Origin of the sequence: Nonomuraea fuscirosea (assembly GCF_003001935.1) — a bacterium.
Lineage (GTDB): Bacteria > Actinomycetota > Actinomycetes > Streptosporangiales > Streptosporangiaceae > Nonomuraea > Nonomuraea fuscirosea.
The window spans coordinates 1-57,671 of the sequence record NZ_PVNG01000004.1; the positions used below are offsets into that span (position 1 = coordinate 1).

At 72.2% G+C, this 57,671-nt stretch carries 48 protein-coding genes (1 of these 48 running past the window's edge); 31 read left to right on the forward strand and 17 right to left on the reverse strand.

The window, feature by feature from the left end; genetic code table 11:
* Positions 1-730: 730 nt before the first annotated feature.
* From B0I32_RS10220 to B0I32_RS10230, 3 genes are all read left to right on the forward strand, one after another.
* A complete protein-coding gene (locus B0I32_RS10220) occupies positions 731-2,425 on the forward strand; it encodes an alpha/beta fold hydrolase (protein WP_146178114.1) in 1,695 nt (564 codons plus the stop codon).
* A 270-nt stretch (positions 2,426-2,695) separates the two neighbouring features.
* The gene (locus tag B0I32_RS10225) at positions 2,696-3,238 is read left to right on the forward strand and encodes a DUF4142 domain-containing protein (protein ID WP_106237134.1); all 543 of its coding nucleotides are present in this window, start codon (positions 2,696-2,698) and stop codon (positions 3,236-3,238) included.
* Positions 3,239-3,595: 357 nt separating this feature from the next.
* A complete protein-coding gene (locus B0I32_RS10230) occupies positions 3,596-4,621 on the forward strand; it encodes a DUF2382 domain-containing protein (protein WP_245955781.1) in 1,026 nt (341 codons plus the stop codon).
* 471 nt (positions 4,622-5,092) lie between these two features.
* Here the strand turns inward: B0I32_RS10230 and B0I32_RS10235 are convergent, their stop codons facing one another.
* Positions 5,093-6,823, reverse strand: a complete 1,731-nt coding sequence (locus B0I32_RS10235) for an exo-alpha-sialidase (protein ID WP_106237140.1) — start codon at positions 6,821-6,823, stop codon at positions 5,093-5,095.
* Between the two features lie 260 nt (positions 6,824-7,083).
* Here B0I32_RS10235 and B0I32_RS10240 point away from each other — a divergent pair, with 260 nt between their 5' ends.
* The 6 genes from B0I32_RS10240 (at position 7,084) to B0I32_RS10265 (ending at position 14,115) form a co-directional block, all read left to right on the forward strand.
* Positions 7,084-7,980 (forward strand): hypothetical protein, encoded by an 897-nt coding sequence (locus B0I32_RS10240; protein ID WP_146178116.1) that lies wholly within the window; start codon positions 7,084-7,086, stop codon positions 7,978-7,980.
* A 69-nt stretch (positions 7,981-8,049) separates the two neighbouring features.
* Positions 8,050-8,343, forward strand: coding sequence for a hypothetical protein (locus tag B0I32_RS10245; protein ID WP_106237144.1), 294 nt, complete (start codon positions 8,050-8,052; stop codon positions 8,341-8,343).
* 66 nt (positions 8,344-8,409) lie between these two features.
* Positions 8,410-9,810, forward strand: coding sequence for an FAD-binding oxidoreductase (locus B0I32_RS10250; RefSeq protein WP_106237146.1), 1,401 nt, complete (start codon positions 8,410-8,412; stop codon positions 9,808-9,810).
* Positions 9,811-10,012: 202 nt separating this feature from the next.
* A complete protein-coding gene (locus tag B0I32_RS10255; RefSeq protein ID WP_181307238.1) occupies positions 10,013-11,524 on the forward strand; it encodes an MFS transporter in 1,512 nt (503 codons plus the stop codon).
* 27 nt (positions 11,525-11,551) lie between these two features.
* The gene (locus B0I32_RS10260) at positions 11,552-12,685 is read left to right on the forward strand and encodes an FAD-dependent oxidoreductase (protein ID WP_106237151.1); all 1,134 of its coding nucleotides are present in this window, start codon (positions 11,552-11,554) and stop codon (positions 12,683-12,685) included.
* A gap of 389 nt (positions 12,686-13,074) precedes the next feature.
* Entirely contained in the window at positions 13,075-14,115 is a 1,041-nt protein-coding gene (locus B0I32_RS10265) for a fatty acid desaturase family protein (RefSeq protein WP_245955729.1), read from the forward strand.
* Positions 14,116-14,121: 6 nt separating this feature from the next.
* Here the strand turns inward: B0I32_RS10265 and B0I32_RS10270 are convergent, their stop codons facing one another.
* Positions 14,122-14,412: a hypothetical protein gene (locus B0I32_RS10270; RefSeq protein ID WP_106237156.1), complete on the reverse strand. Its 291-nt coding sequence runs from the start codon at positions 14,410-14,412 to the stop codon at positions 14,122-14,124.
* Between the two features lie 229 nt (positions 14,413-14,641).
* Here B0I32_RS10270 and B0I32_RS10275 point away from each other — a divergent pair, with 229 nt between their 5' ends.
* From B0I32_RS10275 to B0I32_RS10285, 3 genes are all read left to right on the forward strand, one after another.
* Positions 14,642-15,346: a hypothetical protein gene (locus B0I32_RS10275; RefSeq protein ID WP_146178118.1), complete on the forward strand. Its 705-nt coding sequence runs from the start codon at positions 14,642-14,644 to the stop codon at positions 15,344-15,346.
* Positions 15,347-15,423: 77 nt separating this feature from the next.
* On the forward strand, positions 15,424-16,083 hold the full coding sequence (locus B0I32_RS10280) for a copper resistance CopC family protein (RefSeq protein WP_106237161.1): 660 nt from the start codon (positions 15,424-15,426) through the stop codon (positions 16,081-16,083).
* Positions 16,073-17,071, forward strand: coding sequence for a hypothetical protein (locus B0I32_RS10285; RefSeq protein ID WP_106237163.1), 999 nt, complete (start codon positions 16,073-16,075; stop codon positions 17,069-17,071). Before B0I32_RS10280 ends, B0I32_RS10285 begins: the two co-directional genes overlap by 11 nt.
* Positions 17,072-17,095: 24 nt before the next feature.
* Here B0I32_RS10285 and B0I32_RS10290 read toward each other — a convergent pair whose 3' ends face one another.
* Entirely contained in the window at positions 17,096-18,082 is a 987-nt protein-coding gene (locus B0I32_RS10290; protein ID WP_106237166.1) for an aldo/keto reductase, read from the reverse strand.
* A gap of 160 nt (positions 18,083-18,242) precedes the next feature.
* On the opposite strand from B0I32_RS10290, the gene B0I32_RS10295 reads away from it, so the two are divergent.
* A complete protein-coding gene (locus B0I32_RS10295; protein WP_106237168.1) occupies positions 18,243-19,166 on the forward strand; it encodes a helix-turn-helix domain-containing protein in 924 nt (307 codons plus the stop codon).
* Here B0I32_RS10295 and B0I32_RS59730 read toward each other — a convergent pair.
* The 4 genes from B0I32_RS59730 to B0I32_RS10315 are packed head-to-tail and all read right to left on the reverse strand — an operon-like array spanning position 19,057 to position 23,288.
* Complete coding sequence (locus B0I32_RS59730; protein ID WP_106237170.1) at positions 19,057-20,961, reverse strand: hypothetical protein; 1,905 nt, start codon at positions 20,959-20,961, stop codon at positions 19,057-19,059. The two genes, B0I32_RS10295 and B0I32_RS59730, sit on opposite strands and share 110 nt — an antisense overlap.
* A 22-nt stretch (positions 20,962-20,983) precedes the next feature.
* Positions 20,984-21,601, reverse strand: a complete 618-nt coding sequence (locus tag B0I32_RS10305; RefSeq protein ID WP_106237172.1) for a pentapeptide repeat-containing protein — start codon at positions 21,599-21,601, stop codon at positions 20,984-20,986.
* Positions 21,602-21,633: 32 nt separating this feature from the next.
* Positions 21,634-22,797, reverse strand: a complete 1,164-nt coding sequence (locus B0I32_RS10310) for a cation:proton antiporter (RefSeq protein WP_106237174.1) — start codon at positions 22,795-22,797, stop codon at positions 21,634-21,636.
* Positions 22,798-22,805: 8 nt separating this feature from the next.
* Positions 22,806-23,288 (reverse strand): cation:proton antiporter regulatory subunit, encoded by a 483-nt coding sequence (locus tag B0I32_RS10315; protein WP_106237176.1) that lies wholly within the window; start codon positions 23,286-23,288, stop codon positions 22,806-22,808.
* A gap of 175 nt (positions 23,289-23,463) precedes the next feature.
* On the opposite strand from B0I32_RS10315, the gene B0I32_RS10320 reads away from it, so the two are divergent.
* The 3 genes from B0I32_RS10320 to B0I32_RS10330 all read left to right on the forward strand — a co-directional run bounded on the left by B0I32_RS10320 (position 23,464) and on the right by B0I32_RS10330 (position 25,772).
* Positions 23,464-24,108: a response regulator transcription factor gene (locus B0I32_RS10320; protein ID WP_106237178.1), complete on the forward strand. Its 645-nt coding sequence runs from the start codon at positions 23,464-23,466 to the stop codon at positions 24,106-24,108.
* Positions 24,109-24,202: 94 nt separating this feature from the next.
* Positions 24,203-24,655, forward strand: a complete 453-nt coding sequence (locus tag B0I32_RS10325) for an ATP-binding protein (protein ID WP_181307240.1) — start codon at positions 24,203-24,205, stop codon at positions 24,653-24,655.
* A 70-nt stretch (positions 24,656-24,725) separates the two neighbouring features.
* Positions 24,726-25,772: a PAS domain-containing sensor histidine kinase gene (locus tag B0I32_RS10330; protein WP_245955730.1), complete on the forward strand. Its 1,047-nt coding sequence runs from the start codon at positions 24,726-24,728 to the stop codon at positions 25,770-25,772.
* Positions 25,773-25,785: 13 nt separating this feature from the next.
* On the opposite strand, the gene B0I32_RS10335 is transcribed toward B0I32_RS10330, so the two are convergent.
* Positions 25,786-26,967: an acetate/propionate family kinase gene (locus B0I32_RS10335; RefSeq protein ID WP_181307242.1), complete on the reverse strand. Its 1,182-nt coding sequence runs from the start codon at positions 26,965-26,967 to the stop codon at positions 25,786-25,788.
* On the reverse strand, positions 26,943-29,261 hold the full coding sequence (locus B0I32_RS10340) for a phosphoketolase family protein (RefSeq protein ID WP_106237186.1): 2,319 nt from the start codon (positions 29,259-29,261) through the stop codon (positions 26,943-26,945). Before B0I32_RS10340 ends, B0I32_RS10335 begins: the two co-directional genes overlap by 25 nt.
* A gap of 62 nt (positions 29,262-29,323) precedes the next feature.
* Between B0I32_RS10340 and B0I32_RS10345 the strand changes: the two genes are divergently transcribed.
* Positions 29,324-31,030, forward strand: coding sequence for an IlvD/Edd family dehydratase (locus B0I32_RS10345; protein ID WP_106237188.1), 1,707 nt, complete (start codon positions 29,324-29,326; stop codon positions 31,028-31,030).
* On the opposite strand, the gene B0I32_RS10350 is transcribed toward B0I32_RS10345, so the two are convergent.
* Together B0I32_RS10350 and B0I32_RS10355 are read right to left on the reverse strand one after the other, a co-directional pair.
* Entirely contained in the window at positions 30,995-31,867 is an 873-nt protein-coding gene (locus B0I32_RS10350) for a helix-turn-helix transcriptional regulator (RefSeq protein ID WP_245955731.1), read from the reverse strand. The two genes, B0I32_RS10345 and B0I32_RS10350, sit on opposite strands and share 36 nt — an antisense overlap.
* A 5-nt stretch (positions 31,868-31,872) precedes the next feature.
* On the reverse strand, positions 31,873-32,718 hold the full coding sequence (locus B0I32_RS10355; RefSeq protein ID WP_106237193.1) for an SDR family oxidoreductase: 846 nt from the start codon (positions 32,716-32,718) through the stop codon (positions 31,873-31,875).
* Between the two features lie 212 nt (positions 32,719-32,930).
* Between B0I32_RS10355 and pgi the strand changes: the two genes are divergently transcribed.
* The 3 genes from pgi (at position 32,931) to B0I32_RS10370 (ending at position 37,305) form a co-directional block, all read left to right on the forward strand.
* The gene (pgi, locus tag B0I32_RS10360) at positions 32,931-34,562 is read left to right on the forward strand and encodes a glucose-6-phosphate isomerase (protein WP_106237196.1); all 1,632 of its coding nucleotides are present in this window, start codon (positions 32,931-32,933) and stop codon (positions 34,560-34,562) included.
* A 1-nt stretch (position 34,563) separates the two neighbouring features.
* Positions 34,564-35,943 (forward strand): glucose-6-phosphate dehydrogenase, encoded by a 1,380-nt coding sequence (gene zwf, locus B0I32_RS10365; protein WP_106237199.1) that lies wholly within the window; start codon positions 34,564-34,566, stop codon positions 35,941-35,943.
* A 1,008-nt stretch (positions 35,944-36,951) separates the two neighbouring features.
* Positions 36,952-37,305 carry a GerW family sporulation protein gene (locus tag B0I32_RS10370; RefSeq protein ID WP_106237201.1) on the forward strand — a complete coding sequence of 118 codons (354 nt, stop codon included), beginning with the start codon at positions 36,952-36,954 and terminating at the stop codon, positions 37,303-37,305.
* A gap of 311 nt (positions 37,306-37,616) precedes the next feature.
* Here the strand turns inward: B0I32_RS10370 and B0I32_RS10375 are convergent, their stop codons facing one another.
* Positions 37,617-38,798, reverse strand: a complete 1,182-nt coding sequence (locus B0I32_RS10375; protein WP_181307244.1) for a hypothetical protein — start codon at positions 38,796-38,798, stop codon at positions 37,617-37,619.
* 121 nt (positions 38,799-38,919) lie between these two features.
* Between B0I32_RS10375 and B0I32_RS10380 the strand changes: the two genes are divergently transcribed.
* The 3 genes from B0I32_RS10380 (at position 38,920) to B0I32_RS10390 (ending at position 43,259) form a co-directional block, all read left to right on the forward strand.
* On the forward strand, positions 38,920-41,820 hold the full coding sequence (locus tag B0I32_RS10380) for an AfsR/SARP family transcriptional regulator (RefSeq protein ID WP_181307246.1): 2,901 nt from the start codon (positions 38,920-38,922) through the stop codon (positions 41,818-41,820).
* 153 nt (positions 41,821-41,973) lie between these two features.
* The gene (locus B0I32_RS10385) at positions 41,974-42,591 is read left to right on the forward strand and encodes a LysE family translocator (protein ID WP_245955782.1); all 618 of its coding nucleotides are present in this window, start codon (positions 41,974-41,976) and stop codon (positions 42,589-42,591) included.
* A gap of 161 nt (positions 42,592-42,752) precedes the next feature.
* A complete protein-coding gene (locus B0I32_RS10390) occupies positions 42,753-43,259 on the forward strand; it encodes a F0F1 ATP synthase subunit B (RefSeq protein WP_106237208.1) in 507 nt (168 codons plus the stop codon).
* Positions 43,260-43,366: 107 nt separating this feature from the next.
* Here the strand turns inward: B0I32_RS10390 and B0I32_RS10395 are convergent, their stop codons facing one another.
* Positions 43,367-44,089 carry a VIT1/CCC1 transporter family protein gene (locus B0I32_RS10395; RefSeq protein ID WP_106237210.1) on the reverse strand — a complete coding sequence of 241 codons (723 nt, stop codon included), beginning with the start codon at positions 44,087-44,089 and terminating at the stop codon, positions 43,367-43,369.
* 228 nt (positions 44,090-44,317) lie between these two features.
* Between B0I32_RS10395 and B0I32_RS10400 the strand changes: the two genes are divergently transcribed.
* The 3 genes from B0I32_RS10400 (at position 44,318) to B0I32_RS10410 (ending at position 47,539) form a co-directional block, all read left to right on the forward strand.
* Positions 44,318-45,268, forward strand: a complete 951-nt coding sequence (locus B0I32_RS10400; protein WP_106237213.1) for a Gfo/Idh/MocA family protein — start codon at positions 44,318-44,320, stop codon at positions 45,266-45,268.
* A 73-nt stretch (positions 45,269-45,341) separates the two neighbouring features.
* Positions 45,342-46,349, forward strand: a complete 1,008-nt coding sequence (locus B0I32_RS10405; protein WP_106237215.1) for an NAD-dependent epimerase/dehydratase family protein — start codon at positions 45,342-45,344, stop codon at positions 46,347-46,349.
* 167 nt (positions 46,350-46,516) lie between these two features.
* Positions 46,517-47,539, forward strand: a complete 1,023-nt coding sequence (locus B0I32_RS10410) for a dihydrodipicolinate synthase family protein (protein WP_106238168.1) — start codon at positions 46,517-46,519, stop codon at positions 47,537-47,539.
* Positions 47,540-47,589: 50 nt separating this feature from the next.
* On the opposite strand, the gene B0I32_RS10415 is transcribed toward B0I32_RS10410, so the two are convergent.
* Positions 47,590-48,795, reverse strand: a complete 1,206-nt coding sequence (locus B0I32_RS10415; RefSeq protein WP_106237218.1) for a response regulator — start codon at positions 48,793-48,795, stop codon at positions 47,590-47,592.
* Between the two features lie 45 nt (positions 48,796-48,840).
* Here B0I32_RS10415 and B0I32_RS10420 point away from each other — a divergent pair, with 45 nt between their 5' ends.
* The 5 genes from B0I32_RS10420 to B0I32_RS10440 all read left to right on the forward strand — a co-directional run bounded on the left by B0I32_RS10420 (position 48,841) and on the right by B0I32_RS10440 (position 54,177).
* The gene (locus B0I32_RS10420; RefSeq protein ID WP_219911724.1) at positions 48,841-50,052 is read left to right on the forward strand and encodes a DegT/DnrJ/EryC1/StrS family aminotransferase; all 1,212 of its coding nucleotides are present in this window, start codon (positions 48,841-48,843) and stop codon (positions 50,050-50,052) included.
* Between the two features lie 85 nt (positions 50,053-50,137).
* A complete protein-coding gene (locus B0I32_RS10425; protein ID WP_106237220.1) occupies positions 50,138-51,385 on the forward strand; it encodes an ABC transporter substrate-binding protein in 1,248 nt (415 codons plus the stop codon).
* A gap of 62 nt (positions 51,386-51,447) precedes the next feature.
* A complete protein-coding gene (locus B0I32_RS10430; RefSeq protein ID WP_106238174.1) occupies positions 51,448-52,314 on the forward strand; it encodes a carbohydrate ABC transporter permease in 867 nt (288 codons plus the stop codon).
* Positions 52,311-53,177 carry a carbohydrate ABC transporter permease gene (locus tag B0I32_RS10435; RefSeq protein WP_245955732.1) on the forward strand — a complete coding sequence of 289 codons (867 nt, stop codon included), beginning with the start codon at positions 52,311-52,313 and terminating at the stop codon, positions 53,175-53,177. Before B0I32_RS10430 ends, B0I32_RS10435 begins: the two co-directional genes overlap by 4 nt.
* A gap of 109 nt (positions 53,178-53,286) precedes the next feature.
* Positions 53,287-54,177, forward strand: coding sequence for a dihydrodipicolinate synthase family protein (locus tag B0I32_RS10440; RefSeq protein WP_106238178.1), 891 nt, complete (start codon positions 53,287-53,289; stop codon positions 54,175-54,177).
* Between the two features lie 57 nt (positions 54,178-54,234).
* On the opposite strand, the gene B0I32_RS10445 is transcribed toward B0I32_RS10440, so the two are convergent.
* The 3 genes in view from B0I32_RS10445 to B0I32_RS10455 are tightly spaced (at most 44 nt apart) and all read right to left on the reverse strand, a layout consistent with a single transcriptional unit that may run on beyond the window.
* Positions 54,235-56,172, reverse strand: a complete 1,938-nt coding sequence (locus B0I32_RS10445) for a ligand-binding sensor domain-containing protein (RefSeq protein WP_106237222.1) — start codon at positions 56,170-56,172, stop codon at positions 54,235-54,237.
* Between the two features lie 44 nt (positions 56,173-56,216).
* The gene (locus B0I32_RS10450; protein ID WP_106237224.1) at positions 56,217-56,945 is read right to left on the reverse strand and encodes an amidohydrolase family protein; all 729 of its coding nucleotides are present in this window, start codon (positions 56,943-56,945) and stop codon (positions 56,217-56,219) included.
* Positions 56,942-57,671: the 3' portion of an amidohydrolase family protein gene (locus tag B0I32_RS10455; protein WP_181307248.1), read on the reverse strand. It continues 56 nt past the right edge of the window; 730 of the gene's 786 nt are visible here — the last part of the coding sequence; its start codon lies off the right edge, out of view; the stop codon is at positions 56,942-56,944. Before B0I32_RS10455 ends, B0I32_RS10450 begins: the two co-directional genes overlap by 4 nt.

Consider the following 57,671-nt stretch of genomic DNA (forward strand, 5'->3'; position numbering starts at 1 on the left):
CCATTCCTGGCACCCGTTCCCCCGTTCATCTGGTCGCCGAACAGCGACAGGTCGACCGCGACAAGCTCTACACGCCCAAGCATCCCGACCCTGGCTCCCGACCTCGGCTCCCCACCTCGGCTCCCGACCCCCGAACGGCCGGACCCGGACCCAGTACCCCTGTCCGCACCCACGCTTTCGGCACCTACCCTGGTTCCGCTGCCCTGGCCCTCGGACCCCTCCCTGTCCGGACCCTGGACCTTTGTCCGAACCCGCGCCGGTTCCTCGCCTTGGTCCCTGGAACCTCCTTCCGGGACTCCGGCCGCGCCGGTTGCCTGCCCTGGGCCTTGGAAACCCCCTCCCGTCCTCGCGCCGGTTCCCTGCCCGGCTCCTGGAGGGCTCCCTGTTCCTCCTCGCGCCGGTCTCTGCCTGACCGCCGACCGCTGCCTGCCTTGGCCTCCGGGACCGCTCTCCGCCCTGGCCCTGGCCCTTACTTGTCCGGACCCGCGGACCCGCGGACCCGCGGACCTCCGGGCCCCGGACGCCTGGACCCACGGACCCTGGACCCACGGACCCTGGACCCACGGACCCTGGACCCACGGACCCTGGATGCCCGGACCCCCCACGTCCAGCCCCTCGACGCCCGAGCCCTCCTTGTCCTGACCCTGGAGGGGCTGTCTGTGCCGGTTTGGGGTGGGTGAGGCGTGGGTTTCTCCGACCTTGGTGGGGAACGTGGGCTAACGTCCCCTTCGTGGCTTCTTTCGGCAGGCTGGCCGGGCGGGCGGTGACGGGCGCAGTGGTGCTGGCGCTCTCGCCGGTCCTGGGGCTGGCCGCGCTCGCCGGGACGGCCATGGTGGGGGCGCGGCCCCAGGTGTTCGCGGTGACCGGGCTGGCGGTGTTCGCTTCGGTGTTCTTCCTGGGGCTGCTGCTGTGCGTGCCCAGGCCGGCGGCCGGCTGGGGGCGCTGGACGCGTGCGGTGGTGCTGCTCGGCGTCGAAGCGGCGGTGGTCTGGCAGGTCTCCGCGGCCACGCTGCGCCCGCCCGCCGTCCCCGCCGCGCCCGCGAAGGTGGCCGGGCAGCGCGAGTGGCGGCTGGAGACGGGGTCGCGGCTGGCGTACGTACGGGTCTCGCCCCGGCGGGTCACCCAGCCGGAGCCGGTGGTGTTCCTGCACGGCGGCCCCGGGGTGGGCGACCTGGCCGGCGACTCGGCGTTCCTCGGCAAGCTGGCGGCCGACGGGTTCCGGGTCTACGTCTACGACCAGCTCGGCGCCGGCCGCTCGGGACGGCTGGCCGATCCGCGCGGGTACGGGCTGACCCGCGACGTCGCCGACCTGGAGGCCGTCCGCCTGGCCATCGGCGCCGAACGGCTCAACCTCGTCGCCCGCGACTATGGCGCCCAACTGGCGGCGGCCTACCTGGCACAGCACCCGGCCCGGGTGGCCAGAGCGGTCCTGTACTCCCCGGCGGGCCTCACCGGCCTGCCTCCTGGACGCGCGGGCGACCACCCACGATCCTCCGCCATCCTGCTGGGTCCAGGACCGGTCCCCGACCCGCGCACGCTAGCCGTGTCCACCTTGCTGCGAGTCGACCCGGTCGCCGCCCACGCCTTCGCCGGAGACCCCGAACTCGCCACCCACCTCACCCTCCTCCGCCACCAAACCCCACCTCCCTGCCCACCCTCCGATGGAAAGACGGCCGGTCCAGGGACGGCCGGTCCAGGGACGGCCGGTCCAGGGACGGGCGGCTCAGGGATGGCTGGTCCGGGTATGCGCGGTCCAGTCTCCGGTGGAGGGGCGGCGGTCGGCTCGGGGGTGGCCGGTTCAGGGATGGCCGGTTCAGGGGCGGCCGGTCCTGGGATGGTCGGTCCAGGGGTGGGCAGGCTTGGAGAGACAAGGATGACGGGCGTTGCTCTGGTAGGACTCCGGGCGGATGGCTTTGGAGCGGTGGGTTCCGGTCCTGGGGTGGCGGGTTTCGGGCGGGAGGGTGACGGTGTTGCGGGGCTCGGCTGGATGACGGCCGAGAGCGGCACTTTGCCGCGTTCGGGAGAAGACGTTGCCGTGGTCGGTGCTGAGGCTGGTGCTGCTTCCGCCCGTTCTGGAGGTGATGCCGTCGTGCCCGGTCCCGAGGCCGATGCGGCTTCTGCCGGGTATGGCGGGTATGTCGCGCTGGCCGGCAGGGCGGTGCCGGCGTCCGTTCGGCGTGGACTGGGCGCGGTGGAGGCGCCTGTGCTCATCGTCAAGGGGCCCTGTGATGCACAGAGTTGGGCGGAGGCCGGCGACTACCGGAGCGCGCTCTCCGACGCGCGCTTCGCCTACGCCGCCGGCGACGATGGCTTCTCCGGGCGCGGCACCGCCTACCTCGGCCTGCTCCGGGCCTTCCTCACGGATCGGACGGTTGACACCTACGAGGCCGAAGGCCCGCCTCCGGACTACCGCGGCCCCGCTTGAGGCTTGATGTCAGTGCCTGAGGCCAGGCCACTGAGGCCCAGGCTGGGTCGGGACGCCTGAGGCTGCGGGACGCCTCTGGGCGAGCCTGAGCGTGGGGGCCTGGTTCGGGTGCATGATCAGGTGCCTGAGGCCGAGCTCGAGTCTGGGCGTCTGGGTCAGGGCGGTGGGGATCGGCGTGGACGCGCCACCTCGGCCGTAATGCTGGGCTGCTTCTGATCCGAATGGTTACTCTCCGTATCAGAGTCAATTCACCTTGTCAAAGGAAGTCTCATGCGTACTCGCCTCGCCCTGCCCCTGGCCGTCGCGGCCCTGGCTGCCCTGTCCGGTTGTGCCGGTGAGACGGCACAGAACTACGCTGCGGTGGCCACCCCCACCGGTACGCCCCCGTCCGAGCAGGACAAGGCCTGGCTGGGTGCTATCCACCAGGGGAACCTGACCGAGGTTCAGGCTGGAGCGCTGGCCAAGAATAAGGGCGCCGCCAAGCAGGTCAAGGCCGTCGGCGCGATGCTGGTCAAGGATCACAACCAGCTCGACGCCAAGGTCACCCAGACGGCGGTGCGGCTCGGCGTGCGGCTGCCCAGTTCGCCGGACGCCAGTCAGCACAAGGAGCTGAACCGCCTGGAGGATGCCACGGGGGAGGACTTCGATCAGGACTTCCTGTCGGGCATGGTCAAGGCGCACAAGCAGGCGCTGGCGGCCACTCAGAAGGAGATCTCCAAGGGCTCGTCGCCGGCGGTGGTGGCGTTGGCCAAGACGGCCGCCCCGTCGTTGCGGCAACATCTGTCCGCGCTGCGCAAGGCTCAGAGCGATTGAAGGCGAGCTGGGTGGTTGTCAGCCGGATGGCCGTGAGCCGGATGACCGTCAACCGGACGACCGTGAACCGGGTGATGTCGAGCTGGTGATGCCGAGCCGGGTGGTGCCGAGTCCGGTGGTCCGAGCTGGGTGGCTGGAGTCGGGTGACGCCGAGTTGGTGACGCCGAGTCCGGTGGGCTGAGCTGGGTGGCTGGAGTTCGGGGGGCGTCGAGCTGGGTGGTCTGAGCTGGGTGGCCGTGTCGGGGTGGGTTGCTGGAATAGGGTTAAAACTGACCTTCCCCTATGTGGATATGTGGTGATTTGGGGTATTTGTCCCTTTTGAACCACGAGAGAAACATCGGGGGGATCGACGTGGCTATGCAAACAGAGATCCGCAACCTGCTCGACTGCCACGTGGTGGGTTCGGACGGACAGTCGATCGGCAAGGTAGGACAGGTCTACCTCAACGATCGGACGGGCGAGCCGGAGTGGGTGACCGTACGCACGGGGTTCTTCGGGATGAAGCAGACGTTCGTGCCTCTGGCCAACGCCCGCCGCTCGGGTGAGGAGATCCGGGTCCCCTTCGACAAGGAGATGATCAAAGGCGCGCCGAACATCGACGTGGACGGACGCCTGTCGCTGAACGAGGAGGCCGACCTCTACCGCTACTACGGCATGCACCCGTCCGACATACCGCGTCAGCGCCCCGGCGATACCCGTACCAGGGAGCCGATCACGGGGGAGAGCGCGGAACGGCGAGCGGGGCTGGCCGGCGAGACGACCGGCGACATGCCCGGCGGGACGCTCGGGGAGACGACCGGCGACATGCCCCGCGGAACGTCCGGCGAGATGCCCGGCGAGATGGGCGGCGGACTGGCCGGTGGCGCTATGGGCGGCGCGATGCCCGGCACGACCGGCAGGGAGACGCCCGGTGGCCTCGGCGACGAGATGCGCGGTGGCCTGCGCGACGACCAGGACATCGACATGATCTGCTCGGAGGAGCAGATCCACATCGGCAAGGAGAGCCGGGAGTCCGGCCGCGTCCACCTGCACAAGTTCGTGGACACCGAAGTCGTCCGCGAGACGATCCCGCTCTCGCACGAGGAGGTTGTCATCGAACGCGAGCCCATCCGCGACGGCGAGATGGTGGGGACGTTCGAGATCGGCGAGGAAGACCGGGAGATGATCCTGCACGAGGAACGTCCGGTCGTCGGCAAGGAGACCAGGCCGGTCGAGCGCGTGCACGTGCGCAAGCAGGACGTGCAGCGCGAGGAGACCGTCGAGGGTCAGGTCCGCAAGGAGCGGCTGGAGATCGACGAGACCAGGGACGAAAGCTCCGGCTTCGGCCGTGACAGCCGCGACGGTCTCGACGACCCCGGCAGAAACCTGCCGCCCGACCGGTGAACCACCAAAGAAACCTTCCGGACGAGCGATCAATCGAAGGAACCTGCCGGCGGAGCGGAGAACCAACCGGCCGCGCGCCGGCCGGGGTCGCGCGGGGAAGCGCCGGCGCCGCGGGGAGTGGCTGCCTGCCCTCCCCGCGTCCGCGCGAAGGCATGTTCGGGTGAAGGCGTGTCCGCACGATGGTGTGTCCGCGCGAAGGCGTGTACGGCGCCGGAGGCAAGCGCGAAGGCATGTTCGGGTGAAGGCGTGTCCGCGCGAAGGCGGTGTCCGCACGAAGGCATGTTCGGGTGAAGGTAAGCCCCGCGAAGGCGCAGAGGGCGAAAGCATGTGCGCGGAACGTGCGTCCGCGTCGAAAGCCCGTCTGATCGGCCGCGATGACGGCGAGCGGATCGCGATGGTCGCCGGCCTCCCCTGGGCCCGTGTCCGTACGCCACACCGATGACCGGAATCACCGGCGGCGATGACCGGAAATCACCCAGGGCTGTTCGACGAGTAGAGCTCGACCTCGTTCAGCACCCCGCACGAGCGACCGATCTCCGGATCGCAACCCTCCGACGGCTCGACGACGATCTTGACGTGCCGGGCCCTGCGGTCGCCGAGGTCGTCGTAACGCAGGGCGTAGTCGGTCCTGTCCTCGATCGTGACGACGGGTTCGCCCCAGTCGCGCCCGTTCCCCGACACGTACACCCGGGCCCCAGCCGGATGCCCGGGACGCAGGCTGAGGCCGATGCGGCTCAGCCGGTACGGCCGGTCCAGGTGCAGCACGTAACGTCCGCGCCCCTTGGCGACGGCGCTCGACCAGTAGCCGGTGCTGCCGTCGAGCGCCCCGCCGGGCCCGGTGCGCGGCCGGTACCGGCTCGACCAGCGCATCGTGGTCGAGACCCGCAGAGCGCCCCGCCGGTACAGTTCGTCCAGGTCGAGCCGGGTGCCGCCGGCGGCGCCAGGAGTGGCCACGGTGAACAGCTGCCGCTTGACCGCGTACCAGCCGCCGTGCTCGAAGCGATCGTGCAGGGGGCAGGCCGTCTCGTCGAGCAGCCCGTCGGGCCGCACCCCCGGCAGCTTGCAGTTGTCGAAGACCTGGATCAGCCGGTGCGGCCCCACGGCGGCCAGGCCGGTGTAGCCGGACGAGCCGTGGGCGTCCCAGATGCCGTCGCGGTTGTGGTAGGTGATCACCGGCTCCCGCCACTCCTCCCCGAGCCCGTCGGGAGAGACGGCCAGCCAGTTGTCCGGCCGCCCCGCGCTCAGCACGAGGACGCCGCCGGGGGTCAGCAGCAGCCGCGGGGCGACGCCGCGCACCACGCAGTCCAGGCCGGCGAAGCGCAGCTCGCGCACCGGTGCCCAGGTGCGGCCCGCGTCGGTGGAGCGGGTCTGGTGCAGCGTCGAGTATTTCCCGCCGTCGCGGCGCAGCACGGCCACCAGGCTGCCGTCCATCGCCTGCGCGACCGCCGCCTCGTTGTAGACGAACCCGGGCTCGGGTCCGGCGATCACGCCGCGCCGCTCGAAGGTGGCGCCGCCGTCGCCGCTGGCGTACACCTCGGCCTGGTACGTCCCCGTGTCGGCGTAGCGCGCGTACACCGTGATCAGGATCGTCCCGTCGGCGAGCTGGATCGGCGCCCCGTGCGCCGCCCCGCCGGGCAGCAGCTCGCCGGGCGTGGACAGCAGCGCCTCCGAGCGCAGCCAGCTCTCCCCGTCGTCCAGCACGGACGAGGTGAGCACGCCCAGCCGTGCCGTGTGCGGGCCGATCCGGTCCGGATAGTACTCCGTGGCGAAGAACCGGCCGTCGTGCAGCTCGACCGGGGACTCGCGCAGCGGCGTGGCGCCCGACGGGCCGAAGGTGATCCCGCCGTCCTCCGAGACCGCCGACGAGCTGGTGAGGGTGACGACCCGGTCCACGTTGGTGGTGAAGGTGGAGATCACCTTGAGCGCGGGAGCGCCGTCGGAATCGGTGACGTCCAGGGCCGAGACGTTCGGGAATCCGGCGAAGTCGAGCCGTTCTGAAGAGGTCGGCTCCGGCTCGGCGGGCGGCGGATTGGGATGAATCCAGTCTAGGAAGGAAGCAGTATCGATCAGGTAAGGCCCCGCCGCCGCGGACCGCAGGGAGTGATCGGGTAGCACGCAGTAACCGGCTCCGGCCTGCACCGGGCCGGGATGCGGGGGCAGCCCGGCGACCACGGTCACGGCCGCGACCATGACGTTGCGCATCGGCACGGGCTCGCTCCTCGATCGTCGTCCACGGTTCACCGCACCGTACGGACTTTAGATCATCCACCTGCGACAACACGGCATTCACCTGCGTGGATCCACCGGCTCCCCGTGTCGAGGGCCGGCTAAACCTGGGCGCCAACCGGGCTACGTAAAGTGCCAGTTGACAGAAAACGGTCGTCTTACGACGATCAGAGCGGCACTATTAAGTGTCAATTTACGTAGGTCGAGAGACCGCGCGGGTCAGGAGGTGGCCCCAGATGAGCATCGAGCCAAGGGCGAGAGTGGCCCAGGAGCGCGTGCTGCCGGGCCCGGTGCCGATGTCGCCGGAGACGGCGGCACAGCAGCGGGTCGTGCAGCGGATCTGCGCCAGGGTCGCGCCCGACGGCATGGACATCGGCGTGGCGGAGCTGCCCCCCGGCGGCCTCCAGGTGTGGATCGACACCCCGCTACCGCCGGCCGGACAGGAGTCATGGGTGCTGCACCACCAGATGGCTCGCGAAGTGGCGCTGGTCGGCTGGCACTGCGAGGCGGACGCGGACCGCCTGCTGGTACTCGGCTGGAGCGCCGCGTGCCTGCAGAACCGGGTACGCCTGCTGCAGAGCGGGCTGCGCCGGCTCGCCGACTTCGAACCCACGGCCCAGCGGGCCGTGCGACTGGACGGGCACGACCCCGACGACGAGCCCGCCGCGCGGCTCGTCGCGGACGTGTGCGCCGCCATCGAGCGGCGGCTGCGCTGGCCCGAGCGGCTGGCCGAGCTCAAGGGCTTCGAGCGCAGCTCGGGCCTGCCGCACCTGCAACTGCTCCTCGCCCAGGTCGCCGGCCTGGAGGCGAAGGTCGCGGGCGCCTGCGAAGAGCACCTCGTCATGGCACGGGTGCTGGCGCGGGCCGTCTGCGAGCACTACGCGCTGCACGCGGACCTGGTCCGCGCGCAGCGAGAGGTGCTGGTGGAGACGCGCCGATGGGTGCACGCCAGCTCCATGATCCGCGGCTCGGCCACTCCCAGGCCGAGCATCCCCGGTGCCGGCCGTCCCCACATGGGGCTGGCGGAGCGCCGCATCGCCGCGAGCGTCATCAACCACGGCGTGCCGCGGGCCACCCCCGCGGCCGTCACTCCACGAGCCGGACACCCCGGCATCGAGGAGGGCGCACGCTGACCCCGAACCGCTCAACGGCGAGTGGTCGCCCGGAAAACCCCATCAGAATCCGGTAGGAGAGCTCCCGTCATGCGAACCCCCCCGCACCTGCCCGCCCGCTCCCGGCGCGAGCACACCGACCACGTCCGGCGACACCCGTACGGCCTGCACGACGTGCCCGCGCAGACCGCGCCGCGCGGCAGCCTCGACTTCCCCGCCTTCCCCGAGACCGTCCCGACCGCCTTCCCCGAGACCGTCCCGTCCGCAGACTCCTACGCCGAGGCCGAGGCCGACGTCTTCGTCGAGCAGCGGCTGCGTGACATCCGAGAGATGTCCAACCAGGCCATCGGCTCCATCGACGACCTGCTCACGCACACCGCCTGACGTGTGCCCCCCGCGGCTCCCTCGCCGGGGAGCCGGAGACATGGACCGCACCATTCAAGGAGAGTCATGCAGGATCTGTCGCGACCGGAGCTGAGGTCGCGTGACGTCGGGGGCCACCAGCCGCGCTCCGTGGCGGGCGTCGAATCACCGCGCAGCCTCGACGAGGTACGCGCGCTCGTCCGGCGGGCCACCGCGGCCAAGCTCCGTCTCTATCCCATCAGCACCGGCAGGAACTGGGGCATGGGCTCCGGCATGCCGGTCACCGACGACAACCTCGTCGTCGACCTCGGCGGCATGAACCGGGTCCGCAGCCTCGACCTGGAGGCCGGATACGCGGTCATCGAGCCGGGCGTCACCCAGCGCCAGCTCGCCGCCGTCCTGCGGGACACCCCGTGGATGTTGAACGTCACCGCCTCGTGCGCCGACACCTCCGTGATCGGCAACGCCCTCGACCGCGGCGACGGGTGCATCCGCTCCCGCGTGCACGACGTGGCCGGCCTGGAGGCCGTGCTGGCCGACGGCAGCGTGGTCACCACCGGCGGGCTCGACCCCGCCGGCCGCTACCACGGCCGGGTCGCCGGGCCCGACCTGACGTCCTCGTTCGTCCAGCACAACCTGGGCATCGTCACCGCGATGGCCGTCTCGCTCGTGCCGCGCCCGCAGACCATCGGGCTCGTGCACGGCCGGATGCCGCGCGACCAGGTCAGCGCGGCGGTCGGCGCCGTCACCGGCTTCCTGCGCGCCGGCAACCCGGCCGACGGGCTGCTGCGCGTACGCGAGCTGTCCCTCGTCCCCGGCCACGGAGACTGGACGCTGCCGCCCGGCGTGGACCCCGGCCTGTTCACCGTCCTCGGCCCGCTCATGGGCAGCGACGCCACCGTCGAACTGGCGGAGGAGCTGCTGCGCAAGGCGCTCATCGAGGTCGAGGGCGCCGAGGCCCTGCGCGTGATGGACGCGGCCGAGGTCGGCCCCGACGACCCGCTCTACCCCAGGGCGCTCATGGCGCAGGGCATCCCCACCTGCCGGGGCGTGCACGCCGCGCTCGGCGTCACCTCCTGCGACCAGATCGACGAAGGCGCGATGGGCTTCCTGGCCCTGCTGCCGGTCATGCCGATGCACGAAAGAAGGACCGAGCACATCCTGGCGGCGCTCCAGACGGCCGTGGACGCCCACACCACCGCCCTCATGGTCGAGTGGAACATGGTCAGCAAGCACATGGCCAACGGCGTCATGCAGATCTTCTTCGACCGCGGCACGCCCGACGCCGCCTACCGCGCGCACCAGCTCCGCAACGACGGCAACTGCCTGCTGCGCGGGAACGGCTGCGCCATCTACCGCTCCGACATCGACCACGCCGCCGCCGACGTCTGGTCGGAGACCAGCACCGCCGGACTCGGCATGCTGCACCGGCTCAAGACGGCGCTCGACCCGGACGGCCTGCTGTCGCCCGGCCGGTACGGCGCCTGAGACCGGCACCACCCACCTCACGTCCGGCTCCGCCGCCGGCACCCGCCGGAGTGCGCCCGCGGCGGAGAACGATCGACGCTTTCATAGGAGGAACCACGTGCGTTCGTCACCAACGGCCAGCAGGGGGACGGGCACGCCAGGCGCGAACCGGCGTCACGGAGTGATGCTGCGCCTGGTCGGTGCGGGTGTCATGTTGACGGTGATGGCCGACACCACGGCCACCACCCTGGCGGTGGGCGTCCTGCGATACACGCCCGCCGGCTCCGCGATGCCGCTCGGCGACCTGGTCTGGCTGACCAGCGCGGCGTTCATCCCGATCGCGGCACTGCTGGCGACCGCGGGCCGCTGGGCCGACCTGTTCGGCCGCCGCCGGGTGCTGGCGGTCGGTCTCGTCGTGTTCGTGCTCGGCGGGATCGCCACCGTCACCGTCGAACCCTGGTCGTACGTGCTGGCCGCACGGGCCGTGCAGGGCGCGGGAGCCGCGGCGATGATCCCGGCCAGCCTCGGGCTGCTGCTCGGGGAACTGCCGGAATCGCAGCGGCGCGGCGCGATCGCGCTGTGGAGCTCCGCCTCCGGGCTCGGCTGCCTGCTCATGCAGGCGGGCGGCGGCTGGCTGGCGGCCACCGTCGGCTGGCGGTCCCTGTTCATCCCCGACGTCGTCATCGGCGTCGCCCTCCTCATCGCCTGCGCGGGGCTGCCGTCCGGCCGGCGCAACTCCGCCAAGGGCGTACCCGACGTGCTCGGCGCGTGGCTGCTGGCCGCGGGCATCGCCGTGATCGTGCTGGCCATCTCCAAGGCCATGGCCTGGGGCATGGACGTGGTGTGGCTGGCGCTGGCCGCGCTGGCCCTGCTGGGCGGCGCGCTCGCGCAGGCCAGGCACCACCGCCTGCCGGCCATCGACCTGGCCCTGTGGCGGCGGCCCAAGTTCGTCTGGGGCTGGCTGGCCACCTGGGGGTTCGGCGCGCTGTCGTACGGGCTGCTCACCGTGCAGCCCCTCTACCTGCTCCACCTCGGCTACCCGATGCTCGAAGTGGCCATGTGGCTGACCCCCACATCGGTCGCCGTCGTCGTCACCAGTTTCCTGGCCGGACGCATGGTGAAGCGCATCGGCGCGTACGGGCTCATCTACGCCGGATCCCTGCTCTGCGGCGGCGCGTGCGTGCTCGTGCTGGTCCAGGCCGGACCCACCGTGTGGGGCCTGATCGCCAGCGTCGTGGTCGGAATGGGGGTCGGCGCGCTCGCCCCCGGCACCTCCGTCGCGACCACCCTGGCCGCCCACCCGCACCAGTACGCCTCCGCCGTCGGCGCGGCCACCATGGCCCGGATGGTCGGCGGGGCCGTCGGCGTCGCCGTCGTGTCGGTCGTGATCGACCACCCGTTCATGACCGGGCCGTACGCGGGCCTGGCCGGCGCGCTCGCCCTGTGCGTGGCCATCTCGGTGCTGATCGGGGCGCTGGCCCTGACCAAGATCACCCGGCTCCGGCCGGACCCGGGTGACGTGATGATCAAGGTGCCCCGCCGGATGCTGCTCGAACTGCGCATGACCCTCGCCACCGTCGCGGCGGAGGCCGACGCGCTGCTGCCGGTCGAGACCCGCACTCCCTCCGCACCCCCCTATCCGGGCCCCAACCCGGATCACTACCCGGACCCTGTCCCGCGCCCCAGAGCGGCCGAACCAGGCCCGCTCGCCGGCACCCGCGGGCACACGCACTAGTTCAACCATTCGAAAGGGCTCCCCGTCATGGCAACCACATCCTGCGACGTAGCCATCGTCGGCGCCGGTCTCGGCGGCTGTTTCCTGGCCTTACTCCTGAGCCGCCGCGGCCGCGACGTCGTCGTCATCGAACAGGGACCCTCGGTCCCCAGCGCGGGGGCCGACTTCCTCAAGCCACCTGGACTGCGGGTGCTGGCCCGGCACGGGCTGGCGAACCTCGTCGGACGCAACGGCCTGCGGCGCGACCTCGTCCGCTACTACCACGACGGCGACCCCATCCAGGACTGCCACTTCCCCGACGGTGGCTTCCTCATCCGCCCGTACCGTGAGCTGGTCGAGCTCATCTACACCTCCTGCGCGATGGAGGGCGTCGAGTTCCGCTTCGACGTCAGCATCGACGACATCGCCACGGACGGGAACCGCGTGGAGGAGCTGACGCTCTCCGACGGCCGGCGGCTGCGCGCCGACGTCGTCATCGGCGCCGACGGCACCAAGTCCGCGATCCGCCGGGCGCTCGGCATCGAACAGCTCACCATGCCGTACGAGCGGCTGCTCATGCGGGTGGCCACCGTGCCGCTGAGCGCCAGCGTCGCCCAGCTCAACCGGCTCTACTTCAGCTCGGAAGGCTGGATGACCTACCTGTACCCGATCAGCAGGGACCAGGCCAGGGTGTTCGTCGGCCTGCCGCCAGAGGCGGACAAGGAGATCTTCCAGGACGGCATCCCGGTCCTGCTGGACGAGCTGAAGAAGTTCGTCACCGAGAGCTCCGACGCCTTCAACTTCCTGCTGCCCGCCACCTGGCAGCGGATCAAGGTCTCCTCGCTGCGGGTGGAGGCCTACCACAAGGGCAACGCCGCCCTGCTCGGCTCGGCCGCGTTCGCCTGCCATCCGATGACGGGCATGGGCATGAGCTACACCCTGCACGACGCCGAGATCCTGGCCGACGTCATCTGCGCGGCCGGGAGCGACCACGAGCTGCTCGACCGGCTGCTCGGCGCCCGGTACGAGCCGCGCCGGGAGGCCCACAGGGAGCTCATCGACTACGGCGACGCCCTGGCCTCCACCTTCCGCGACCGGGCCGCCTACCTCGCGGCCTTCCGCCCCGACCTGCACGTCCACGGCGAATCCGCGGCCCCGGCCCACCTGGAACCGGCCGGGTGAGCCGTACGGGACCGGCGGCGTGAGCCGCACAGGACGGCGGCGTGAGCCGCACGGGACCGGACGGGTGGCCGGACGAGCCGCGCCGGGCCGGGCGAGGGACCGTGCGGACGCGCCGGGCCGGGCGAGGGTCCGTGCGGAGACGCGGGGCCGGGCGAGGGGCCCGTGCGTACGTGCCGAGCCGGTGTCCCCGCCGCCCGCCGTTCCCCACCCAGATGGGGCCGCCCGGCGCCGACGCTGAGGGCGAAGAGCGGTCCCGGTCCCGAGGCGGCGGGGACGCCCCATGGTAGGGCGGGCACTACCGCGGAACCGGGTGACAGCGGGGGTTCGTGAGACCCCGGGAACCGGCGATGCTGGGAGGACCATTCCCCTCCTCGGCATCGGAGACGTACGTGACTGTGGCAGAGACCTCCCGCCCGGCCCCGGGACAACGGCGGGGAAGCGACTTCGCGCGGCTGTCGCGGCGCATCGCCCAGGAAGGGCTGCTGGACAAGCGGCCCGGCTACTACGCGGTCAGGATCAGCCTGGTCGCCGCCCTGTTCGCGGGCACCTGGGCGCTGTTCGCCGCCGTCGGCGACTCCTGGTGGCAACTGCCTGTCGCGGTGCTGCTGGCGGTGGCCTTCGCGCAGGTCACCCTGCTGGCCCACGACCTGGCGCACGGGCAGATCTGGCGGTCGCGGCGCGTCGGCAGGATCGCCGGGCTGCTGGCGGGCAACCTGGCCGTCGGCCTCAGCTACGGCTGGTGGATGGACAAGCACACCCGTCACCACGCCAACCCCAACCACGAGGACCACGACCCCGACGTCGCCCCCGACGTCCTCGTCTGGTCGGAGAAGCAGGCCGGGGAGAGCCGGGGACTGCCCCGCTTCGTCGGCCGCCACCAGGCCTGGTTGTTCTTCCCCCTGCTCACCCTCGAAGGGCTCAACCTCAAGCTCTCCAGCTTCCGCGCGCTGCGCCGCGAATCGCTCAAGGGCAGGGGCGTCGAGGGGCTGCTGCTGAGCGCGCACGTGCTGGCCTACCTGGGTGCGGCGTTCCTGGTGCTGCCGCTGCCCAAGGCGCTGCTCTTCCTGGTCGTCCACCAGGCCTGCTACGGCGTCTACCTCGGCTGCACCTTCGCGCCCAACCACAAGGGCATGCCCGTGCTCACCGCCGAGGACGAGCTGGACTTCCTCCGCCGCCAGGTGCTCACCTCGCGCAACGTGCGCGGCGGACGGCTGATCAACACCGCGCTCGGCGGGCTCAACTTCCAGATCGAGCACCACCTGTTCCCCAGCATGCCCAGCGTCAACCTGCGCAAGGCGCAGCCGATCGTGCGCGAGTACTGCGCCTCGCTCGGCGTCGGGTACGTCGAATGCGGGCTGGTGGAGTCGTGGGCGCAGGCACTGCGCCACCTGCACGAGGTGGGCCGGCCGCTGCGCGAGGCCAAGGCGTGACCGGGGTCAGGACGTGACGATCAGCTCCATGCCGTTGGCGTCCTGGCGGACCTGATGGCCGGCGTCGGTCAGCACGGTCCGCAGCGCCAGTTGCACCGCCGCTCGGATCGTGGCGTACTTGACCAGCTGCTCCGCCGAGGCGCCCCAGGCGATGACCACTCCGCGCGCCGGATCGTGCCAGATGCCGAGTCCGCCGTCGGCGGACATCAGGGACGGCTCGACGGTGAAGCCGGCCGCGGAAAGCTCCTGGCGGACCACGCGCTCCAGGTCCTCACCGGCGCTCGTGACGATGTCCATCAGAACCGACTGCCCGCACGCGGGCGTTTCGAACCTCCCGGGCCTCGACGAACTCTGTGGAAAGATGTCGGCTGTGCCCACTCCGTCCCTCTCCGGGCCCTTCGCCCGCGCCGCCTCCCATGGCGCGCCTTCGGGCAGGAGGGCTTCTGGCAGGACGGCTTACGGCAGGTCGGCTTACGGCAGGTCGGCTTACGGCAAGGCGGCTTACGGCAAGGCGGCCTTCGCGGGCGTGCGTTTTTTTCCGGGCGCTGCTGAGAGCACTGCCGGGGGAACGGGGCTCCGGCTGGCGCGGGCCGTGGTGTTCGCGACCGTGTGCGGGGCGGTGTCGGCCGGTGGGCACGCGCTGGCCGGCGGGGGCGTGGTGCCGTTCGGGGCCTACCTGGCCGGAACGCTCGCCGCCTTCGCGCTGGCGTACCTGATCGACGGGCGCGAGCGGGGCCTGCCCGTCGTGCTGGCCGCCACCACCGGCACCCAGACGCTGCTGCACCTGCTCTTCGAACGGCTCGCGCCCGCCCAGGCGCACCTGCCCGAGCAGTATCCGGGCCACCTCCTGAGCGGCCACCTGCTGAACGGCCGCCTCCTGGACGGGCTTTCCCCGAGCGGGCTGGACGGGCACCTCCTTCACGGGCCCGCCCCGAGCGGGCATCCCTCCTTCGGCATGGCGCTGGCCCACCTCACGGTCGCGGCGCTGACGGCGTGGTGGCTGCATCGCGGCGAGCGCGCGCTGTGGACCATGATCCGCCTGTGCGGCACGGAGTGCCCGCTCGTCGGCCCGCTCGTGCGCTCGCTCGTACGCCTGCTCATCCCTGCCCCGGCACCGGCCGGCGCGGGAACGGCGGGCAGGTCGATGACGTACGGCGTCGCCGCCTGCTCAGGCCGGGCCGTACCGGGAACGATCAGCAGGCGAGGGCCGCCGGCGACGGCGCGTCGTTGACGCACCTCCCCGCCCTTGCCCGTGCCCGGACGCCGGCGCCGTGGGCGCGGTCGTCCGGATGATCTCTGGAGACCAGCATGACAATCCCGCCGCGACACATCCGCAAGGCCGCGCTGGCGGCGCTCGCCTGCGCACTTTTCCTGATATTTCCTGCCTCACCCGCTTTTGCCCACGACACGCTCAAGAGCAGCTCACCCGCGAAGAACGCCCAGATCTCCTCGCCCAAGGAGATCGAACTCGAATTCAGCGCCGGCGTGAAGTTCCCGTTCGTCGTGCTCCACGACGCGGCGGGCAAGGAGATCGCTCTGGGCGAGCCCCGGCTCGACGGCCCCCTAGTCCGCACCGACGTGCCGCAGGCCCTCCCGCCGGGCTCGTACGTGCTCGCCTGGCGCGTCGTCTCCTCGGACGGACATCCCATCGAGGGTGAGATCCCCTTCGGCGTGCGAGGATCTTCTTCGACGGCTTCGCCCTCGGGCGAGCAGACCGCACCGGCGGACGGCCAGTCCGCCGGCCCAGCCACCGACGCCGCCACCGACGCCGCCACCAGCGCCGCCGCGACGTCCGCCGCGCCCGCCGGCCCGGACGCGTCGGCGGCGGCCGGGCAGCGGCCCGCGTCCTCGGCCGGCGTTCCCGGCTGGATCTGGGGCGGGCTGGCCGTGCTGGTGGTGCTGGGTGCGTTCGTCCTGCTGCGGACCTCGCGCCGGGCCCGCGACCGGGAGGAAGTGGATGCGGGCTGAGCAGGCCAGGCGGATCGCGCGGCAGTGGGTGCGCGAGGAGGGCAGCGCGCTGCCCGGCTTCGCGGGGGCGTTCCTGACCGGGTCGGTGCTCTGGGCCGACCCGGCCGCCGAGCTGGCCCCGAGCTCCGACGTGGACGTCATGGTGGTCGCGCACCCCGGCACTCCGATCGGTCACATCGGGAAATTCCCCTATCAAGGGGTGCTGCTGGAGGTCTCCTCCATGACCGGGCTCGGCTCCACGCACGAGGTGCTGAGCGACTACCACCTGGCCGGCAGCTTCCACCTCCCGTGCGTGCTGGCCGACCCCACGGGGCGGCTGGGCGAGCTCCAGCGGGTGGTGGCCCGCGATTTCGCCGAACGCCCCTGGGTGCTGGCCCGCTGCACCCACGCCATGGACCGGGTCCGCGGCTTCATCAACGGCGTGGACGAGTCCGCGCCGCCGGTGGAGCAGATCACCTCGTGGCTGTTCGGCACGGGGGTGACCGCGCACGTGCTGCTGGTGGCCGGGCTGCGCAACCCCACCGTCCGCCGCCGGTACGCGGCCGTGCGCGACCTGCTCGCCGACCACGGGCGGCTGGAGTACCACGAGGGCCTGCTCGACCTGCTCGGCTGCGCGCGGCTCGGCGCGGCCGAGGTCGGGCGGCACCTGGACGCGCTGGAGCGGGTGTTCGACGCGGCCGCCTCGGTGCGGGCGCCCGCGTACCGGTTCGACTCCGACATCAGCCCCGTGGCCAGGCCGGCCGCCATCGACGGCAGCCGGGAGCTCATCGACCAGGGGCTGCACCGGGAGGCGGTCTTCTGGATGGCGGCCACGTACGCGCGCTGCCTGACCAAGCGGGCGCTGGCCGGCGAGAGCGGTTATGAGGACGGCTTCGCCGAACTGCTGTCCGACCTGGGCGTCGAGACGCTCGCCGACCGGCGCCGGCGCGGCGACCGGGTGCTCGCGGCGCTCCCCGGCCTCTGGCAGACCGCCACCGCCCTGTGCTGACGCCCGTCCCCGGGGTGGCGGGCGTCAGCGGCCGACGAGGCGGGGGAGGGCGTCGCCGTAGAGGTCCTGGCTGGCGTCCGTCTGGGCGATGAAGTCGCCGGGAAAGCCCAGCTCGAACTCCGCCGCCGCCTCCAGCCGCCGCACCGCCTCCTCGGGCAGCCGTACGTCCGAGGCCCCCAGGTTGTCCGTGAGCTGCTCTTCGGTGCTCGCCCCGATGATCGGATGCACGCCACGCGCCACCGCCCAGGCGAGCGCCACCTGCGAAGGCGTCACCCCCAGCTCGCCGGCCACCTCCGTCACGACCCGCACCGCGGCCCGGTCCCGCTCGCTGATCGACTCCGGTGACACCCGCGAGGCCGCCGCCCCCGGCCGCGCGTACCGTCCGGACAGCACGCCCCGCGCGAGCACGCCCCACGCCGCCACGCTCATCCCGTACGCCCGCGCCATCGGCAGCAGCTCGCGCTCCACGTCCCGCCACAGCAGGCTGTAGGGCACCTGCAGCCCGGCGAACGGCGTCCACCCGCGCCACTCCGCCAGCGTGTTGGCCCGGCTGACCACCCACGCGGGCGCGTCGGAGATGCCCGCGTAGAGCACCTTGCCCGAGCGGACCACGTCGTCCAGCGCCCGCATCGTCTCCTCCACGGGCGTGTGCCGGTCCCACACGTGCACCCAGAACAGGTCGATGTAGTCGGTGCGCAGCCGGCGCAGGCTCTGCTCCAGCGACAGCACCAGGTTCTTGCGGTGGTTTCCGGCCGCGTTCAGGTCGGTGCGGTCGCGGGTGGGGGTGTACTTCGTCGCCAGGACGAAACGGTCGCGGCGGCCCTGGAGCAGCTCGCCGACGACGTTCTCGCTCTCGCCGTACATGGAGGCGGTGTCGACCACGTTGCCCCCGGCGTCGGCGTACCGATCGAAGATCCGCCGCACCTCGGGCGAGGCCTCCCGGTAGGTCATCGCGCCGAGGAACAGCTCGGACACCCGCAATCCGGTACGCCCCAGCAGCCGGTAACGCATCAGACCCTCCCCGCGAACGAGCCCGAGCCGGTCATGATCACTGTCGTCTTCGTCATGGACACCCACCCTGCCGTGCCGACGTACGCGCGAGGAAGGCCGGGCCCAGACTGGCCCCCGGAGGGCCACGATAAGCGAGCGGCCGGCCCCTAGACTCGACCCCGTGAGCGACAACGAGCTGGGGGCCTACCTGCGCGCACGAAGGGAGGCGACCCGGCCCGCCGACGTCGGCCTGCCCGGCGGCGGCCGGCGGCGCACGCCCGGCCTGCGCAGGTCGGAGCTCGCCACCGTGGCCGGGGTGAGCGTCGAATACCTGACCAGGCTGGAGCAGGGCCGCGACCGCAACCCGTCGGTGGGGGTGCTCGTCTCGCTCGCCGACGCCCTGCGCCTGACCCCGCAGGAGCGCATCCACCTGCGCCACCTGGTCAAGGTGACCAGCGGCGGCATGGCGCTGTGCCCGTCCGGAGGCCAGGCGCCCCCTCACACCGTGCGTCCCACCGTGCGGGCGCTGCTCGACCGGCTCGAACCCGCCCCCGCGGTGCTGCTCAACCGGCTGGGCGACGTGCTCGCCCACACCACCGGTTTCGAGCGGCTGCACGGTCCCGCCGGCCTGCTGGAGCATGACCTGCCCAATCTGACCCGCTTCGTCTTCTCCGACGCGCGGGCCAGGACCGCCTACCCCGACTGGGACCGGGTCGCCGACGAGTACGCCGCCACGCTCAAGTACGAGGCCGGCGCCGACGACCCCTGGGGGGCCGAGCTGGTCGACGAGCTGTCCTTCGCGGCGGGGGAGGCCTTCACCGGGCGCCTCGCCGCGGCGTCCGGGCCACCGGTGCAGGACGACGTGCAGCGCTTCGCGCATCCGGAGGTGGGCGAGCTGCGGCTGGCCAGGGAGCGGCTCGACCTGAGCGGGTCGGAGCAGCGGCTCGTGGTCTACCTGCCCGCCGACGCCGCCACCGCCGCCGCGCTCGACCGGCTCACGGCCGGCGCAGCGAGCGGGTCAGGCCGGCGGCGATCGTCGTGGCCAGCACCCAGCCCGCCGCGATCAGCCCGTACGCCAGCCACTGCGTCCCCCCGCCGGGGTTGAACGCCTTGTCCTGGCCGAAGTCGATGATCGGCAGCAGCAGGTCGAGCGAGTAGACCAGCGCGTTGAACTCCGGCGCCTCACCCGCCTTCAGCGGCGGCGGCTCGTTCTGCGCGAACACCAGCGTGCCCAGGGCCAGCAGCGCGAGCAGCCAGCCGGCCGCGCGCAGGGGGCGGAAGCCGTAGCCGACGGTGACGTCCTGGAGGTGCCCCCACAGGCGCGCGTACCAGGGTAACGACGAGCGGCGCTGCTGCTGGCCGGCCAGCAGCGTGTCACGGGCGTCGTTCTCGCTGCCCAGCCGCCGGTAGAGCGCGGCGAGCTGCTCGTAGGCGTTGGGCAGGTAGCCGTCGATGTCGCGGCCGAGCCAGCCGAGCCGTTCGGCGGCCGGCAGCATGGGTTCGAGCGCCTCGTACGACAGCCCGTCCATGCGCAGCTCGTCCGGCCACACGCCGGGGCTGTCGCGCAGCACCCCGATGCGCGCGTGCCGCAGCTCCACCGTCCCCTGGACCGGCTTGGCGGTGTGCAGTGACAGCTCCCGCGTCTCCATCCCGAGGCACTTGAGCGCCACGTCGCCGGGCGCCTCCAGCGTGGCGCCCTTGAGGCAGAGGCGGCTGCCGATCCTGGCGTTGGTCAGCCGGATGCGCCCGCGCGCCGAGAAGCCGTCGCAGAGGTTGAGCACCTTGCCGACCGTGAGGCCGTTGGCCGACAGCGCCGCGCCGCCGGGGTTGACCAGCGTGGCGCCCTCGAAGTGGACAGGACCGCTGACGGAGGCGTCGAGCAGGCTGATCTCGCCCTCGGCCGTCAGTCCTTCGCGGGCCACGAGGGCGCCGTCGACGACGAGGCCGTCGCCCGCCAGCACGAGGTCACCGGGATTGCGCAGACGCGCTCCGCTGACGTTGAACGAGCGGCCGATGGTGGCGGCCTCGACCCAGACGATGCCCTCGATCTCGGTCAGCGACAGGAACAGCCCGCCCTCGGCGTTGAGCCCGCCGGCGCGCACCGCGAGGCGGCCGGGATTGCGCAGGCGGGAGCCGCGCAGCGACAGTGGCCCGCCGACCCGGGCGAAGCGCAGGCTGAACTCCCCGTCCACCTCGACGTCCCGCGCGAACAGCGCCACCTGGGCGACCAGGTTGGACCCGCCGAACGCCAGCCCGCCCGGGGCCCGCAGGCGCGCGCCGTCCAGCTGGACCGCCCCGCCGATGCCGGCCGCGGTGAGCAGGATCTCGCCGTCGCAGGTGAAGCCGTCCTCGGCGCGCAGATTGGCGCCGAGATCGAGGTGCTCGGCGTTGAGCGCGATGCCGCCGGGATGGTCGAGGCGGGCGCCGTTCAGCGTGAGGGTGCCGTTGATCCGGGCGCCGGGCATGCGCAGCTCGCCGCGCACGTGGCAGCCGCCCAGCCGCAGGTTGCCCTCGACCTGGATGTTGGAGGCGGTCAGGCCGGGCATGTGGGAGCCGGCGAAGCTGAGGAAGCGGGTGCGGGCCTGGTAGAGGTCGGGGACCTCGTCGAACACGCAGTCGTGCAGGATGACCGGGAAGTCGATCTCGCCGAACGCCAGCTTGAGCTCGCCGGTGATGCGCGCCCCGATCAGGCGCAGGCCGGGTTTGTCGGCGGGCCCGGAGTAATCGGCCAGCAGCAGCCGTTCCAGCACCTCCGCGCGCACGTCGCGGTCGGCGCCCCAGGAGGCGGCGTCGGCGGGGGAGTCGCGGGCGGGGTCGCCCGAGCGCAGGTCGACCTTGGCGCCGCGGGCGACGGCGGCGGACACGGCCTGCTCGGCGGGGGTGAGTTCGGCGTTAGGCAAGAGGCGTCCCGGGGGGTGGGGGTCAGTCTCGTACGTCAAACCCTAGGGCCCCCGCGACCACGGTCGCCTGGAACGGGTCGATGATCGCGTCCTTCATCGTGACCTCGCGCGGGTCGAGCGTGCTCAGGTCGCTGCCGCGCAGATCGCACCTGGTGAGGTCGGCCTCGCGCAGCCACGCCCCGGACAGGTCGCAGCGCCGCAGCTCGGCGCCCTCCAGCCGGGCCGCCGACAGGTCGGCCTCACGCAGCCGGGTGCCGTGGAAGGCGCTGCCGCGCAGGTCGGCGCCGGCCAGGGCGACGTAGGACCAGTCGCCGCCGGACACCTTCAGCAGCCCGTACGTGCAGCCGTCGAACACGCAGCCGGTCAGCTTGCAGCCCGTGAACGTGGCGTCGAAGAACGAGCAGCGCGAGAACACGCAGTTGAGGAAGCGCGCGTCCTCGTGGACCGACACGTTGAAGCGCACGTTGCGGAACTGGCACTCCTCGAAGGAGGAGCCGTGGTCGGACAGCTCCGTCATGTCCACGTCCTGGAACAGCACCCGGCGATGGTTCTCACCGGAGATGTCGAGGCTGTCCCAGTCCGCGGACCTGATCGTCTTGTCCACCGGGGGTGCGGAAACGCCGAGCCTGCGGTCTGCCATGCGAACAAACTAGCGGACCGGCGCTCCCGCCGTCAGGCCGCCCGGTTGGCGATGGAGGTGATGAGCGGCTGCACCAGCTTGGCCGCCAGCGGGCCGAACGCCGCCAGGATGAGGACGTACGCCGCCGCCAGCGCTCCCAGGTCGGGATGCACGCCCGCGCCCACCGCCAGACCGGCGATGACGATGTTGAACTCACCGCGCGGGATGAGCGCGATGCCCGCCCGCGCCTGGCCGGCCTTGGCGATGCCCGCCTGTTTGGCCGCGTACATACCGGTCAGCAGCTTGGTGATCATGCTGATCAGGGCGAGCAGCGCGGCCAGGCCCGCGACCGGGAGGATCTTCGCCGGATCGGTCTGGAAGCCGAAGAAGACGAAGAACACGGCCGCGAACAGGTCGCGCAGCGGCGCCAGCAGCGCCTGCGCGTCCTCGGCCAGCTCACCGGAGAGCGCGATGCCGACCAGGAACGCGCCCACCGCCGCCGAGACCTGCAGCTGCTGGGCCAGACCGGCGACCAGCAGGGCAAGGCCGACGACCTTGAGCAGCAGCACCTCGGAGTTGGGGCTGGACACGAACGCCTCGATGAAGCGCCCGAAGCGCAGCGCCACGACGAGCACCACGCTCACGGTGAGCAGCGCGATGCCGACCGAGATGGCCCCGCTGAGCAGGCTCAGCCCGGCCAGCATGGTCGTCAGGACCGGCAGGTAGATCGCCATCGTGAGGTCTTCGAAGACCAGCAGCGAAAGGACCGTCGGCGTCTCCCGGTTACCGATCCACCCCAGGTCGGACAGCACCTTGGCGGTGATGCCCGACGAGGTGGCGTAGGTGACGCCGGCCATCGCCACGGCGGCGACCGGCCCCCAGCCGAGCAGCAGCGCGCAGACGGCGCCGGGCGCGGCGTTGAGCACCAGGTCCACGATGCCCGCCCGGGCGTTGCTCTTGAGGCTGGTGACCAGTTCGTCGGCGTTGTATTCCAGGCCCAGCGTGAGCAGCAGCAGCACCACGCCCAGCTCGGCCCCGACCGAGATGAACTCCTCGCTCGTGGCCAGCGGCAGCACGCCGCCGGTGCCGAACGCCAGGCCGGCGATCAGGTAGAGCGGGATGGGGGAGATGCCGCCGCGCAGCGCCAGGGCGCCCAGGACGCCAAGGCCGAGAAGTACGGCTCCGAACTCGAGAAAGATGATCGCGGTTTCGTGCACCCGCGGCCCTATCCTTCGGCCAGAATGCCGGCGACCTCGGCCGTGCTGTCCTCGCTGCCGACGACGACCACGACATCACCGACGCGGAACGTGAAGTCAGGGCCGGGGCTGGCGAAGACCTGCCCGCTCCTGACGACGGCCACGATCGAGGCGCTCGTCCGGGTTCGCACGCGCGCGTCACCCATGGGGCGGCCCGCGTAGGGGGAGCCGTCGGGAATGGGGAGCTGCACGCTGACCAGGCCCTCGACCTGCTGGTGCAGCTGGTTGAGCCGCTGCACGATGCGAGGGGCGCCCAGGAGCTCGGCCAGGGCGTCGGCCTCCTCGTCGTTGAGCTTGACCATCTGACAGACCGAATCCGGGTCATCCTTGTCGTAGATGACCAGATCCCGGCGTCCGGTGCGATGAGACACGACGCCCACCCGCTGTCCCTTGCGGGTAAGGAAGTCATGTTTCAAGCCGATTCCCGGGAGCGCTGTCTGTTCGACCTCCACCTATCCCACCCGTCCAAACTCGAACATTTCTGGACAACCTTACCAACGGCTTACCCTGGGCTGATCCATGCGTGATGACCATCCGGTCACGCTTTGCCTGCCCATGGGGGACAGGCCGGTGGACGGCGTCCGGGGAACCTGCGATCAGGCCGCCTGACGTGCGAGACTGCGTCTCATGCCGCCCGCTCCCTCGATCCGGCTGGTTCTCGTGGAGGACCACGCCATGGTCGCGGAGGCCATCGGGCAGGCGCTCGGCCGCGCCCCCGGCATCGAGGTGGTGGCCCAGGCCGGGACCATCGCCGGCGCCGTGGCCGAGACCGGCAGGTGTCGGCCCGACGTGATCGTGCTCGACCGCCGGCTGCCCGACGGCGACGGCATCGCGGCCATCGGGCGGCTGACCGCCGCCGCGCCTGGAGTGCGGGTGCTGGTGCTGACCGGAGAGGCGACCGCCGCGGTGGCGGCCGGAGTGGTCGCGGCCGGCGGCGCCGGGCTCGTGGTGAAGTCCTCGCGGCTGGGCGAGCTGGAGTCGGCGGTACGGGAGGTGGCGGGCGGCGGGGTGGTGTTCGCCCCCGGGCTGCTGCCGGGAGTGCTCGACCGGCTGACCGGGCGCGCCGGGCACCGGGGCTCCGCGCTGACCCCGCGCGAACGGGAGACGCTGCTGCTCCTGGCCGAGGGCGCCAGTACGGACGAGATCGGCGACCGTCTTGGCGTGGCCCGCAACACGGCGCGCAACCACGTGCAGCACGTGCTGGAGAAGCTCGGCGCCCGCTCGAAGCTGGAGGCGGTGGCGTTCGCGCGCCGAGACGGCCTGCTCGACTGACGCAGATGCACCAGAGCGCGTCCCTCAGACGTATGAGCCGCCGTGGGGCGCCTGCGTCTCGTGGCCGGCCGCCGGCCTCCCCGACAGTAGAGACGTGGCAAGTCAGGAGGCTGAGGCATATCAGGTGGACACCCGGCTGCCCGAGGAGATGGGCAGCATCACGGCGGCGCGCCGCCTGATCGCCGAGGTCCTGCGGGAGTGCGGCTACCAGGGGCGCCAGGAGGACGTCCTGCTGGTGGTGTCCGAGCTGGTGACGAACGCGCTGGTCCACGGCGAGGGACCCCCCGGCCTGCGGGTGCTGGGCAGCGGGTCGCGCCTGCGGATCGAGGTCCGCGACGCCGGCGCCGAGCTGCCCGAGCTCCGCGACCCCGGCCCGGCCCGCGGCTGGGGGCTGCACGTCGTCCGGCTGCTGTCCGCCGCGTGGGGCAGCGCGCCGATCGAGGGCGGCGGCAAGACGGTGTGGTGCGAGCTCACCGCCCACCAGGAACTGACGAGCCGGCCTCCGGCGCTCGACCCGCCCCATGGAGCGGCCCAGGACGGCGGCTGATCGCGTTTGGCGCTCCCGCCGGGCCGTGAAAGGCTGCGGTATGCCTGTGCGTGGCCCGTCACCGGATGATATGACGCTGCTCGTCCAGAGCGTTCGTGACCACGCCATCTTCATGCTCGACCCGCACGGCGTGATCAGCAGCTGGAACACCGGCGCGGAGCGCATCAAGGGGTACACCGCCGACGAGATCGTCGGCACCCACTTCTCCGTCCTCTACCCGCCCGAGGACGTCGCGGCCGGCAAGCCGGCCGAGGGCCTGCGCCGGGCCGCCGCCGACGGACGGTGGGAGGAGGAGGGGTGGAGGGTGCGGAAGGACGGCACCCGGTTCCGGGCCGCCGTGAGCATCACCGCCCTGCACGGGGACGGCGTCCTGCGCGGGTTCGGGAAGGTGATCCGCGAGCTGACCGAGCGGCACGGCCAGGCCAGGGCGCCCGGCGAGCGCGGCGCGCTGATGGCCCGCCTGGTCCAGGCCCAGGAGCGCGAACGCCGCCGCATCGCCTCCGGCGTGCACGACGACACCATTCAGTCCATGGTCGCGGTCGGCATGCGGCTGCGGTTGTGGGGCGCCGAGCTGCCCGACAAGCACGCCGCCGGGCTGCGCGCGATCGACGACGCCGTCGACGCCGCCGTCCACCGCCTGCGTGAGCTGACCTTCAGCCTGCGCCCGCCCGGCGGCCTGGTGGAGAGCCTGTCCGGCTACCTGGAACAGACGATGCGCGACACGGGCGTGACCTGCGAGCTGCGCCACGACCTCGACGGCGACCCGCCCGACGAGACCGTGGTCGCCGTCTACCGCATCTGCCAGGAGGCCCTGATGAACGTGCGCAAGCACGCCGGGGCCGGCCGGGTCGCCGTGGAGCTCACGTCGCGAGACCGGGGCGTGCACGTACGGGTGCGCGACGACGGCGTGGGCCTGACCCCCGGGGGCGCCGCGCTGAGCGGCCCTCCTGACGGCGAGATGGGGCATTTCGGGCTGGCCGAGATGCGTGAGCGCGCCGAGGCGGCGGGCGGCTGGTGGAGCATCGGCGGCAGGCCGGGCGAGGGCACCACGGTGGAATTCTGGGTGCCCGCCAGCCCGGCCCTCGCCGACGGCCGGGCGGCATCGCCGCGCGGCTGACCCGCCCGTGCCGTCAGGCGCCGCCGATCAGGGTGTGGGCCTGGCAGGCGATCTCCCACTCCTCGTCCGTCGGGACGACCAGCACCGCGACCTGCGCGTCCGGCGGCGAGATCGCGCGTTCCGCCCGCGAGCCCGCCGCGTTCAGCTCCTGGTCCACCGCGATGCCCAGACGGTCCAGCCCGGCCAGCGACTCGGCCCGGGTGGCGGCGTCGTGCTCGCCCACCCCGCCGGTGAACACGATCGCGTCCAGGCGGCCGAGCAGCGCGTAGTACGCGCCCACGTACTTGCGGATCCGCCGCGTGTAGACGGCGAGGGCGAGCCTGGCCTCGTCGTCGTCGCGGGCGCGTACCTCCCGCATGTCCCCGGTCCCGGCCAGCGCGAGCAGGCCGCCCGCGTGACCGAGCGCGTCCTCCACCTGACGGGCGTCCATCCCGTCCACGCGGGCGAGGTAGCCGCCGAGCGCGGGGTCCACGTCGCCCGAGCGGGTGCCCATGACGAGGCCCTCCAGCGGGGTCAGGCCCATGGAGGTGTCGACGCTGCGGCCTGCGGAGATCGCGGTGGCGCTGGCGCCGTTGCCGAGGTGCAGCACGATCAGGTCGAGCTCGGCCAGGTCACGGCCCAGCACGGCGGCGGCGCGGCGGGAGACGTAGGCGCACGAGGTGCCGTGGAAGCCGAAGCGGCGCACGCCGAGCCGCTCGCGCCAGTCGCGCGGCACCGCGTACGTGTACGCCTCCGGCGGCAGCGTGCGATGGAACGCCGTGTCGAACACCGCCACCTGCGCCACCCCGGGAAAGGCCGCCCGCGCCACGCGTACGCCGGCCAGGTTGACCGGATTGTGCAGCGGCGCGAGCGGCGCCAGCTCCTCGATGGCGGCGATCACGCCGTCGTCGATGACGACCGCCTCCGTGAAACGGTCGCCGCCGTGCACGATCCGGTGCCCGACCGCGACGGGGTCGAGCCGCGGCCCCTCCCGCGCGAACGCCTCCATGACCGCGGCCAGCCCCTCCTCGTGCGTGGCGAACCGGGCCGCCCGCTCGTACGGCGGCCCGCCGCCCGCGTGGTGCTCCAGCCGCCCGGACTCCTCGCCGATGCGCTCGACCAGGCCGCGGGCGGGGCGCTCGCCCGTGCCCATGTCCACGAGCTCGTACTTGATCGAGGAGGAGCCGGTGTTCAGGACGAGGATGCGCCCGGCCATGTCCACGACCTGATATCCGCCGGGTCCTCGCCGTGGTCCCGCGTGTACGCGCGGGCCCGCAGCCGCTCGTCGCTCATGTGCTGGCGCAGGTGCGCGGCCTTGGCGCCGAGGCCGGGAACCCGGTCGATGACGTCCATGACGAGGTGGAAGCGGTCGATGTCGTTGAGCATGCACATGTCGAACGGCGTCGTCGTGGTGCCCTCCTCCTTGTAGCCGCGCACGTGGATGTTGGCGTGGCCGTTGCGCCGATAGGTGAGCTGGTGGATGAGCGACGGGTAGCCGTGGAAGTTGAAGATGACCGGCCTGTCCCGGGTGAACAGCGTGTCGAACTCGGCGTCCGACATGCCGTGCGGGTGCTCCGTGGGCGGCTGCAGGCGCATGAGGTCCACCACGTTGACGAGGCGTACCCGCAGCTCGGGCAGGTGCTCGCGCAGGAGCGCGGCGGCGGCCAGCGTCTCCAGGGTGGGCACGTCGCCGGCGCAGGCCAGCACCACGTCCGGCTCCGTGCCCTGGTCGGTGGAGGCCCACGGCAGGATGCCCAGCCCGCGCGTGTTGTGCGCGATCGCCTCTTCCATCGTGAACAGGTCCAGCACCGGCTGCTTGCCGGCCACGATCACGTTGACGTAGTCGCGCGAGCGCAGGCAGTGGTCGCCGACCGAGAGCAGCGTGTTGGCGTCCGGCGGCAGGTAGACCCGCACCACCGACGCCTTCTTGTTCACCACCACGTCGAGGAAGCCGGGATCCTGGTGGCTGAAGCCGTTGTGGTCCTGCCGCCACACGTGCGACGACAGCAGGTACGTCAGCGACGCCACCGGCCGCCGCCACGGGATCTTCTGCGACGACTCCAGCCACTTGGCGTGCTGGTTGAACATCGCGTCGATGATGTGGATGAACGCCTCGTAACAGTTGAACAGCCCGTGCCGCCCGGTCAGCAGGTAACCCTCCAGCCAACCCTGGCACAGGTGCTCGCTCAGCACCTCCATGACCCTGCCGCCCGGCCCCAGGTTCTCATCCGTCGGCAGCGTCTCGGCGTCCCAGGCCCGGTCGGTGACCTCGAACACCTCCGACAGCCGGTTCGAGGCGGTCTCGTCCGGGCCCATCAGCCGGAACGTGTCCGGGTTCGCCGCGATCACGTCGCGCAGGAACCCGCCCAGCACCCGCGTGGGCTCGCTGGACTGCTCGGCCGGCGCCTTGACCTCGACCGCGAGCCGGCGGAAGTCCGGCAGCCGCAGCGGCTCCAGGAGTTCGCCGCCGTTGGTGTGCGGGTTGGCGCTCATCCTGCGCGGGCCGTCCGGGACCGTGCGCAGGATCTCCGCGACCGGCCGCCCGTCCGAGCCGAACAGCTCGTCCGGCCGGTACGAGCGCATCCACTCCTCCAGCTGGGCCAGGTGCGTCGCGTTCTCGCGGACCTTGGCCAGCGGCACCTGGTGCGCCCGCCAGGTGCCCTCCACCGGCTTGCCGTCCACCTCCTTGGGGCCGGTCCAGCCCTTGGGCGTGCGCAGGATGATCATCGGCAGCCGGTCGGCTTCGCCCGCCTTGTACGCGGCCATCTCCTCGAACGCCGTGTCGAGGGTGCCGGCCATCTCCTCGTGGTCGGGGCCGACCAGGTGGGGGCGGTAGCCGTACCCCTCCATGAGCTTGATCAGCTCGTCGGTGGGGATGCGGGCCAGGACGGTCGGGTTGGCGATCTTGTAGCCGTTCAGGTGCAGGATGGGCAGCACCATGCCGTCGCGGCGGCGGTCCACGAACTTGTTGGAGTGCCAGCTCGCGGCCAGCGGGCCGGTCTCGGCCTCGCCGTCGCCGATGACGCAGGCGACCACCAGGTCGGGGTTGTCGAAGGCGGCGCCGTACGCGTGCGCGAGCGCGTACCCCAGCTCGCCGCCCTCGTGGATGGATCCCGGCGTCTCCGGTGCCACGTGACTGGGGATGCCGCCGGGGAAGGAGAACTGGCGGAACAGCCGCCGCATGCCCTCCACGTCCTGCGACACGTCCGGATAGCGCTCGGAGTACGACCCCTCCAGCCACGCGTGCGCCACCGCCGCGGGCCCGCCGTGACCGGGGCCCGCGATGTAGATCATGTCCTGGTCCCGCTCGCGGATCACCCGGTTGAGGTGGGCGAAGCAGAAGTTCAGGCCGGGCGTCGTGCCCCAGTGGCCGAGCAGGCGCGGCTTGATGTGCTCCGGCCGCAGCGGCTCGGTGAGCAGCGGGTTGTCCAGCAGGTAGATCTGCCCGACGGACAGATAATTGGCCGCCCGCCAGTACGCGTCTATGTGGTCCATGTCTGTGTGGTCCATGCCCCTGCTGATTCCTCCACAGAGCGTGATGAATCCCCTGGGGCGCCGATAAGGTGCCGAGCATGGATCTGAGGAGTTCGCGCTGGTACTCGGGGAACGACCGTAACTCCTACATTCACCGGGCCTGGATGCGCCGCGGCCTGCCGCGCGAGGCGTTCGAGGGCGGCAAGCCGCACATCGCCATCGCCAACACCGCCTCCGACCTCACCCCCTGCAACTCCCACCTGAACGAGGTGGCCCGGAGCGTCATGAACGGCGTCTGGGAGGCCGGCGGCGTGCCGCTCAACCTGCCCGTCGTCTCCCTCGGCGAGACGAACGTACGCCCCACCGCCATGCTCTGGCGCAACCTGGCCGCCATGGCCACCGAGGAGATGCTGCGCGCCAACCCCGTCGACGGCGTCGTGCTGCTCGGCGGCTGCGACAAGACCATCCCGTCGCTGCTCATGGCCGCCGCCTCCGTGGACCTGCCCGCGCTCGTCGTACCCGGCGGCCCGATGCTCACCGGGCACTTCCGCGGCGCCCCGCTCGGCTGCGGCACCGACGTGTGGCGGCTCAGCGAGGAGGTCCGCGCGGGCACGCTCTCCCGCGAGGCGTTCCTGCGCTCCGAGTCCTCCATGATCCGCAGCCGCGGCCACTGCAACACCATGGGCACCGCCTCCACCATGGCCTGCATGGCCGAGGCGCTCGGCATGACCCTGCCCGGCACCGCCGGCACCCCCGCCCCCGACAGCCGCCTGCTGGAGCTCTCCCACGAGAGCGGCCGCCTGGCCGTCGAGCTGGTCGAACGCGGACGCCGCCCCAGCCAGATCATGACCAGGGGCTCCTTCCTCAACGCCATCGTCGCCCTGGCCGCCGTCGGCGGCTCGACCAACGCCGTCGTCCACCTGCTGGCCGTCGCCGGCCGCCTCGGCGTCCGGCTCGACCTCGACGACTTCGACCGCACCGGCTCCGGCGTGCCGCTGCTGGCGGACCTGCAGCCGGCCGGCCGCCACCTGATGGACGACCTGTTCCGCGCGGGCGGCCTGGCCGCCCTGCTCAAGGAGGTCGAGGACCTGCTCGACCCCGGCGCGATCACCGTCACAGGCCGGCCGCTCGTCGAGCACCTCGCCGGGGCCGAGATCTGGGACGAGGACGTCATCCGCCGCCGCTCGGACCCGCTGCTGCCCGACGCCGGCATCGCCGTCCTGCGCGGTAACCTCGCCCCGTCCGGCGCGGTGATCAAGCCCGCCGCCGCCTCGCCCGAGCTGCTGCGCCACCGCGGCAGGGCCGTCGTCTTCGACAGCGTGGAGGACGTCCACGCCCGGCTCGACTCGCCCGACCTGGACGTGGACGAGACCTCCGTGCTGATCCTGCGCGGCTGCGGGCCCAAGGGTTATCCCGGCATGCCCGAGGTGGGCAACCTGCCGCTGCCCGCGAAGCTGCTGGAGAAGGGGGTACGCGACATGGTGCGCGTCAGCGACGCCCGGATGAGCGGCACCGCGTACGGCACCGTCGTTCTGCACGCCGCCCCCGAGGCCGCCGCCGGCGGGCCGCTGGCCAGAGTGCGCACCGGCGACCCGATCGTGCTCGACGTGGCCGCCCGCCGCCTCGACGTGGACGTGCCCGACGCCGAGCTGGCCGCCAGGCAGCCGGTCATGACCGGTCACGCGCGGCCCGCACGCGGGTGGGAACGCCTCTACGTCGAGCACGTCACCCAGGCCGACCGCGGCGCCGACCTCGACTTCCTCATCGGCTCATCCGGCGACCACGTCGGGCGGGAGTCCCACTGACCCTTCCTCGGGGATCGAGGCGAGGGATCCGAGCAGCTTCAGCTTCTCCGCCGTTTCGCTCCCGGCGTCGGGGTAGTACAGGACGAGCAGGACGTCTCCCACGGGGAGCTTGTCGCGGTGCAGGCGCAGCTCCCCGAGCGCGGGATGGTCGACGGTGGCGGTCCCGCCGTCGAGCGTCCTGACGTCGTGGCGGGCCCACAGCCGCCGGAAGCGTCCGCTGGCCAGGGAGAGCTCGCCCACGAGCTCGACCACGCGGGCGTCGTCGGCGTCGTCGCCGGCGGTCTGGCGGAACGCGGCGACGATGCCCGCCGCCGACGCCTCCCAGTCCCGGTGGAACGCCTGTTCCTCCGGGTCGAGCAGGAGTGAGCGCAGCCGGTTCTCGCCCGGCCGCAACCGGGGTGAGAGCGCGGTGGCCAGGGCGTTGGCGGCCAGGACGTCGAACGTGCGGCTCTCCACGAAGGCGGGCACCCCCACCACCGCGAGGAGGTGGTGCAGCCGGGCCGGGACGCGCGGTGGCGGTCTGCGCCGTCCGGGGCGGCGGGGCGCGGCGGCCGTGCCGGCGAGGTCGTGCAGGTAGGCGCGTTCGACCTCGTCCAGCATGAGCACGCGGGCGAGCGCGTCGAGGACCTGCGGGGAGGGGCGGGTGTCGCGGCCCCGTTCCAGCCGCAGGTAGTAGTCGGCGCTGATCCCGGCGAGCATGGCGACCTCCTCCCTGCGCAGGCCGGGCACCCGGCGGGCCCCTCCTGCGGGGATCCCGGCCTGTTCGGGGGAGACGAGGCCGCGCCGGGCCCGCAGGTAGGCGCCCAGCCGGTTCGTCCCCGAGCCGTTCATGGGCATGGGCTTCAGCGCCTGCCCGGGACCTGTGTCCGGCCCGGGGCCTGTGTCCGGCCCTGGGCCTGGACGTGGAGCTGCTCCTGTGCGTGCGGCTGCGTCCGGGCCCGGCCGGGGAGGGTCGCCAGGGCCTGGGAGCGCTGGGCGACGAGCTCGTCGTAGGTGCCGTCGCGCTCGGCCCAGCGGTGCATGAGGACGCCCCGTACGAGGATCTCGTCCGGTGTCGGGTCCTGGGCGAGCAGGTCCATGACCTCCGTGGCGAAGTCGTCCAGCGCCAGGGCGCGCGGGTTGGCGCCGCCCATGCCGGTCGCGACCGCCGGCGGGACCAGCTCGGCGACCTCGACCCCGGTGCCGGCCAGCTGCGCCCGCAACGCCTCGCTGTAGGCGTGCACCGCCGCCTTCGACGCCGCGTACGTCGGCATCAAGGGGAAGGGCAGGAAGCCGATCCCCGAACTGACCGTGACGATCGTCCCCGCGCCACGCGCGACCAGGTGCGGGGTGAACGCGTCGATCACCCGCACGGTGCCCAGGAAGTTGACGTCCATGATCGTCTCGGTCTGCGCGAAGTGAGCCGGGTCACGCAGCTCCTCCGGCATCCCGGTGCCGGCCATCGTCACCACCGTGTCCAGGTCCGGACGCGCGCCGAGCACCTCGTCACGGGCGCGGGCGACCGAGCCGGCGTCGGTCACGTCGATCTCGGCCGTGGCGAAGCCCTCGCCGGCCAGCCGCGTGAGCACGTCGCCGCGGCGGCCGCCGACGACGACGGCGCTGCCCGCCTTGAGAAAACGGCGCGACAGTTCGAGCCCGATGCCCGAGGTGCCGCCGATCATGAAGACAGTACGTGAGGAGATGTCCATGTCTTCGAAGGTAAGACCGCGAGCGCACTGCTGAGGGGGCCCTGTCAGACCCCTGGACAGGGGCGCCCCTCATCCGCCCCCGCGATGATCTGCGAAGGAGATGCCTTTCCCAAGACTCGGCTCCGCCGTGCGCGGAATCAACCACGGCGGGTACACGGTTACGGGACGATGGGGCCAGGCATGATCGGCTTGGCGACGCGAGGAGGAAAAACGTGAACGGCGACATCACCCAGACCCCGGAGTGGGCGGCTCTGGGCAAGCACCAGGAAGAGCTGGCCGGCCGGCATCTGCGCGAGCTGTTCGCGCAGGACCCCGGCAGAGCCGAGCGCATGACGGTGACCGCCGGCGACCTCTACCTCGACTACTCCAAGCACCGCGCCACCCAGGAGACCCTCGGCCTGCTCACGGCCCTGGCCGAGCGGGCGGGTCTGCGGGAGCGGATCGCGGCCATGTTCGGCGGCGAGCACATCAACGTCAGCGAGGACCGCGCCGTCCTGCACGTCGCCCTGCGCCTGCCGCGCGAGGCCGAGCTCGTCGTGGGCGGTCAGGACGTCGTGGTCGACGTGCACGCCGTGCTCGACAAGATGAGCGGCTTCGCCGGCCGGGTCAGGTCCAAGGACTGGCGGGGCGCCACCGGCGAGCCGATCGAGACCGTCGTCAACATCGGCATCGGCGGCTCCGACCTCGGCCCCGCCATGGCCTACGAAGCGCTGCGCGACTACGCCGACGCCGGCATCACCGCCCGCTTCGTCTCCAACATCGACCCGGCCGACATCACCGGCAACCTGGCCGGCCTCGACCCCGCGACCACGCTGTTCGTGATCAGCTCCAAGACCTTCACCACGCTCGAGACGCTCACCAACGCCAGGGTCGCGCGCCGCTGGCTGGTCGACGCGCTGGGTGAGGACGCGGTCTCCCGCCACTTCGTGGCCGTCTCCACCAACGCCGCCAAGGTCGCCGAGTTCGGCATCGACACCGCCAACATGTTCGGCTTCTGGGACTGGGTGGGCGGCCGCTACTCCTACGACGGCGCCATCGGCCTGTCCCTGATGATCGCCGTCGGGCCCGAGCGCTTCCGCGAGATGCTGGCCGGCTTCCACACGATCGACGAGCACTTCCGCACGGCCCCGTTCGAGGCCAACATGCCGGTGCTGATGGCCCTGCTCGGCGTCTGGTACAACGACTTCTTCGGCGCCGAGACCCGCGCCGTGCTGCCCTACAGCCAGCGGCTGCACCGCTTCCCCGCCTACCTGCAGCAGCTCACGATGGAGTCCAACGGCAAGTCCGTGCGCGCCGACGGTGCCGCCGTCACCACCGGCACCGGCGAGATCTTCTGGGGCGAGCCGGGCACCAACGGCCAGCACGCCTTCTACCAGCTCCTGCACCAGGGCACCCGGCTGGTCCCGGCCGACTTCATCGGCTTCGCCGAGCCTCATGAAGACCGCGAGGGCATGCACGACCAGCTCACCGCCAACCTGCTGGCCCAGACCACGGCGCTGGCGTTCGGCAAGACCGCCGAGGAGATCGCGGCCGAGGGCACCCCGCCGGAGATCGTGCCGCACAAGGTGATGCCGGGCAACCGTCCCACCTCCACCATCCTGGCCACCAAGCTCACCCCCGCCACGCTGGGCCAGCTCGTCGCCCTCTACGAGCACACCGTGTTCGTCGAAGGCACCATCTGGGGCGTCGACTCCTTCGACCAGTGGGGCGTCGAGCTGGGCAAGAAGATGGCGCTCGACCTCGCGCCCGCGCTGACCTCCGACGAGCCGCCCGCCACCTTCCCCGACCCCTCCACCGAGCAACTCGTCCGCCGATACCGGCGGCTGCGCGGAAGGCGGGTCTGACATGCGGCCCGACGAGACGCGGGCCGGCGCGCTGGTGCTGTTCGGCATCACCGGCGACCTCGCACGCAAGATGTTGCTGCCCGCCCTCTACCACCTGACCGCCGACGGCCGGTTCGACCTGCCGATCATCGGCGTGGCCAAGACCGACATGGGCCTCGACGGGCTGCGCGAGTTCGCCCGCACCGCCTGTGGCGGCGTCAGCGACGCGGCCTTCGACAAGCTGGCCGGCAACCTGAGCCTGATCACCGGCGACTACCGCGACCCGGCCACGTTCGCCCGGCTGCGCGAGGAGACCGAGGGCAAGGGCTTCCTCGTCCACTACCTCGCCGTCCCCCCGGCGCTGTTCTCCGCGGTGGCCGAGGGGCTGGCGGGCGAGGGCCTCAACCGCGACGCGCGGCTCGTGGTGGAGAAGCCGTTCGGCCACGACCTCGCCTCGGCCCGCGAGCTCAACGGCGAGCTGCTCAAGTTCTTCGACGAGGACCACCTGCGCCGGGTCGACCACTTTCTCGGCAAGGAGCCGGTCGAGGACCTCATGGTGTTCAGGTTCGCCAACACGCTGCTCGAACCCATCTGGAACCGGTCCCACATCCGCAGCGTGCAGATCACCATGGCCGAAGACTTCGACGTCCGCGACCGGGGCGGCTTCTACGACGCCAACGGCACCGTCCGCGACGTCGTGCAGAACCACCTGCTGCAACTGCTCGCCATCCTCGCCATGGACCCGCCGCCCTCCACCGACGCCCGGGCCCAGCTCGACGAGAAGTGGCGGGTGCTGCGCGCCGTCCAGGCCATCGACCCGGCCGACGTGGTGCGCGGCCAGTACGACGGCTACCTCGGCACCGACGGCGTGCGCCCCGACTCCACCACCGAGACCTACGTCGCCCTGCGCGCCTACATCGACAACTGGCGCTGGGCCGGCGTGCCCTGGTGCATCCGCTCCGGCAAGGGCCTGCCCGTCACCGACCTGGAGGTGGTGGCGGAGCTGCGCAGACCCCCGGTGACGATGTTCGGCAACGGCGACGCGCCCGACGCGCCCAACCTCATCCGGTTCCGGCTCCAGCCCGACGCCGGTGTGACCTTCGACCTGCTCGCCAAGGAGCCCGGCAAACAACACACCCGCCCGGTTCCGGTCAGTGTCGACTTCACCAAGGTGCTCGGGCCGATGCAGGCCGCCTACGAACGCGTCCTGTCCGACGCCGTCAGCGGCGACCCGCGCAGATTCGCCCGGTTCGACCTGGTGGAGGAGTCGTGGCGGATCATCCAGCCGGTGCTCGACCTGACGGATCGGCCACTGCCGTACGAGAAGGGCACCTGGGGCCCCGCACCGGCGGCCGAGATCCCGCCGGGCGGCTGGCACGAGATCTCCACCACCTTCGACTGACCACCCATCGTCGGCTGGCTCCGAACCCGGCTCGGGTTTGCGGGCGGTGATCCGGTTGGGGTCTACGGGGGTGACTCGGCTCGGGTCCACGGGGATGACCCGGCTCGGGTCCCCGGGCGGTGACTCGGCTCGGGTCTACGGGCCGTGACCTGGTTGGGGTCCCCGGGCGGTGACTCGGCTTGGGTTCACGGGCCGTGACCTGGTTGGGGTCCCCGGGCGGTGACTCGGCTCGGGTTCACGGGCCGTGACCGGCTCGGGTCTACGGGGTGACCCGACTCGGGTTTACGGGCCGCTCTCACCCGGCCGGGGAGCGCTGTCGACGCTGCCCCCTCTCTGGGCGGCCTCCGGCCGTTCTTCCAGTTGTCGCGCGTCCGCCGGCGGCGCCCTTCCATGGGTTGCCTTCGGCGTTTTCCGGTTGCCGCGCTGCTGACTGCGCCTTCCGTTCGGGTCTACGGGCCGTGACCTGGTTGGGGTCCCCGGGCGGTGACTCGGCTCGGGTTCACGGGCCGTGACCGGGTCGGGTCTACGGGGTGACCCGACTCGGGTTTACGGGCCGCTCTCACCCGGCCGGGGAGCGCTGTCGACGCTGCCCCCTCTCTGGGCGGCCTCCGGCCGTTCTTCCGGTTGTCGCGCGTCCGCCGGCGGTGCCCTTTCGTGGGTTGCCTGCGGCCGGTGACCTGGTTGGGGTCCACGGGCGGTGACTCGGCTCGGGTCTGCGGGCGGTGATCTGGTTGGGGTCTGCGGGCGGTGACCAGGCTCGGGTTTACGGGCCGCCCCCATCCGGCCGGGGAGCGCTGTCGACGCTGCCCCCTCCCTGGGCGGCCTCCGACCGTTCCTTCGGTTGCCGCGCGTCCGCCGGCGGTGCCCTTCGTGGGTTGCCTTCGGCGTTTTCCGGTTGCCGCGCTGCTGACTGCGCCTTCCGTTGCTCCCTTCCTCGGGACTGTCCGAAATCCCCCCGGGGTGCGGGCCATGTTCGACGGGGGAGCTCGGGAGGACGAGCATGGGGGGATGGACATCATGGAGCTGATGGAGCAGTCGAAGGACGCCGCGACCGTCAACCGGGTCTTCGGCGAGCCGATCCACCACGGCGACATCGTCATCATCCCCGTCGCCAGGGTCGCCCAGGGCGGCGGCGGAGGCCGTGGCCAGGGCAGGAGCGAGAAGGGCGAGGAAGGCGGCGGCTCCGGCGGCGGCTTCGGCTTCAGCGCCACCCCGGCCGGCGTGTACGTCCTGAAGAACGGTGAGGCGCTGTGGCGCCCCGCCGTCGACGTCAACCGCATCGTCATCGGCGGTCAGTTCGTCGCGGTCGTCCTGCTGCTCACCCTCCGCGCCATCTTCAAGCGCCGCCGCCGCAAGCGCTGACCACCCCGGCGACCGCGTGGGTGCGGGACGTCAGGACGACGCGCGGCCCGCACCCGCCTGCAGCTCGGCACAGCGATCACAGCGATCACACGACACACCATCCCGCACCCGTACGGGTGCGCCCGGTCCGTCAGGCTGCGCCCGGTCCGTCAGGCTGCGCCCGGTCCGTACGGGTGCGTCCGGTCCGTCCGGCAACGATCGGCCCGTTCGACGGCGTGCGGTCCCTCCGGCGGTGGCCGGCGTGATCGCGAGGCCTGCCTGGCGGCGCGGTCCCGCGGCCCGGTGCGGTGCCGCGTCGCCAGGCGAGGTGGTCAGATGACGCGGACCTGGAACTGGTCCCCGTCCAGGACGCGGGACTTGTAGTAGAAGGCGCTCAGGTCGGCTCCGCCGAGGGTGTTCTCCGCCAGGGGGATCATGCACACGCTGTAGCCGCCGGAGTCGTTGTCGGACCGGGTCGGCAGCCATACCGCGTTGCAGGTGAACCCGCTCCCGGTGTTCCAGTCGATCCAGAAGATGTTGCGGCCGTAGGGCTGAGAGTACGCACCGTTGTAGGTGGACTTGAACGGGTACTCGTCACACGACCAGGTCCCCGGTGTCGTGGGTTTGGGGTGCCCCGGTGGGCAGGCCGTCTTGTAGTTGTTGTCCATCAGGGTCTCGTTCTGGGTCCTGGTCAGGACGCTCGGCATTCGGTACTTGACGATGGCCAGGCGCAGGTGCTGGGCGTACGCCGGATAACGGTAGGTCAGCACGTCGAGCACCGGGCGGGCCGAGTCGTAGACGCAGCCCGTGGGGTAACCGGGCAGCGCGTCGTCGCAGCGGTGCACGGCCGGCGCGGTGATCGAGGCGATCGTCGTCGGGTTGACCCACGCCGCGTTGGCGAACCAGTACCTCATCCCGCCGTGCGCGTCCCACTTGTAGCCACCCGGCGGGGACCTGAAGTACGTGGTGGCCGACTGGACGCGGCCGGGAAGCGCTGACCCGCCGACCAGCCCGCTGCGCGGCACCGTGCAACTGGCCAGGCACTGCGGCTCGGCGTAGACGAAGGTGTCGAGGACCGCCGGGATCGCCGGGCCGGCCACGTTGTTGGCCTGGTAATGCCACGACTGGGTCCAGTCCAGCGAGCCGTAGTCGAGGGTCGTCAGGCTGGAGACGGTGAACTGGATCGAGCCGATGACGACCCCGTTCGGCACGGTGAAGATGAGCAGCAGGCCGTCCTCGATCACGCAGTTGGCCGACCGGCTCAGGGTGGGGCTGCCGCCGCAGATGTCGGCGGCGAGCCCGGCCTCGTCCTTGGCGGTCTTGGAGGCGCCGGCCTTCCTCGTCTGCTTGCGGACGCAGGTGGCGTTCCCGGACTTGCCGTCCGCGGCGAGCGCCGCCGCCTCCTGCTGGAGATCGGTGCCGCACGCCTGCGTGGCGGCGGGCTCCGGCGCGGGTTTGTCCGGTGCCACCGCCACCGTCGCGGTCGGCGTCGCCGACGGGGTGGGGACGAACACGGATAACAGTCCTAAAGCGACGCTCGCCATCCCCGCTTTCCACCTGACCACGGGTTTCTCCCTTCGTAAAAGGATCTGTCGAGCGAAGCAGAACCCCGGCCTCTGGACAGGCTCTGGACGTTTGCTGAACACTGTGGCGGTGCTGGTCGTCCAGGTGCTCGGCCGCCTCCGGGTGTGGCACGATGATCGCGAGGTCGACGCCGGGCCGCCCGCCCGCCGCCTGATGCTGGGGGTGCTGGCGCTCAACGCCGGGCGGCTGACCACCCGCCGGGAGCTGATCGAGTCGCTGTGGGGCGACCGGCCGCCGTCCAGCGCGGTCAACGTGCTGCACACCCACACCAGGCACCTGCGCCGTCTGCTCGACCCCGCGCACAGCCCGCGCGACCAGGGCGGCGTGCTCGCCACCGTCGGCGACGGCTACCTGCTGCGCCTGCCGGACAGCGCCCTCGACCTGCTGCGCTTCCGGCGCAGCGTGGCGGCCGCGCGGCAGGCGGAGAGCCACGGCGACCCGGCGCGGGCCGCCGCGCTGTTCCGCGAGGCGCTGCGGCTGTGGGAGGACGACGACCCCCTGTGCGACGTGCCGGCGCTCGACGGCCACCCCAAGGTGTGGGGCCTGAAGGTCGAGCGCAGCCGCGCGCGGCTCTCCTACTGGGACCTGATGCTGCGGGCGGGGAACGCCGCCGAGATCGTCGCCACGCTGGCGGTGCAGGGCGCGGCGAACCCGCTGGACGAGGCGGTGCAGGCCACGCTCATCCGCGCCTATCAGGCGACGGGCCAGCGCACACTCGCCTTCGAACGGTACGAGGCCACCCGCCTGGTGCTGGCCGATGAGCTGGGTGTGGAACCGGGCGGCGAGCTCGAACGGGCCTACCGGCAGCTCCTCCAGGAGCAGGAGAGCCGGGGCACGCCGAGGGTTCCGCAGCAGCTCCCCGCGCCGGTGCCGGACTTCACCGGCCGTGCCGGCGAGCTGGCCCTGCTGGATTCCGCCGCCGCCCGCCGGGCACCGGGCATCGTGGCGATCTGCGGCACCGCGGGCGTGGGCAAGACGGCGCTCGCCGTGCACTGGGCCCACCGCAACCGCGCGCTGTTCCCCGACGGGCGCGTCCACCTCGACCTGCGCGGCGACGACGCCGGGCACGCGCTGTCCCCGCACGAGGCGCTGGGCCGCCTGCTGACCGCGGCCGGAGTGCCCGACCAGGACATCCCGGCCGAGGCCCAGGCCCGGGCCGCGCTCTGGCGTACCGAGACAGACGGCCGGAGGCTGCTCGTGCTGCTCGACAACGCCGCCTCGGCCGAGCAGGTACGGCCACTGCTGCCCGGCACGCACGACACCCTCATGGTGATCACCAGCAGGGACCGGCTGGCCGCGCTGGTCGCCCTGCACGGCGCGCACCGCGTCGAGCTGGACCTGCTGCCCCCCGCCGAAGCCGCGCACCTGCTGCGCCGGCTGCTGGGGGAGCAGGCCGGTGACGACCCCGGCAGCGTCGACGACCTGGCCGCCATCTGCGCCCGCCTGCCGCTGGCGCTGCGCCTGGCCGCCGAGTACGCCGGGGCGCAGGCGCACCTGCCGCTGGCCGGCGTGGTGACGCGGCTGTACCGGGCCGGTCCGCTGGAACTGCTCGACGGGGGCGGCGGGGCGGCGATCCGGCACGTCTTCGGCTGCTCGTACCGGCTGCTCGACCCGGCGGCGCAGCATCTGTTCCGGCTGCTGAGCCTGAATCCGGCGGCGCACTCCACGGTCGCGTGCGCGGCGGCGCTGTCCGGCCTCGACGAGCTCGGCGCGGCCCGGCTGCTGCACCGGCTCGCCTCGGCGCACCTGCTGCGCTGTGACGCCCTGGGCCGCTACGGGTTCCACGACCTGCTGTGCGCGTACGCCGCCGAGCTGAGCCTGGCCGTGGACGGCGAGGCCGACCGGCAGGCGGCCGTGGACCGGCTGCTGGAGCACTACTGCACGACCGCCGTCTCGGCGAGCGACACCCTCTACCCCGGGTGGAGCGGCAGCCGCCGGCATGCCGGGCTCGCCCTCACGCCCGGCGACGTCACGCTCTCGCCGGAAGCGGCGCTGGCGTGGCTGGACGGCGAACTGGCCGCGTTCGGCACGATCTGCCAGTTCGCGGTGAGGTGGGGACGTCCGGAGCGGGCGGTCGCCCTGGCCGCCGCGCTGCACCGCTACCTGGAGGCGGGGCACGGCACCGAGGCGCTGCCGATCTACGAGTGCGCCGTCGAGGCCACGCGGGCGCTGCGGGACGTGCGGGGTGAGGCGCACCTGCGCACCAACACCGGTGTCGTCCTGCGGCTGCTCGGCCGCTACGGCCCGGCCGCCGAGGAGCTGACCGAGGCGCTGGAGCTGTGCCGGCGCGTCGGCAACCGGCACGGCCAAGCCCGCTCGCTGTCGAACCTGGGCATCATCGAGGAGCGCCTCGGCGAGTTCGCCTCCTCCGCCGCCCGGCACCGTGCGGCCGTCGCGCTCTACCGCGACATCGACGACCCCTTCGGCCAGGCGGCCGCACTGACGAACCTGGGCAACCTGGAGGAGTCGATCGGCGAACACGCCGAGGCGGCGCGGCACCTCCTGGCCGCGCACGACGTGTTCGCCGCGCTCGGCGAGCGATCCGGGCAGGCCATCGCCCTGTGCAACCTCGGCCAGATCCACAGCACGCTGGGCGAGGACACGCTCGCCGTCGCCCGGCTGCGCGCGGCGCTGAGCCTGTTCCGCGAGATCGACCACCGTGACGGGGAGGCGACCGCGCTGAGCAACCTCGGCGCCGCCCTGGGCCGGCAGGGGGAGTCCGAGGAGTCGCTGCGGCACCTGGAGCAGGCGCTCGCGATCTTCCGGTCGACCGGGCACAGGTACGGCGAGGCGAGCGTGCTCAACGGGATCGGTGAGACGCTGCGCGCCATGGGCCGGGACGGCGAGGCCGCGCGGCGGCACCGGCTGGCGCTGGCCATCGCCGCCGAGACCGGCGACGAGGACGAGCGCGGACGTGCCGCCGCCGCGCTCGAAAGCCTCGGCCCCGGCTGAGCACGGTCATGGGACGGCGCCGCGCTCGCAAGCTTCGGCCTCGGTTGAGCAGGGTCATGGGACGGCGCCGCTCGGCGTTCCCCGGGCTCCGGTGTGCGACAGGGGTCGTGCGGGTGCGAAGGCGGTGCTCGTAAGGTGGACGGTGTGACTTCCATGGCGCAGATCGCGGCTTTCGGTGGAGTGGTGCTGCTCGGGGCGATGTCGCCGGGGCCCGATTTCGCGGTGGTGGTACGCCGTTCCGCGGTCTCCGGGCGTGGGCACGGCATGGCCGCCGCGGCGGGCATCGCGGTGGGCGTGTTCGCCTGGGTGACGGCGGCGGCCACCGGCGTGGCGGCGCTGCTGGCCGCATCCGCGCTCGCGTTCACCGTGGTCAAGGTGGTCGGAGCGGCCTACCTGATCTACCTGGGCGTCAAGTCGTTGCGCGCGGCCCTGCGCGGGGGCGGGACCCCCGAACTGCACGTCCCCGACGCGGGCGGGCGCGGCTCTTGGGCCGCCTTCGCCGAGGGGTTGCTGACGAACGTGCTCAACCCGAAGGCGGCCCTGTTCTTCGTGGCCCTGGTGCCGCAGTTCCTCGCCTCCGGGCTGTCGGCGCTGACGCTGTCGGCGGTGGCGCTCGCCGGGACGATCGTGTGGTTCCTGGTGGTGGCGAACGTCGTGAGCCTGCTGCGCCGGGTGTTCAGCAGGCCGGCCGTCCGCAGGGCGGTGGACGGCCTGACCGGCGTCGCTCTGATCGGCCTCGGCCTCAAACTGGCCACCGCCGGCCGCCCATGACGTGCCGCGGCGAATGACGGGTGAATTCGCCGAGTCCGGCTGCTGATCGGGCTGAATTCCGCGCTTTCTTCGTCGGCTTCGCGATGTTACTTTGAATCTTCCACCGGCGTTTCTCTTCATCATGCCGACCTCGACGTACCACGCCGACGAAAGGTCCACGCATGAACCCTCTCTTCCCGGACCAGTACTACGAGTTCGTCGTCGGATTCGCCGTGTTCCTCGTCACGCTGTTCGTCGTCGGCAACGTGCTCGTACCGCGCCTGCAGAAGACGCTGGCCGAGCGGGCCGACGCGATCGACGGTGCGATCGCCAGGGCGGCGCGGGCCCAGGAGGAGGTCCGCGATCTGGAGCGGCGATATCACGAGCAGCTGGAAACGGCCCGGCGCGAGGCGGCACTGCTGCGGGAGGAAGCCCGTGAGCAGGGCGCCCAGATCAAGGCCGAGCTCCGCGCGCAGGCGCAGGCCGAGGCGCGCCGGCTCATCGAGACGGCGCACGCCCAGATCGAGGCCGACAGGCAGGCGGCGTTCGCTCGACTTCGCCCCGAGATCGGGCGGCTGTCGACCGATCTTGCGAGCCGAATGATCGGGGAGTCATTGACGGAGAACGTGCGGAATTCCGGCATCGTGGAACGGTTCTTGGACGAGCTGGAGAATCGAACGGTCGCATAAATGACAGAGCCGGCGTTTTGTCATTCTCCTGCTTCGGCGTTATCCGTGGCCTGATGAGCCGGATCGCTCAGGCGAGGTGACCTCACCACGGCCGTGTCGCCGGCGTACTAGGAGACGCTCACCCCGAGCAGGTGACCCAGGCCGAACGTGATGGTCGCCGCTCCGACCCCGAGCGCGAGCTGGCGCAGGCCGCCGAGCCACCACGGGCGGGCCGTCATCACCGCCACCGCCGCCCCGAACCCGAACAGCGCCAGCACGCTCAGCACCAGCGCCACCAGCAGCCCGGACGCTCCGAACAGGAACGGGGCCAGCGGCACCAGCGCCCCGGCGGCGAAGGCGAAGAACGACGAGGCGGCGGCCAGGTAGGGGGAGGGCAGGTCGTCGGGGTCGACGCCGAGCTCTTCGCGTACGTGCACCCGCAGCGCCTGCTCGGGGTCGGCCGACAGCCCTGCGGCCACCCGCTCGGCCAGGTCGGCGTCGAGGCCACGCGCCCGGTAGAGCGCGGCCAGCTCGGCCTGCTCGCCCACGGGGTTACGGGCCAGCTCGCGCCGCTCGACGGCGATCTCGGCCCGCATCAGCTCCGTCTGGGACTTCACGGACGTGTACTCGCCGGCCGCCATGGAGCACGCTCCGGCGATCAGTCCCGCGCACCCGGCCAGCACGGCCCCCTGCCCGGCCCCCGCCGCCCCGACCACTCCGGCGATCAAGGCGAAGTTGGACACGAGCCCATCCATCGCCCCGAACACCGCCGGCCGCAGCCAGCCGCCGGTGACGTCCCGGTGGCTGTGGTGCTGCTCGGGGGAGTGCGGGCGGGCGAGCTCGATGGTCATGGATTCCCTCCATTTGTGTATCTCTCATCACAAATCTGGCATGTCGAACGGAAGTTCGCAACGAAGGAAAGGCTTGCCTGAACTGCGGAAACTCAGGGGTGATGGGGTGGCCGGCTGTGTTCACATAACGGTCAGGACCGTAAGACGGATCTGTCGTCGCCCTCGTTCCGCGTTCGCGTGGATGCGCTGCGATGATGGCCTCCCTTTTCCGACAGATCGGAGACGACCGTGCGTATCGCTCTCGCGGGGCTGGCCACCAGCCATCCCTACACCGACGCCCGCACCCTGACCCGCCATGCCGAGCTCGTCGTATGGGAGCCCGATCCGGAGCGGCTGCGGCGGTTCACCGATGAGCATCCCGGCGTCAAGGTGGCCGGCAGCCTGGAGGAGGTGCTGGCGGGGCGGGTCGACGGGGTGGTGCTGACCGTGCCCAATCCCGCAGTGCCGGAGGCGCTGGCCCAGGTGCTGGAGACGGGGGCGGCGTGCTTCGTGAACAAGCCCGCCGCCGCCAGCCGGGCCCAGCTCGAACGGCTCGACGCGCTGCCGATCCACGACCGGGTGCTGTCGAGCTCGGTGCTGCGCTTCGCCCCGGCCTTCACGAACGCCCTGGGCGCCGGGATCCGCAGGCCGGGCGGCGAGGATCGGACGGGGGACGTGACGGGGGACGTGACGGGGGGCGTGAGGGGGGAGGTGCTGGCCGTGCGGGCGACGGTGCGGCATGACGTGGGACTCTGGGCGGACGGGTACAACGCCTGGCAGGACACCCCCGGCGAGGGCGGCGGGACGATGGTGACCATGGGGATCCACGGGGTCGAGCTGCTGGTGGCGCTCATGGGTCCCGAGGTCGAGCTGGTGGGGGCCGCGGGGGCCAGGCGGCACTACACCTCCCTGCGTTCCGAGGACACCGGGGTGATGGCGCTGCGCTGGGACGACGGCGTCACCGGCACGGTCGAGATCCTGGGCGTCTCCGAGTCCGAGTCGTACGCCGTCACCGTGCACCGCCGCGACTCCACCGAGACGATCGTGATCGAGGGCGGCGGCGATCCGGTGCGGGGGCTCGGCTACGAGGGGACGATCGAGGCGTTCCTCGCGATGGCGGCCGGGGCGCCCAGCCCGGTGCCGTGGCGCGAGACGCGGGCCGTCCTCGACGTGATCGTCTCCGCGCGCGAGCGGGCCTGACCTGGCCGCACCCGTTGACAGCCGCAGTCTCACCCGGTTACGGTCTGGACCGTAAATCAGGGGAGGAGACCGCGTGCGGACGACGGCGGAACTCGAAGAGCGGCTGGCCCGGCCGAGCGCCGGGCTGATCGACGATCTGGGCAGGCTCGACGGCGACATCATGATCCTGGGCGCCGGCGGCAAGCTGGGCCCGAGCCTCGTGCGGCTGGCGCTGAACGCCGTCCAGGGCAGCCGGCGCGTCATCGCGGTCTCCCGTTTCTCCGAGCCGGGGCTGGCGCAGGCCCTGCAGGACGAGGGCGCCACGGTGGTGGCCGCCGACGTCGCCGACGACCGCGCCCTGCGCGAGCTGCCCGACGCGCCGAACGTGGTGTTCCTGGTGGGTGCCAAGTTCGGCACGCAGGGCCGCGAGCACGCCACCTGGTTCACCAACACGTACCTGCCCGGCCGGGTGGCCGACCGCTTCGCCGGCGGCCGGATCGCCGCCCTGTCCACGGGGAACGTCTACCCCCTCGTGCCCCCGGGCGGCGGCGGCAGCACCGAGGACTCGCCCGTCGGCCCCGTGGGCGACTACGCGATGAGCTGCCTGGGCAGGGAGCGGGTGCTGACCCACTTCGCCGAGACGAACGGCACCCGCCTGTCGCTGATCCGCCTCAACTACGCCGTAGAACTCCGCTACGGCGTGCTGGTGGACCTGGCCCAGAAGGTGCTCGCGGGCGAGCCGATCGACCTGGCCACAGGGCAGGTCAACGTGGTCTGGCAGGGGTACGCGAACGAGGTCGCGCTGCGGTCGCTGCTGCTCGCCGACGTGCCGCCGTACGTGCTCAACGTCACCGGCCCCGAGCTCGTCTCGGTCCGCCGCGCCGCGCTGGACCTCGGCGCCGCGCTCGGCAAGGAGCCGGTGTTCACCGGCGAGGAGGCGCCGACGGCGCTGCTCTCGAACGCCGCCCGATGCCACCGCCTGTTCGGCTACCCCGAGCTGACCCCCGCCGAGCTCATCGAGCACACGGCGCGCTGGGTCGCCGGCGGCGGCCCGCTGCTCGGCAAGCCCACCAAGTTCGAACGCCGCGACGGGCGCTTCTGACCCGCGCGCCCAGGCCGGCAGGCACTCGCGGGCCCGATTCGGCGGCGGCTCAAGTGCCCGGGCCGGCAGGTGCTCGCGGTCCCGATTCAGCCGCGGCCAACGTGCTCACTTCAGTAGAAAGAGGGGGACCTCACGTGCTCAGCACGGCTCCAGAGGCGCAGACGTCCGTGCGCGATCTGTTCAGGCGCGGTCTGGTGATCCCGGCTCATCCCCTCGCCCTCACGGGTGACAGGCGGCTGGACGAGCGCCGCCAGCGCGCCCTGACCCGCTACTACGTGGCGGCGGGGGCGGGCGGGCTGGCGGTGGGCGTGCACACCACGCAGTTCGCCATCCACGGCACCGGCCTGCTGCCGCCCGTGCTGGAACTGGCCGCCGTCACGGCCGCGGAGTCCGACCGCGAGGTGGTGCTGGTGGCCGGCGCGACCGGCCCCACGGCGCAGGCGGTGGCGGAGGCCGAGCTGGCCAGGTCGCTGGGATATCACATGGTGCTGCTCAGCCCGTACCGGGAGCTGGACGAGGACGGCCTGATCGAACGGGCCAGGGCTGTCGGCGAGGTGCTGCCGGTGATCGGCTTCTACCTCCAGCCGGCCGTGGGCGGGCGCCCGCTGTCGCGGGACTTCTGGACGCGGCTGGCGGCGATCGAGTCGGTGGCGGGCATCAAGGTCGCGCCCTTCGACCGCTACCGCACCCTCGACGTGCTGCACGGCGTCGTACGGGCCGGGCGGGCCGGCGAGGTGGCGCTCTACACCGGCAACGACGATCACATCCTGGCCGACCTCGTCACCTCGCACCGGGTGATCGTGGACGGGCGGGAGGTGGAGGTGGAGTTCGTCGGCGGGCTGCTCGGCCAGTGGGCGGTCTGGGTGCGGCGCGCCGTGGAACTGCTGGAGGAGGCGACGCTGGCCCGCTCGGGTGACGACGCGGCGGTACGCAGGCTGCTCAGCCTGGACGGGCACCTCACCGACGCCAACGCGGCGATCTTCGACTCCGCGAACGGCTTCCACGGATGCATCCCCGGCATCCACGAGGTGCTGCGCCGGCAGGGCCTGCTGGCGGGCCGCTGGTGCCTCGACCCGGCCGAGGAGCTCTCCCCGGGCCAGCTCGCGGAGATCGACCGGATCTGGGCGGCCTACCCGTGGCTGCGCGACGACGAGTTCGTGGCGGAGGGCCTGGACCGATGGCTCGCCTGATCCTCCCTCCGCGCCGTACGGGAGCGCCGGGTACGACGCGTGCGGCGGGGTCAGAGGGTGAGGCGGTAAAGGGTGAGGGGTCGGCCGCTGGAGCCGCTGGTCAGGTTGCCGGTGCGTTCGGCCAGCCCCGCCAGCTCCAGCCGGTGCAGCATCCGCCGCGCCGTCCGCTGCTGCACGGCCAGCCGGTCGGCGATCTCGCGCGTGGTCAGCGCGGCACCCTTCGCCGCGTCTCGGGCTTCGAGGAGTTTCTCCAGCGTCGGCACCGACAGCCCCACCCGGCGGGCCAGCACCGGCAGGTTGTGCTCACCGGGCGGCTCGTCGGCCACCGACTCCAGCACGATGTCGGTGTCGGCGCGCAATGACAGCACCGCGGCCACGCCGCCGATCCGCCGGGCCCTGGACAGCGCCCGGCGGGCCAGGCTCTCGGCCTCGGCGGCACTGCGCCCGAGGCCGAACCCCACCCGCGCCACGCCGCCGCGCGCCGCCAGCCTGGACAGCATGGGCAGCCGGGTGAAGCCGCCGGTGGCGTCGTGCAGCGGGCCCCGGGTGGTGACGAGGAGGTGGGTGCCGTCGCCGAAGGCGGCCAGCGTGCCGCCCAGCGCGCCGGCCTCGCGCAGCAGCCCTTCCTCGCCGTCCACCTCCAGCAGGCCGAGCGCGATCTGCGCGTCCTCCTGCGCCTGTCCCTCGGCGGTCAGCAGGAGCCGGCGCAGCGCCACGCGGACCGAGTGCACCGACGGCGCCAGCCGCAGCACGTGCAGCTCGTCGCGCAGCGCCTCGTGCACCGAGCTGAGGCAGGTGATCACCGGATGGGCGGGCCCGCGGCGGTGGAAGGCGACGACCTTCTTGGAGGTGGTCTCCGGCCGGTAGCCGAGGGTGCGCAGCCGTTCGGTGGGCAGTCCGGCCTCGTGGAACGTGGCGGTGACGTCGGCGGGGGAGATGGTGTCGATGGACAGGCAGGTGATGTCGTGACCCTCGTGCTGCAGCCGGACCAGGGCGCTGAGCAGCGTCGCGCCCGAGTAGTCGACGAACGCGGCCGGCCGCGACAGCACGTCGGCGGAGCGGGCCAGCATGTACGGGACGACGCCGGTGAACAGCCAGCCCTCGACCGTGCCCGCATGGGCCTCGACGATGGCCGGGGCCTGCGACTCGTGGTCGTAGTCGAGCCGCGTCGTGGTGACGCCCGGCTGCTCCTCGCAGGTGGCCGCGACGTCGTCGACCAGATCGTGCGGGCCGACGACTCCGATGACGATACCCACCCGCGCCTCCTTCTCCTATAACGGTCTAGACCGAAAGGTTATCCGGTGACCCTGCACTTTCCCAACATGGCCGAACCCGCGGGCCGTACCCTCGGCGACGAGGAGGTGGCGGCGCTGGAGCGGGTGATCCGCTCCGGCATGCTCAACTCCGTGTGGGGGACCGAGGCCAGGTCGCTCGAACGCGAGGTCGGCGAGCTGTACGGCTCGCGCCACGCGATCGCGTGCAGCTCCGGCACCGCGGCCCTCCATCTGTCGGTCGTGGCGGCGGCGCCGGACCCCGGGGACGAGATCATCACGACGCCGATCACGGACTTCGGCACCGTGGCCCCCATCTTGGCGCAGAACGCCGTTCCTGTCTTCGCCGACGTGGACCCGTCCGACGGCAACCTCGACCCGGACTCCGTGGCCGCGCTCATCGGGCCGCGCACCCGGGCGATCATGGCCGTGCACCTGTTCGGGGCGCCGGCCAGGATCGGCGCCCTGCGCGCGCTGGCGGACGAGCACGGGCTCACGCTCATCGAGGACTGCGCCCAGGCGTGGCTCACCGAGCTGCCTGGCGGAGCCCTCGCCGGCACGGGCGGGCACGTCGGCACGCTGAGCCTGCAGCAGTGGAAGCACATCACCTGCGGCGACGGCGGGCTGACCGTCACCGATGACGACGAGCTGGCCAGGCGGATGCGGTTGTTCGCGGACAAGGGCTGGGACCGGGCCGCGGGCCGTTCGCACGAGAGCCTGGGCCTGAACTACCGGATGACCGAGCTGCAGGCCGCGGTGGCCCGCGCCCAGCTCGCCAAGCTGCCCGGCGTCGTGGCGGCGCGGCGCCGCACCGCCGTCCAGCTCATCGAGGCGCTGCGCGACCTGGACGGCGTGCTCGACAGCGGCGCGCACGAGGTCGCCGGCGCGGGGGAGGGAAGGCGCGTGATCCGGTTGCCCAGGCCGGACGGGCACGCGTGGTGGTTGTTCCCGCTCGTCCTGCCCGGCGGGGACGCCCCCGAGCTGGCCGGGCACCTGAGCGCGGCCGGGATTCCGGCGCGGTCCGGATATCTCCAGGATCCGCTCAACCGGGCGCCGCTGTGGCGGCAACCGATCTACGGGACCTCCTCCTACCCCCTGGACGGCTACCGCCCCGCCGCCTGCCCGGCCGCTGAGCGCCTGGTCGACAGCACACTGCTGGTCATCGACTGGAACGAGCACTACACGTCGGAGCACGTGGCGGCCATCGCCGGCGCCGTGCGGTGCTACCAGGCGAGACCCTAGTTACGTTCATGTATCAGCCATTGACCGGTTGTCCCCTCCTCACTAGGTTTCGGTCAGGACCGGTATTCAGGAAAGGAAGCCACCGATGAGGAAGGCAGCGGCAGCCGGAATCGTGACCGCGCTGAGTGTCGTGATGACCGGGTGCGGATCCGGTGGCTCGGGCTCGGAGAAGAGCACGGTCACGCTCTGGATGTACCCCGTCATCATGGACCAGGCCGCGAACAAGTCCTTCTGGGACAAGGTCGAGAAGGACTTCGAGGCCAAGAACCCCGCCGTCGACGTCACCATCGACCAGCAGCCGTGGGACGGCCGCCAGGAGAAGGTCACCACCGCGCTGGCCTCCAGGAAGGGCTTCGACCTGGTCGTGCTCGGCCCCGACCAGATCCCGCAGTACGCCCAGCAGGGCACGCTCGAACCCGTGGACGACGTGGTCGCCCCCGAGAAGGCCGCCTACCTGCCCAACTCGCTCACCGCGCTGAGCGTGGACGGCAAGCTCTACGGCGTGCCGATCTACCAGACGATCACGGCCCCCATCTACAACAAGAAGCTGTTCGCCGACGCGGGCGTCACCAAGGTGCCCGAGACCTGGGCGGAGCTCAAGGAGGCCGCGCCCAAGCTGGCCGCGGCGAAGGTCGCCGTGCTCGACTACCCGGGCAAGCCCGAGGTCTCGCTCAACCAGAGCTTCTACCCGATCCTGTGGGCCAACGGCGGCTCGGTCTTCGCCCCCGACGGCAAGAGCGTGGTCGTCAACAACCAGCAGGGCGTCGACAGCCTGCAGTACCTGCTCGACCTCAAGGCCGCCGGCGGCCTGCCGGAGAACACCGCCAGCAAGGGCAACGACATCGAGGGAGGCCCGCTCGCGGCCGGCAAGACCGCCCTCTACCACGCGGCCACCGCCATCCAGGCCGACCAGCTCGGCGCCGCCATCGGCGCCGAGAACGTGGGCATCGGCCTGCCGCTGGAGGGCACGAAGCGGGTCGCGTTCGGCATCCCCGGCGGCCTCGTGCTGGCCAAGCACTCAGAGATCAAGGACGCGGCCAGGAAGTTCGCCGCCTACGTCGCCTCCGCCGAGGTGGCCGGGCCGCTGGCCAAGGAGTCGGGCTTCTTCTCCGCGCGTACCGACGTGACCATCCCCGGCCAGTCGGAGGCGTCCAAGGAGTTCGCCAAGTCGCTGGAGTTCGCCTTCCCCGGTGACACCCACCCCAAGGCCCGGCAGGTGATGTCGATGATCGCGGCGCACGTACAGGCGGCGCTGATCGGCAAGGAGGATGCCAAGGCGGCGCTGGACGCGGCGGCCAAGGAGGCGAACGAGCTGCTCGCCGCGGGCAGCTGACCCGACCGGAGCCCGCGCGCCGCCCGCGCGGGCCCCGTCCTTTTCGGAAAGGTGTGAACCCGGTGCGTCATCGCCTGCGCGATCCGATCACAGGCTTGCTGTTCGTCCTGCCCATGCTCGTGCTCTTCCTGATCTTCAAGATCTTCCCCACGCTGGGCGCGGCGGGCATGAGCCTGACGAACTGGAACATCGGCGGCGAATGGGACTTCATCGGCGCCGACAACTACACCCGGCTCGTGAACGACCCGAACTTCTGGTCCAGCCTGCGCGCCACCCTCGTCTACACGGCCATCTACGTGCCGCTGGTCGTGCTGGTCTCGCTCGGCACCGCGCTGCTGCTCAACGCGATCGTCTTCATGCGCGGGCTGTTCCGCGGCATCCTCTTCCTGCCGTACGTGACCAGCTTCGTCTTCGCCGGCCTCATCTGGCGCTGGATCTACGAGTTCGACGGCCTGATCAACGGCCTGCTGGCCAAGCTGGACATAGCCCCCGTCGCCTTCATGGAACGCTCGGAGCTGGTGCTGCCCGCGCTGGCCCTCGTCTCCTGCTGGAAGGGTTTCGGCTACTCGATGCTGATCCTGCTGGCCGGGCTGAAGGCCATCCCGGGCTCGTACCTGGAGGCGGCCAGGGTGGACGGCGCGAGCGCCTGGCAGCGCTTCCGCTCCATCACGCTGCCGCTGCTCAAGCCCGCGCTCTTCTTCGTCCTGGTGATCGAGACGATCGCCTCGTTCCAGGTGTTCGACACGATCTACGTGATGACCGGCGGCGGGCCGGCCAAGGCCAGCTACACCCTCATCTACGGCATCTTCGAACGCGGCTTCAGGTTCTGGGAGTTCGGCTACGCGGCCACGTGGGGGATGGTGCTGTTCGCCGTCGTCCTGGTCGTCTCGCTGATCCAGCGCCGCTTCGTCGGCAGGGAGAACACGTGACGCTGACCGCCGCACGGCCCGCCGCCGCCAGGACCGGCCGCCCGGCCCCCGCGCCCCGCCGCCGGGGCCGCAGGTGGGCGCTCTACACCCTGCTCACGGTCATGTCGCTGCTGACGATGGGGCCGTTCGTCGCGATGCTCGTCGTGGCGCTCTCGCCGCGCGGCGAGCCGACCCTGCCCGCGCGCTGGCCCGCCTCGCTCACCTTCGACAACATCGCGCAGGTCCTGAACGCCTCCGGGTTCGCGGAGTGGACGATCAACTCGCTGGTCTACTCGGCCGTCTCCGTGGTGATCATCCTGCTGACGGCGTCGATGGCCGGGTACGCGTTCGCCAAGAAACGTTTTCCCGGCCGCGACGCCATGTTGTGGACGTTTCTCGCCACCATGATGGTGCCGTTCCAGGCCACGCTCATCCCGCTCTACGTGCTGGTGTCCGACTTCGGCGGGGCCGACACCTTCTGGGGGCTGATCGTCCCGACACTGGCGAACTCGCAGGCCGTTTTCCTGATGCGCCAGTTCATCCTCGGGCTGCCCGACGAACTGTTCGACGCCGCCAAGGTGGACGGCGCCTCTGAGCTGCGCGTCTACTGGACGATCGTGGTGCCGCTGACCAAGCCGATCCTGGCCACGCTGGGCGTGTTCGTCTTCCTGTGGCACTGGAACGACTTCCTGTGGCCCCTCGTCATCTCGCAGAGCGACGCCACGCGGACGCTGACCGTGGGGCTGACGGTGCTGAAGACGGAGGAGATGCAGTGGGCGACGCTCATGTCCTCGGCCGCGGTGTCGGCGGTGCCCTGTCTGCTGGTGTTCTTCCTGCTGCAGCGCTACCTGGTCAACAGCATCGCCATGACCGGCCTGAAGTGACCTGGCGCTCAGGTGACCCGGGCCTGAAGTGACCTGAGCCGAACGCCTACGCTTGGCCGACGGAGCCGTCCGGCGGGCCGAGGTGGCCGTGCCGGTGAGGGGAGCGACGATGAGCACGCCGATCGACCCGCGGGCCGCCCGGTTGCGCGACCGCCTGCGCGGCGCCCTGGTGGCGGCCGCGGCGACGCCGATGGCCGCGTCCGGTGAGGTGGACCTCGACGTGGCGGAGGCGTACTTCCGCCGGCTGGCCGCAACCGGCGCCGACGCCCTGGCGGTGCTGGCCCACACCGGTCGCGGACCCTACCTCGCGCCGGACGTGCGCGCCGGGGTGATCGAACGCGCCTGCCGGACCGGTGTCCCCGTGGTCGCCGGCGTCGGCGGCGGCGCCGTCCCGGCCGCCGAGGAGGCCAAGGCCGCGGCGGCGGCGGGGGCCGGCGGCGTGCTGGTGTTCCCGTCACCGGGCGACCGGGCGGCCCTGCACGACGAGGTGTGGACGGCGGCCGGGCTGCCGATGATCGCGTTCGACCTCTACACCGCGCCGTGCCCGCCGAACATGCTGCGCGAGGTCGTCCGGCACCCCGGCGTGGCCGGGCTCAAGACGGCGCTGCTGTCGGACGCGATGGGCTGCCAGGAGGCGATCGCGCTGACCTGCGCGGCGGGCCGGCTGGCCATCACCGGCGAGGACCGCATGTTCGGCCCCTCACTGCTGTGGGGAGCCGAGGCGGCGCTGGTGGGCATCGCGGCGGCGTCGGTGCCGACGACGGCCGCCGTGCTGCGCGCGTTCCGCCGCGACGACCTGCGGGAGTTCGAACGGGCGTCCGCGCGGCTGGACCGGCTGGCCGGGGCCACGTTCACGGCCCCCATGGAGGGGTACGTGCAGCGCATGTTGTGGCTGGCCGAGGCGGAGGGCCTCATCCCCGCCACCCACGCCTTCGACCCGTACGGCCCCGGCCTCCCCGACGACGAACGCCCCGGCGTGCTGGCAGCGGCCTCCGCCTGACGCCCCGGGCTCCGCGGGAAGCGCCCGGCGCGGGCCGGGCGCGTTCCCCGGGCGGGGTCAGATGGCGATGCGGATGAGGTTGCGGCCCTTGAGGCCGTACAGGGCCTTGCGGGACGGGTCGATGGTGATGCGGGAGCCGCCGCCGAACCAGTCGCTCGCCAGCCCATCCACGATCTTGCGGGCGGTGAAGGCGACCAGATCGACCTTGTAGACGGCGTCCTCGTCGCTCGTGTACGCCTTCGTCCCGGACAGCACCAGGTCGCCGCCCCGGTCGCAGACCTTGAGGGTGCGGGTGACCTTGCGTCGGCGCGGGTCGAACTCGAACAGCACGCCGTCTCCGGTGATGCCGTACAGGGCGAGCGCCGTGTGCTTGAGGCTCGTGACGGAGGTCGCGCCGGCCACCGGCTCGACCTCCCACGTCACCTCGCGGCGCCGCAGGTCGAACGCGGCCAGCCGGGCCGTGGACGTCACCGGCGGTGACCCGAGGCCCTCCTGCGTGCTGGTGCCCAGGTAGACGGTGCCCAGCCGGGCGGTCAGCGCGAACACCGTCTGGCGCTCGACGACCGGCCGGTAGGTGTCGAGCCGGCCGCTGCGCGGGTCGTAGACGTCGAGCGCGCCGTTCTGGTGACCGGGCTCCGGCTGGGTGGACATCACGATCAGGCCGGTCGCCCGGTCGTGGCACAGATCCTTGGGCCGGTCCTGATTGTGGCCGGTACGCAGGAGCAGCTCGGCCTCGGCGTCGCCCGCGCGGTGGGAGTAGAGGGCGGCCTGGGTGTAGACCCCGAGGTACGTGATCCCGTTCGCGGTCATGATGGTCTTCGGCTCGCCGGGGATCGGCAGCCGGGTGACCTCGCCGGAGGCCAGGTCGTGCACGTCGCAGCCGCCCTTGCCGCCCACGTAGACGCGCTCGCCGTCGCTGTGCACGGACATGGGCTCCTCGGGGGCGGCCTTGAAGCCCTTGGCCACGTGGCTGACGTACTCGATGCCGCCGGTCGCGGGGTCGTAGACGAAGACGCCCGGCTCCTGGACGCCGTAGATGCGGCCCCCGTGCTCCAGGATCCGTACGGTCTGCGCCTCGGGGAACGGCACCCCGAGCACCTCGTACGTGCCGTCCTCGATCCGGTAGCGGTAGAACGTGCCGGACGGCCGCCCGGCGAAGTACACCCAGCCGTCGTGGATCAGCACCGAGACGACGTACTTCTCGCCCGGCGCGGTGGCCTTGACCACCTGGTACGCGGCCGGGTTCGTCTTCTCCAGCACGATCAGCTCGCCCAGCGAGTTCATCCCGCCGGCGATGTGGGTGGCGCTGATCGACATGCTCGACACCCAGTCGCGGTCGGCCACCTCGGCGGGCAGCAGCTCGCGCTTGTCGCCGGTCCTCCTGTCGATCGCGACGAGGTGGGCGTTGCTGCCGACGCCGGCGTAGACGTGGGTGTCGTCGGCCTGGATGCTGCGCACGTACGACTCGCCGGGGGCGGGCTGGCCCAGGTCGCGGCTTGCTCCCGTGGCGGGGTCGTACTCGACCACGCGGCCGGGCTGCGAGGTGCCCAGGTAGACCTTGCCGTCGGGCGAGGAGGCCATGGTCCAGATGTAGGGGTCGGGATACTCGGCGACCTTCGTGGTCGTACCGGTCAGGGTGTCGATCCGGTACAGGTCCGACCTGGAGTGGGTGCCCACGTAGACGTCGGTGCCGACCTTGCACATCGCCCAGATGCCCACGCCCGAGGTGATGTCGAAGTGGGCGGTGACCTTGTCCTGGCCCAGGTCCCAGGCGCCGACGACGTTGGGCGCCAGGCCGCGCGAGCCGAGGTAGAGCACGTCGCCGACGAACTCGGCGTTGCCCAGCGGGCTGGTGACGCTGGCCGGGCCGAGGTCGGTGATCGTGCCCTCACGCTCGCGGCCCGCGGCGAGGGCGGGGGTGGCGGTGAGCGCGGGCAGGGAGGTCACGGCCGCGGTGGCGGCCGCGGCCTGGAGGAAACGGCGGCGGGGGATCATGCGCTGGCACTCCTCAGGACGGGTTGGCCGCACGCTATTACGGCCTAGGCCGTAATGTCCAGATCAAAAAGTCGTACGGCGTTCCGCCACGCGATCAGCTCGGCCGTCTCCGCGTCCAGCCCGGCGGCCGCCACGGCCCCGAACGCCGACGCCGGGTCGATGAGGGTCGAGTCGGTGCCGAACAGCAGGCGGGTGCGGTCCACCGCCGCCGCGACCCGGGAGACGCGGCCCGCCGGGGCGTGGGAGTAGCAGGGCTCCAGGTAGAGCCGGTCGCAGGCGTTCGCGGCCTCGATGGCGTACGGGTAACCGTCGGCGCCCATGTGCCCCGCGATGACCCGCAGGCCGGGCGTGCTCTCACAGACCTCGGCCAGGTCCAGCACCGTGGCGCCCCAGGTGTGCACCAGCGCGGGCACCCCGGCCTCGGCGACCATGGCCAGCGCCTCCCGCGTCTGGGGCGAGGAGACGGGCGACCTCGTGTAGTCGGTGTGGATCTTGACCCCGGCGAACCTGCCCGTCGGGAGGTATTCGCGCAGGTCACGCTCGGCGTCGGCCTGCCTGCGCGGGTTGATCGTGACGTAGCCCAGGTGGCGCTCGCTCGTGGCCAGCCACTCCGCCAGGGCCCGGTTGCCCGCCGGCGCGTCGTAGATCACCGCCTCGGTGGCCGACACGATCGACAGGGCGATGCCGTACCGGTCCATGGTCGCCAGGTTGGCGCCGGCCACGTCCATGGTGAAGAACCACGGGCCCCAGTGGGCGTGCACATCGATGATCATCCGAACAGCCTCCTCGCGTTGCCGCCCGCCACCGCGGCGACCTCGTCCGGCGTCAGGCCGCTGGTCGCCAGGCGCAGCAGGGGGACGATCGGCTCGTAGTGGGGGGTGCGCGAGCCGAACACGAGACGGTCGGCCGGGACGGTCTCCAGCGCGTCGGGGGAGTTGAGCAGGCGGGTCGAGGTGTGGAACCCGGGCTCGTCGGCGGCGGCCACCAGGAAGTCGCCGAGGTGGTAGAAGTGCGTGTCCAGGAAGACGACCTTGGCCTCCAGACCGGAGAACGGCTGCCAGAACCTGCGCACGTCACCGCCGGTCAGCACGACCAGGCCCGACAAGGCGGCCCGTCTGGCGACGTGGCGGACCGAGGGGAAGCCCGCCTCCACGCCCTGCTCGTCGGGGAACAGCCTGATCGCCCGCACGCCCAGGGGTTCGAGGCGGTCGATCTCGCGTACGGCGCCGATCGGGTCACGCAGATCGACGGTCCCGACCGGAATCACGTCCACCGCCCCCGCCGCGTCTCTTCCGGTCCCGGCGCCGCCACTCCCGGAGTCTCCGATGGTGCCACGCAGGGACAGGACCTCGTCGTTGCCCGACCGCACGTCGAACAGCGCGGCCCGCAGCGACGCCACCGCCCCCGCCCTGACGCGGTGCCCGGCCAGGGCCGCGAGCACGGATTCCGGGGTGCCCGGCGGGCCGTCGCGGTCGGGATACGCGCCGACCAGCACGTCC

Bases quoted from the DNA above. Each gene is read 5' to 3' on its own strand.
- B0I32_RS10450 (WP_106237224.1), bottom strand. From the start codon at position 56,945: ATGATCATCGATGTGCACGCCCACTGGGGCCCGTGGTTCTTCACCATG.
- B0I32_RS10395 (WP_106237210.1), bottom strand. From the start codon at position 44,089: ATGACCATCGAGCTCGCCCGCCCGCACTCCCCCGAGCAGCACCACAGC.
- B0I32_RS10290 (WP_106237166.1), bottom strand. From the start codon at position 18,082: ATGCGTTACCGGCTGCTGGGGCGTACCGGATTGCGGGTGTCCGAGCTG.
- B0I32_RS10245 (WP_106237144.1), top strand. From the start codon at position 8,050: ATGCGAACCCCCCCGCACCTGCCCGCCCGCTCCCGGCGCGAGCACACC.
- B0I32_RS10385 (WP_245955782.1), top strand. From the start codon at position 41,974: ATGGCGCAGATCGCGGCTTTCGGTGGAGTGGTGCTGCTCGGGGCGATG.
- B0I32_RS10230 (WP_245955781.1), top strand. From the start codon at position 3,596: ATGCAAACAGAGATCCGCAACCTGCTCGACTGCCACGTGGTGGGTTCG.
- B0I32_RS10255 (WP_181307238.1), top strand. From the start codon at position 10,013: ATGGCCGACACCACGGCCACCACCCTGGCGGTGGGCGTCCTGCGATAC.
- B0I32_RS10235 (WP_106237140.1), bottom strand. From the start codon at position 6,823: ATGCGCAACGTCATGGTCGCGGCCGTGACCGTGGTCGCCGGGCTGCCC.
- B0I32_RS10270 (WP_106237156.1), bottom strand. From the start codon at position 14,412: ATGGACATCGTCACGAGCGCCGGTGAGGACCTGGAGCGCGTGGTCCGC.
- B0I32_RS10240 (WP_146178116.1), top strand. From the start codon at position 7,084: ATGAGCATCGAGCCAAGGGCGAGAGTGGCCCAGGAGCGCGTGCTGCCG.
- B0I32_RS10350 (WP_245955731.1), bottom strand. From the start codon at position 31,867: ATGCCCATGAACGGCTCGGGGACGAACCGGCTGGGCGCCTACCTGCGG.
- B0I32_RS10260 (WP_106237151.1), top strand. From the start codon at position 11,552: ATGGCAACCACATCCTGCGACGTAGCCATCGTCGGCGCCGGTCTCGGC.
- B0I32_RS10335 (WP_181307242.1), bottom strand. From the start codon at position 26,967: ATGGCCGGGCGCATCCTCGTCCTGAACACCGGCTCCTCCTCGATCAAG.
- B0I32_RS10345 (WP_106237188.1), top strand. From the start codon at position 29,324: ATGGATCTGAGGAGTTCGCGCTGGTACTCGGGGAACGACCGTAACTCC.
- B0I32_RS10340 (WP_106237186.1), bottom strand. From the start codon at position 29,261: ATGGACCACACAGACATGGACCACATAGACGCGTACTGGCGGGCGGCC.
- B0I32_RS10445 (WP_106237222.1), bottom strand. From the start codon at position 56,172: ATGATCCCCCGCCGCCGTTTCCTCCAGGCCGCGGCCGCCACCGCGGCC.
- B0I32_RS10425 (WP_106237220.1), top strand. From the start codon at position 50,138: ATGAGGAAGGCAGCGGCAGCCGGAATCGTGACCGCGCTGAGTGTCGTG.
- B0I32_RS10355 (WP_106237193.1), bottom strand. From the start codon at position 32,718: ATGGACATCTCCTCACGTACTGTCTTCATGATCGGCGGCACCTCGGGC.
- B0I32_RS10370 (WP_106237201.1), top strand. From the start codon at position 36,952: ATGGACATCATGGAGCTGATGGAGCAGTCGAAGGACGCCGCGACCGTC.
- zwf (WP_106237199.1), top strand. From the start codon at position 34,564: ATGCGGCCCGACGAGACGCGGGCCGGCGCGCTGGTGCTGTTCGGCATC.
- B0I32_RS10250 (WP_106237146.1), top strand. From the start codon at position 8,410: ATGCAGGATCTGTCGCGACCGGAGCTGAGGTCGCGTGACGTCGGGGGC.
- B0I32_RS10285 (WP_106237163.1), top strand. From the start codon at position 16,073: ATGCGGGCTGAGCAGGCCAGGCGGATCGCGCGGCAGTGGGTGCGCGAG.
- B0I32_RS10330 (WP_245955730.1), top strand. From the start codon at position 24,726: ATGACGCTGCTCGTCCAGAGCGTTCGTGACCACGCCATCTTCATGCTC.
- B0I32_RS10440 (WP_106238178.1), top strand. From the start codon at position 53,287: ATGAGCACGCCGATCGACCCGCGGGCCGCCCGGTTGCGCGACCGCCTG.
- B0I32_RS10320 (WP_106237178.1), top strand. From the start codon at position 23,464: ATGCCGCCCGCTCCCTCGATCCGGCTGGTTCTCGTGGAGGACCACGCC.
- B0I32_RS10390 (WP_106237208.1), top strand. From the start codon at position 42,753: ATGAACCCTCTCTTCCCGGACCAGTACTACGAGTTCGTCGTCGGATTC.
- B0I32_RS10225 (WP_106237134.1), top strand. From the start codon at position 2,696: ATGCGTACTCGCCTCGCCCTGCCCCTGGCCGTCGCGGCCCTGGCTGCC.
- B0I32_RS10305 (WP_106237172.1), bottom strand. From the start codon at position 21,601: ATGGCAGACCGCAGGCTCGGCGTTTCCGCACCCCCGGTGGACAAGACG.
- B0I32_RS10280 (WP_106237161.1), top strand. From the start codon at position 15,424: ATGACAATCCCGCCGCGACACATCCGCAAGGCCGCGCTGGCGGCGCTC.